Origin of the sequence: Gordonia alkaliphila, from assembly GCF_039542465.1 — a bacterium.
In the GTDB taxonomy this organism is placed as follows: Bacteria; Actinomycetota; Actinomycetes; order Mycobacteriales; family Mycobacteriaceae; genus Gordonia; species Gordonia alkaliphila.
The window spans coordinates 1-56,718 of record NZ_BAABIE010000001.1; the positions used below are offsets into that span (position 1 = coordinate 1).

Sequence of the window (56,718 nt, forward strand, 5' to 3'; positions counted from 1 at the left end):
TCGCTCAACTCGGACGAAGCCTATGGAACAGGCGCGCCGACATCCTCGCCTACTTCGACACCGGCGTCTCCAACGGACCCGTCGAAGCCATCAACGGACGCCTCGAACACCTCCGCGGAATCGCCCAAGGCTTCCGCAACCTCGACCACTACATCTTGCGGTCCCTACTGCACTCCGGTCAGCTCGCCGAAAGGGTCAACGCACTCTGAAATCCGAAGAGCCGGCGAACCGACGTGATTCCCTTGCGTTCGCGCTTGTGGGTCTCAATTCTCGCGGGGATGTTCGTCGACTGGCCGAGATACCGATCGCCATTTTCGAACCCGAGAAGGTAGTAGCCGGAGATCCCGTCTCCGACCCGGTCAAGGGCATCCTGTACCGACGTCTTCGTCGGTTCCGATGTCGCCACTCCAAACTTGTGCTTATCGCCCCATACCGCGGCCCTGCGTTCCAGATCAGCGATTTCGGCAGAGGAGCGGTTCGCGACTTGGCTATCGAAGACCACCGAGATGGCGGTCCCCGGCATGTGGCCGCCCTCGCTGTGCCGGATCACCGGTCGATCGAATCCCGGGCGCACGGTCCACTGTGGAGCCGTGACCATGGCGATGACCAACAGTTCGTTTAGGGTCTCTTCGTCTGTGGGCGCCACGCGACCTGCGACCCTGGCCTCAGTGAGCTGCCAGTCATCGCCCCATTTCGACGGTGGTGGCCCGGTCCAGGTCAACTCGGCGGTTCCCCAGGGAAGACTGAACATGTCGGTGACCCGGCGAATAGCGGTGTCATCGACATCGTTCGGCGGATCGGCAATGACCTTGATTCGCGGGACTCTTTGCTCGGAGACCGTGAACTGAGTGCGCAGGCGCCAGCCGCTAGCCAGCAGGCCCTGGATAACTTGGTCCATCGTGGTTGTGGCTAAAGCAAATGCCTCGAGTTGAGAGTCACTCAGACCATCGTCATCGTGGATGCCGTCTGGAAGCCATCGTGTGTCGAGGAGCGTTGGGGACTCGGAAATCGCAGCTGGTTCATGGCCTGGACGCCAGTACTCGACAGCCTCGTCATCGATCTCCGCCAGCAGAGCAACATCTGGGTCGTCCGTCTTCTGGAGCCAGTACCTGCCCTCGTCGCTAAGGAAACCCAGGTGGATCGGAAAGTCGCTCGCGTCGCCGTAGAACGGTGACTCTTCCACTTGGTCTTCGGGCACTTGTCCTCCGCTCGGTCTGCAGCTCGAACCGTCACGAACTGCGCTGGAGGACATATTTTCACGACGGTACGACAATATTCGTACAGTGGCGAAACAATTCTGCGCTCAGCGACAGAGTGTGAGGTTGTGGTGCTCAGACGATCACAACCTCACACTCTGCGGGCCCAAGGGCCACGTGAATCTGGCGCGGCCTACGCCCAGCGCTGGACGAACGCGCGGATCGCGGGATCGGCGATATCCGGGTCGGACGCGGTCAGGAAGTGTTGGCCTCCGTCGACGATCGTCAGCTCCGCAGACGGGGACGCGGTGAAGCGCGCGATGCCGTCCTCGGCGTTGGCGACCGAATACACCTGGTCCGCAGTGCCCTGGAGCCACAGCACCGGGCAAGTCACCTCGTCCAACCGGGCTTCGATGCCGTCGCGGTCGCGGAGGTTGATCGTGCTGGTCCGCAGGCGACGACGGCCGGCGTCGCCGGTGTAGTTCGCCTGGTACGTGCGGATCCAGAACTGCTGCTCCTCGGCCGACACGTTCTCGCCCAAGCCCGCGCCGAGGACCGCGGTGACGAAGTCGGCGTCGACCACCCAGTCGTCGCCGACCGGTGTCGCCAGGGCGTCTACCGAGGGGCCGGCGAACTCGGCGGCGTTCCAGCAACCGCGCTCCATGCTGGCCGTGCTCTCGTAGTCCATCGAGGTGCCGAACACGACGATCCCCTTGATCACCGACGGCGCGAGCATGGCCATCCGCGTCACGATCCAGCCGCCCTGCGAGGTGCCGAGCGCGAACGCCTCGGAGATGCCGAGCGCCTCGAGGACCTGCAGGTTCGCGACAGCACTGTCCCAGTAGGTGAACTGCTCATAGGTGGCGCGGGTGGCGCCGTGCCCGTAGGGCTCGATGGCGAGCAGGTTCATCGTGTCCAGCAGTTCTTCATTGGCGAACTGCGGGCGGTAGAGCTCCACCGAAGTAGTGAAGGAGTTGACCATCACCATGGTCGGGAGCGCGGGGTCGTACTCGCGGCCGAAGCGGTAGCCGATGGTCGATCCGCCCAGGTGGGGGATGTCGATAGTCGAGGTGGTCACAGTTCTCCTTGGTCCGACCGGGTGGTGCTGTTCCCGGATGTCACGTGCGGAAAGAACGCCCCCCATCGATCTAGACCGACCGATCGTTCGGTACTCAGCCTCTCATGTAGTGACCGTCCTCACAAGTGCGGAGTGGGGCGCTTTGGAATGCGCCAGGCACGCTAGACGACGCAGTCGCCGGCTCGGGGGATCACCAGGGGAGAGCCCGTCTCGGGATCGGGGATCACCTGCGATCGCAAGCCGTACACTGCCTCGACGCGCTCGGCGGTGATCACCTCGCTCGGACAACCGGCGGCCTCGACGACGCCGTCCTTCATCATCACCAGCTGGTCGGCGTACCGTGCCGCCTGATTCAGATCGTGCAGCACCACCACGATCGTGCGACCGTGTTCCACGCGGAGCCGCTCGCAGAGTTCGAGCAGGCTGTACTGGTGGGCGATGTCCAAGAACGTGGTCGGCTCGTCGAGGAGCAGAATCGGTGTCTGCTGGGCCAGGACCATCGCCAGCCAGACGCGCTGCCGCTGCCCGCCGGAGAGTTCGTCGACCAGTCGGCCCGCAAGCGGCAGGGTGCCGGTGGCGGTCAACGCCTCGGACACGGCGGCCTCGTCCTGGCTGGACCACCGGTCGAACATCCGCTGGTGCGGGTAGCGGCCGCGGCTCACCAGATCGGTCACGGTGATGCCCTCCGGTGCGAGCGAGGTTTGGGGCAGCAGCCCCAGCTGTTGGGCCACCGTGCGGGTGCGGATCTCGCTGAGGTCTTTGCCGTTGAGCAGCACGGAGCCGGCGCCGACCGGCAGGAGCCGCGCGATCGCACGCAACAGCGTGGACTTGCCGCAGGCGTTCGGGCCGATGATCGCGGTGAATGATCCCTGAGCCACCTCGATGCTGACGTCGCGGCAAATGACCTTGTCGTCGTAGCCGACGCTGACGCCGTCGACGGCCACCACGGTGGGCGGCGCGGGAACGAGTGTGGGGATCAGCTCTGCGATGTGGGTCATGCTCTCCTCCGATATTCCGAGGCCAGAAGCCAGGTCAGATACAGACCGCCCAGTGAGACGGTGACGACGCCGACGGGGAATCCTGCGCGTTGAGCGAGGACATCCGAGGCCAGCAGCACTAGGGCTCCGACCAGGGCGGACGGAATCAGCACGAGGCCGGTACTGCGGGTCAGTCGCTTGGCGATCTGCGGGGCCGCCAGGGCGACGAAGGCGATGGGGCCGACCGCGGCAGTGACCAAGGCGGTCAGCCCGACACCGAGGACGACGGCGGCGCCGCGAATGGTTTCTACCGGGATACCGAGTGCGCGCGCGTTGTCGTCGCCGAGTTCGAGTTGCGTGAGCGGGGAGGCGATCGCCGCGACGGCGACCAGCACTACCGCCAGCGCGCCCAGGAGCGGCCACAGCTGTTCGGCTCCCAGATCGTTGAGCGACCCGGCAGCCCACACGGCTGCGAGCATCGCGGTGTCGACGTCGATGAACAGCAGGAGGGCCGCGTTGAGTGAGCTCAACATGGCTGCCACGCCGATACCCATGATGATCAGGCGGAACGGCTGCACCGAACCGCGGTGGTAGGCCAGCAGGTAGACCACGCCAGCGGTAAGGAGTCCGCCGCCCAACGATCCGAGCGCGATATCGGTGTAGCGGGTGGAACCGAACCACAGCATCACCGCGATCGCGCCGGTGTACGCGCCGGTGGAGAAGCCGAGAATATCCGGCGAACCCAGCGGATTTCGGGTCAGCGATTGGAAGATCGTGCCGGCCACCGCCAGCGCCACACCGCAGACGACGGCGAAGGCTACGCGCGGCAGGCGCCACTCGAGCACCAGCATCTCGGTGCGCGGATCGGCCTGTCCGGTCAGGGCAGCGAGCACCTCGCCGGGCGTGAGCTCGATGGTCCCCAAGCACAGGGCCACCACCGCGGTGAGCAGCAGGACGACGGCCAGCACGCCCGACACCACGGCGGTCCGCAGCCGGATGGTGCCGGACACCGGCACACGCGCTAGGCGCACATTCAGGGCGCGATACCCGTGGTCGACGCTCACAGGCCGCTCACCGACTTACGACGCGCCAGCAGGATGAGCACCGGGGCTCCGACGAAGGCGGTGACCAAGCCGACGCGCAGCTCGCCACTGGGCAAGATGATGCGGCCGAGCACGTCGGAGAACAGCAGCAATGCCGGGGCGACGAGCAGCGTATAGGCGAAGATCCAGCGCTGATCGGGGCCCACGAACCAACGCACCACGTGGGGCACCATCAGGCCGACGAAGCCGATCGGTCCGGCGATGGCGGTGGCGGTGCCAGCCAACAGCGTGATCGATACGAGCACCCCGGTGCGCAGCAGCCCGGTCCGTACCCCGTGGCCGGCGGCCACGGCGTCGCCCAGTGCCAGCGCGTTCAGGGAGCGGGCCGCCGCGGCACCCAGGAGAATGCCGACCACGATCAGGGGAGCGAAGCCCAAGACGGTGGCCAGGTCGCGTCCGCCGATCGACCCGATCTGCATGTACCGCATGCTGTCGAAAGTCTCGCGCTGCTTGAGGATCAATGCGGTGGTGAGGCCGCCGAGCGCGGCGGTGATGGCCACCCCGGCCAGCAGCAGCTTCGCGGGCGTCGCGCGTCCGCCGCCGATGGACCCCAACAAATACACCAGGCCGGTCACCACCGCGGCGCCGAGTAGTGCGAACCAGATGTAGCCGAGCGGGGCCGTGACACCCAGCAAGCCGATAGCGACGGCCACCGCGAACATGGCACCGGCGTTGACGCCGAGGACGCCCGGATCGGCCAGCGGATTGCGGGTGTAGGCCTGGGTCAGCGCGCCGCACAGCCCCAAGGCCGGTCCCACGATGAGCCCGACGACGGTGCGCGGGACGCGTAGCTCGTGAATTGTGACGTGGGCGTCGATCGTGTCGTCGTAATGCAGAAGCGCGTCGACGATGGTGCTCGGGGAGATCGCCGCGGCGCCGACCGAGATCGACGCCAGGACCGTGGCCGCGAGGACCACGACCGCCAGCACCAGTCCCAGCTTCCGGTGCGGGCGGGCGTCCGGGAACTCCGACGATGCAGGCCGCGTGCTGTGCCGGCCGGCGGCAGGGAGTGTGCTGGTCACAGGCCGGCGGCCTCATAGATCCGGAACACTTCGTCGACGATCTCTTCCGAACCCTGACTGCTCTCGTATAGGGCGTCCAGGTGCGCGCGGATCTCCGGGGCGAGCGCGGCGTAGCGGCTCTCCCACTCCTCGGAATTGTCGATCCAGTAGCCCACGGTCCGATAGCCGTCCGCCGGCCGCTTGCGGTCATGGCGGAGCAGTTTGCGGGTGGCCCGATTGATCCGCGTCTCGGAGGCGACCCAGACGAAGGTCTGCTCGTCGATCTCGGTGCGCCGCAACACCTTTTCCAAGCTGCTGGGGGCATGGCCGTTGCCGCTGCCGCGCAGCCAGATGTACTCGACGGCGGCGTCGGTGTCGGCTTCGATCTGGCAGTGGGCCCCACGGACCTCGCCGATCACCGTGGTGGGGATCAGGTGGGCGGTCAATTCCGCGATGCGCAGAGCCGCCGGCAACGCCGGTTCGTCGGCGAGCAGGATCTGCCGGTGCGCCCAGTCGGGTCGCTGGTACAGATGGCGCGGCGGCGTGATCCCCACCTGTTGTCCCGGCTCCGCCGCGGCGGCCCAGTCGGCGGCGATGCCACCGGGATGGATGACGAAGTCGATGTCCACTTCGCCGGGACGGTGGGCTCGAATCGTGTAGGTCCGCATCGGCAGCGGCGCCGCGTCGTCGGGATATTCGCAACTGTTCGAGATCAGCCTCGGCCACACTGTTTCCCGATGGGCGTCGGGAAAGAACAGACGCACGTACTCGTCGCCGATGCCGCTGGTCGGGAAGTCTCGCAGATCGTCGCCGCCCAGCGTCACACGCAGCATGCCGGGGCTGACCGTGGACGTGCCCACCACGGATCCGACGTGTAGGCGGGGGACGTAGTCGGCGGGCAGCTCTGTGTACACCCGTAGCAGTTCAGCGACGTGCTCGGACGTGGGCGACGATGCGGGGCTCACGGCGCGGGCACCACGACGCGACCGCCGCTGACTGCACTCGCCAGTTCCCGCACGAAGCCGTGGTCAATGGCCCACGGAATGCTCAGCGGGGAGGGCGCGTTGGTGGCCATGCCCATCTGTCGGCTCTCCAGGAACAGGTAGTTTCCGTCGACGATCGGCGTCCACCGCGAGAACTTCGGATCCTTGAGCGTGTCCTGGGTTTCTTGGGTGCTCGACGACCATCCGATGAACAGGTCGCTGGCGATGTCGCCGAGGTTTTCCAGGCTCGTCCCGCCGTAGACCTCGTCGCTGCCGATCTTGCCGAGCGCCTGGGCAAGATCGGGGGAGTCGACCAGCCCGAACTCGCGGATGAAGGCCACCCGTGAATCGCCGGCGGCGTACACGCCCAACTCGGTGCTGCCCGGCGAGAGGGCCACGCCGTAGAGGAACGACTTGCCCTTCATCTCCGGATGGGCGTCGGAGGCCGCGGTGATCTGGTTCTGCGTCTGGGTGATCAGTTCGTCGCCTCGGGCTTTCTCGCCCAGCGCGGTGGCCACCACGCCGGTGAGGTCCTGCCAGGTGCCGGAGCGCCAGGCGCGTTCCGGGTAGGCGACGGTGGGCGCGATAGCGCTCAGCCGCTTGTACTGGTTCTCGGTGACGCCCGAGTGCGGGGCCAGGATCAGATCAGGGTCCAGTTGCAGGATCTGCTCGTAGTCGGGCTCCTCGCCTTCCTTGAGGACCGCGGGCAGATCCTGGCGCAAGACGTTCTGCACCTGGTCGCGGAACCAGGGCGCGTAGCCTTGGTCGTCGCCCGCCCACGATTTGGGGACACCGACCGGCGCGGTGCCAAGGGCGGCGACGACGTCCTCGGCCATCCAGCCCAGGGTCACCACACGCTGCGGTTTGGCGGGGATCTCGGTGGCGCCGTGGACGTGCTCAATGGTGACGGGGAAGCCCGCGGCGGCCGGGCCGCTCGTCGACGAGTTGTCGGAGGTGCTGCACGCGGTGGTGGCGCCGAGGGCTGCGACCGCGGCCACAGCGATGGTGGCAGTCAGGAGCGTCCGCCGAAGTCGGAACATGAGAACGTGCCTTTCACAGAGGAGTGGGCCCTAGTAAGGGTTGCCTATCTTTGGTCGGGTCCACGCTATGCGGCCGCGGCGTCGACTATCGGACACTCTCGGTCGCATTGCGGACACGCCGTGCGGTCAGGGGGCGCGGCCGGGTACAAACTCGCTCGGCGGTTGTTTGAGCAGGCGACGGAAGGCGGCCGTGAAGGCACTGCTGGTGGTGTAGCCGACGCGACGTGCGACGACCCGGACCGGCAGATCTTCGCCGAGGAGCTCGACTGCGCGGGCCATGCGCGCGTGGGTGCGCCATTGGGTAAAGGTGAGCCCGGTTTCGGCGCGAAATGCGCGAGCGATGGTGCGTGAGCTCTGCGAAGTCCGGTACGCCCAGTCGTCGATCGAGTGGTTGTCGGCGGGGTCGGCCATGATCTGCCGCGCGATCTCGGCGATGCGCTGGTCGTGCGGGAGTGGCACGGTGATGGTCGGCCGCGATCCGTCGGTGATCAATTCCAGGCAGACTTCCTGCGCGCGCAGGCGCTGTGCGCGGGGCATGGGTGTCCAGTCGAGATGGGCGAGGAGTTCGCGAAGTGCAGTGTTGACCACCACGGTGCGCACCGGTCCCACGGCGCGTCGCCACGCTGTGGGGCGGATGTACATCGCGGCCGGAGTGGTCGACGATCGCCGGTCTACCGAGTGTTCGGTGCCCGCCGGGACCCACAGGCCCTGACCGGCGGTCAGGTTCCAGAGCTGGTCTCGGGTGCGGACTTCGCTGAAGCCTCGTTCGGGCCAGAAGAGCGTGTGCTCGCCGTGGCTGTGCGGCTCTTCCACGCAGCCGTCGAGGTGTCCGACGTGGCGGTGGGCCGGCGAGCGCGTGGAGAGCAAGAGTCCGGCCGGAACGAGAGCTGCGTCGGCGGCCGGGGGTGGTGGGCAGCAGCCACGAACAACCTCTCCTATAGGTGAGGCTTACCTTACATGGCGTAGGGAGTGTGCTTGTTCGTGGCGGCGTCGCCGCCGGGAGGGCGGACCGGCTGCGCTCGGTCGCCTCTCGGCGAAAGGCGCAACGCGGCTCCAGCCGAACGGAACTCCGCGAAGGCAAAGGGTTGAGCCCGGGGGACACGGAACGCAACCGATCCAGCCTGTGCAACGTCGTCCCCGCGAGGTCTATTCCGGGAGTCGTCTCGACGAAGTCGGGTGGTCAGTGCTCGCTGCGGTCAGCGAAAGTACTGCTGGTAGCGGGCGTAGGGCACCTGGCCGGTGGGGCTGGCTTCGATCGCCCGCACGACCTCCGGCGGGATCGGCGTCCAGTACGCCGGCATCGCCGCGGCGAGGCGGGGACTCACGATGTAGATCAACGCGAAGTTCACGATCCACAGCGGGGGTGCCATCGACATGCCGACCGTGGTCGTCACGCCGCCCTTGGTGTTGGTGACCAGCTGGGCGTCGCCCGAGATCTGCTGCGCGACGAACCCGAACGGCACTTCGACCGTGTAAGCGGACCGGTAGAGCGCGAGCAGGGTGTGGGTCGCGCCGTTGGCGCGCAGCCACTGGCCGACGTATCCGCCGGGTGCGATCAGCGTGTTGACCTTGCGGGTCGGTGCGTCCGCGTTCGCGGGGCTCTGCAGCTGGCCGCGAGTGTTGACGTACACGCCGTAGCTGCCGAGTACTGACGGGACCACCTGCCCGTTGATCTTGGACAGCATCGGACGGCCCACCGTGTTGGTGAGGATCGCGATGGAGGCGTCGATGGTCTTGGCGGCTTGCGGATCTCCGCCGACGCCCCGACCGCTGACCAGGTCGCGAGCCTGCTTCGGCGACAACGCATCTGATCGATGCAGGCCGATCCGCGCCGCGAGCGCGTCGGCGGCCTTCTGGCCGAGGGGCTGGTTGATCTTGCCGGGGGCGGTCGTCTTGGTCGGTGCGACGTACTCGAAGGCCGGTGCTCCGGAGAACGGAAGCGCGAACCCGGTGTTCGCGCGCGGTTCGGCGTGGGCGGTCGGGACTCCGGTGAGGGCAAGGAGACCGACCGTCAGGAGCGAGACAGCGGCGATCGGCCCGGAGCGATGCCGTCGGTGATTGTCGCGGCGCGCGCGAGGGAGTGCGAGAAGGTGTCGTGGAGTGCGCATCGGAGATCCCTTCCAGACGACCTCCGCGCGGCGGGTCGGATCCCGTCTACCTGGCAGAGCCCGATGCGAAGGTGACTCCAATCACACCGCAATGCTGGGGTCGGTGGCAAGGGTTGGCCGCAGAAATTACGGGCCATCAGAGCAGTCGCTTCCGCGTTCCCCGGCCGGATCGCGCGGCGTTTAGGTCGTTCGACTCGTGTTCCGATCTCTCGTCATTCGGGGGCCGGTGAGACGGTAACGTTCGGCGGTGCGCACATCGCTCGCCGCCTCAAGCTGGTTGGCGCGGACTCGGAGGTCAGGATCAGTGACGGAAGCCGCGGCGAGACCTGGCTACATCTATGTTCTGACCTCGCCTAACTGCTCAAGTCTCAAGATCGGGCGAACGGAGAAACTTCCGCCGCACCGACTCCGCGAGATCAACCAAACCCCCGCGTACCAGGCGCACGGCCCCTGGAGTATCGCCGACATCGTTCAGGTCAGCGACGTAGTCGCCGTAGAATCGCGGATTCACCGCGCAATCCGGTCGAGGCACAACTCGAGCATCGAGCATCAGAACGAACTATTCGAGATCTCTCTCGCCGAGGCCCGCAGCCTGTTGCGTACGGTCCCGGCAACGGCCGAGATCGACGGGTACCCCAAACTTGAGCGGTGCTTCTTCGATGCGGCGCACGCGGCGTACCTCGACGCCCTGTACGCCAGCGCAGGACTGTCGAACTTCGTCGCCGACCAAGGCGCGTGGACACTCACGCTGTTCACCACCACCGCCGGCGGGCGGTTCTTCACTATGAACATCGGACCCCATGAAGTCGCGTACTCTTCGACACCTGCCCGCGGCGAGACACGTCATCCGAACCGGCTCGTCGTCGACAAGCTGATCCAGGACTTCCCCGAGGTCGAGCGGTGGGCCCGCCAGCGTGGGGGAGGCGTCGGCGATGCCGGCTACGCCACCCAACGCGATCGCGCAACGGCGATCTCCTTCGAAGGGGACCTCACCGAAGCACGGGAGCTGCTCACGTTGCCCGGTGTCCGACGCAGCCTCATCGCGTACTGGACCGAAGGGATACTCGAGATGCGTGAGCAAGGCCGAGAGAGCGCCTACAAGCGCTTCCACCAGTGGAACGCTGCCGCGGAACTGCAGCGCCACGCCGAGGGCGCCCCATCCATCGTGCTGCGGTCAGCCGAGAGCAGCGACGCAACGTAGACGCGGCCTGCGGCTAGTGCGGGAGCAACGCGGCGAGCCGCCTCGACCACTACATCGTGCGGTCACTCCTACACTCAGGTCAGCTAGCCGACAGAATCAACGCACCCTGAACGCTGGAGAGCCCAGTTGGGCGGGGGAATCGATCGGGCTCGGATTGACCGAGCGTATCGAGCCTCCCTACTCGCGGGCTTGATCGGCGACCACCCGGTAGAACCACTTCGCGATGTCGGACATGAGGTGGGTGCGGCCGGGGGTGTTGCTGAAGAAGAAGTCGCTCATTTTCGCGTGGGCGCCTTGGTTGTCGGCCACCGCGCCGGTCACGGCGAACTCGAAGTCGGGTGACTCGGTGAACTGCTTAGCCGTGTTGACCTTGGCCTGCTGCACCAGGTCGGCGTCGTTCAGGAGGGTCCGGAGGAGGGCTTCGACGAACGACAGCTTCTGCGCCTGCGAGAAGTCCTCCGAGCCGAACAGGTCGTTGAGCCGATCGAGGACCTGCTGCAAGGCGACCAACGTCGGATCGCGACGCTCGCCGGAGCCGGTCCCAGTGATCCCGGTCAGTCCGACCTTGGCGCCGAGGCTGATGTCGGTCTTGCCCTGGTCGACCTGCTTGACCTGCTTGAGGACCACGTCGCTCAGGTCGATCGGTGCGGTGTAGTTCTCCGGTTGGATGACCCGTTCGAGGTGGCGCAGGTAGATCTGCTTCTTCTCCAGCTCGGGGTCGCCGTAGTCGATGATCTGGGACATGAAGTCGTAGAGCCGGACGAAGGAACCGACGTCGCGCCGGAACATGTCGAGCACCGCGAGCTCGGCCTTGTCACCCTCGCCGCCGTTATCGATCAGGGCCGCGTTGTAGCGGTCGGCGAACCGCTTCTGGCCCGGGCCCACGGCGGCGGACAGTGCGCTGTTGCCCTTGTTCTTCACAAAGGCTTCCGCGCACTGATCGATCTCGGCCTGGGTATAGATCGCGGCGGTGTCGAGTTTGGCCGACAGGTCATGCACCAGGTTCGGGTCGGTCTCGGTCTCGAGGAACGCGTCGGTGAAGTACGGCTCGAACGCTTCGCGGATCGCGGCCGGCTCATTGACGAAGTCGACCACCTGGGTCATCGACGCCGTCTTCGGCGTGCCCGACGGCGTGCGGTAGGTCCGGTTGAGACGCGACAGCGTCTGCACTGCAGTCACTCCCGAGAGCTTCCGGTCGACGTACATCGCGCACAGCAGTGGCTGATCGAAACCGGTCTGGAACTTGTTGGCGACGATCATCACCTTGTAGCGGTCGCCGGTGAACGCGGTCCGCAAATCACGGATGCCCGGGTTCATGTTGGCCTCGGTGAAGTCTTCCGGACCGGATTCGAGGTCCTTAACTCCGCCGGAGAACGCGACGAGCGTCTCGTAACCGTAGCCCTTCTTCGCGATGTACTCGTCGATCGCCAGCTTGTACCGGACGGCGGCCTTGCGGGAGTCGGCAACGACCATCGCCTTCGCGTGCCCGTCGAGCAGACCGGCGACGTTGTCCCGGAAGTGCTCGACGATGATCGCCGACTTCTGCGCGATGGTCTGCGGGTTCAGCTTCACCCACTTCATCACCGCCTTCGTCGCCTCAGACTGGTCCACCTCGTCGACTTCGGCGGCGGCGTTCTGGCCGATCTGGAACGCCAGCTTGAAGCTGTGATAGCCGGTCAGCACGTCGAGGATGTAGCCCTCTTCGATGGCCTGCTTCATCGTGTAGATGTGGAACGGCGCCGGCGCCTCGTCCGGGCTTGGCCGACGACCGAACAACTCGAGAGTCTTGCCCTTCGGGGTCGCGGTGAACGCGAAGTACGAGATGTTCGACGAGACCGCCCGATCGGTGACCTCCGCCGCGAGGATCGCCTCGACGTCCACCTCTCCGCCATCCTCCAGATCCTGCAACTCCTCGGCGGTGAGAACCGCTTTGAGCTTGCCGGCGATCTGCCCCGACTGCGACGAGTGCGCCTCGTCGGCGATCACCGCGAACGTCTTGCCCGCCAGCCCCTTATTCTCCCGGATCGCCGTCATGGCGTACGGGAACGTCTGAATCGTCACGACGATGATCAGCTTGCCGTCGGTCAACGCCTTCGCCAACAGCCCGGACTTGGAGCCGCCGGCCTTGGCAGCTTCATCCCGGTCGATGGCGACGACGATGCCCTGGTCGTTGTCGATCTGCTTGATCGCGTCCTGCAACTGCGCGTCGAGGACGTTGCGGTCGGTCACCACGATGACCGAGTCGAAGACCTTCTTGTTCTCCACCTGCAACCGCGCCATCCGATGCGCGGTCCACGCGATCGAGTCCGTCTTGCCCGACCCGGCCGAATGCTGGATCAGGTAGCGTTCGCCCGGCCCCTCGGCGGTGACCGCTGTGGTGAGTTCGGTGACAGCCTCCCATTGGTGAAAGCGCGGGAACCGCAACGACGACGAACGTGTGGTCTTGCCGCTGATCGGATCGGTCGACTGCTCATGCTTGATGTACATCAGCCGGCCCAGGATGTTCAGCCACGCATCGCGCTGCAGCACTCGCTCCCACAGGTACGACGACGGAGACCCGTTGGGATTCAACGGATTCCCGGCACCACCGTCGGAGGTGCCGCGGTTGAACGGCAGAAAGTGCGTCTTGTCGCCGGCGAGTTTGGTGGTCATCCACACCTCGTCGTTGGAGACCGCGAAGTGCACCAGCGCACGGGCGCCGGAAACGAACAAGGGCTGGACCGCGCCGGACTTGGGGTCCTTCGGCAGCCGTGTGGTCCGGTACTGGACGATCGCGTCAGCCACCGACTGAGTGAAGTCGGTCTTGAGCTCCGCCGTGGCGACCGGGAGTCCGTTGACGAAGAACACCAGATCCACGCTGCGGTTGTCCGCGGTGGAGAAGTGCACCTGCCGCATCACCCGCAGCCGCACCGCCGCATGCTCGGCGTTCCGTTTGGCGTTGAGCGTGGACTCGGGCCGGAACACGCACATCGCGAACTTGCCGGACAGGTGGGAGAAACCGTTCCGCAGCACATTCAGCGTGCCGCCACCGTTCTCCAACGGCAGATCGAGCACCTTCACCAGCCGATCGAGGAGCTGTGCCTCCTGCTTGGCGACGTCCTTGGCGTCGGGCCGGACCACCTTGTCGACCTGCTCGGGCTGCGTTTCCCGCAGCCAGCCGAGCACATCGTCCGGGAAGAGTGCTCGCTCGCGGTCGTAACCCTTGTCGTTCGGCGAGTACAGCCACCCGTGCGCCGCCAGATACTCGGCGATCTCCGTCTCGAACTCAATCTCATTGTGCTGCGCCATCACTCAAGCCACCCCATCCCGCACATCGATCTGACCGGTCACCGCAGCGGTGATCAGCGCTGCGCGACGCTCCCGCGCTAGCTCGATGAACCGATCCGACTCTACGACGAGCGTGTCGATCTTGGATATCTGGGAGTCGAGAGTGTTAGCGATGCGCCGCTGTTCACTGATACTTGGTAGTGGGACCTGGAGGCTTCTTATATCGTCAAGTGCCAGCTGCAGTTTTGTTCCGCCAGCTGCGCCCCGTTGCAGCTGGTTCTGGCCAGCAGATGTCAGCATCGCCCAGCCGATGAACCGGGGTTCAGCGGCCCTGCTATCCAGCCTGCAAAGTGCGACGTGCTGGCTGACGTAGCCGTTTATCCAAGTTTGATCTACGACTGCTACAGATCCGAGGTAAGCGGTAATTGAAAAGAGCAAGTCGCCGAGCTCTAGCCTGGTCCGCTCGCCTTCAGTTACTTCTGGTGGAAGGTCAACATGCTCAATTTCTCCCCGGAGTCTTAGGTCGTGGCGAGGCAGATTGCCGATTCGTAGAAATCGCTCGCCTTCGTCGGAGTAGTAGGCTCCCCAGCCTCTCGATCCACTCGTCAGGAAATCTGTGATCCGCCGAAGTGGAACTGGCGTTGCCGCGAGGCTCGCGATGGTCTCGTCGAGAGTGGCCTGACGACGTTCTAGGAGAAGGTCGATGAGTCGCTGCTGCTCCTCGATGAGTGTGTCGATCCGGGCCGTCTCCCGGTCCAGGAAGTCGGCGATGGTGCGCTGCTCTTCGACAGTTGGGGGCACGGCTACAACAATCCGCATGAGTGCTGATTGGGTCAGCTTGTCTCGAGTTGATCCGTAGATGTATCGACTATAGTCGACGCAATTCAGTGCGTATGCGAGCCATCGCGCGTCCGTCTGACCGTTTGGTTTCAGTACGTGTATGTGGTTGTTGGGCCAGATCGGCCCATCAATGTGAAATGCGACGGGCCGGTTTCGATCGAAGAACGGTGCCCCATCCTCACCAATAAGCACGACTTCTTCGTCCACGAGAGGTATGTCGACGTACCCTTGGATGGAATTGGCGCCCCAGTAAGGAATTGCGCCAGGGCGCTCGTTTCGCTGCTCTGAGTTCAATGGTACTCGCAGATAGTCCCAACACTCGGCGAGTCGCCGCAGTGGTAGTTCGTGCCACCTGATCATTGGCCTTCTACCTCCCGCAGCAGCTCCATGATCTTGGCGACCTGCTTGTCTAGGTCGGCATCGATCTCGGAGAGAGGGCGGGGCGGTACATACTTGTAGAAGTGTCGGGTGAAGGGGGTCTCGTAACCGACCTTGGTCTTCTTTTCGTCGATCCAGGCGTCGGGGACGTGGGGGAGGACTTCGGTTGCGAAGTACTGCTTGATGGTGGCGTCGCGGCCGAGGTCGCCGTCGGTGTTGCCGCCGTAGGTGAAGGGGATGTTCTCGGTGTCGCGTTTCTTGGGGTCGGGCTTCGGGGTTCCCTTGCGGTCGGTCGCCGGGTTGGCGTCGTCGTCGAGGAGTGGGCGCTCGACGGTGATGGTCCAGTAGCCGAAGTCGTCGGCAGTGAACACTTTGGAGTAGTCGGGGTCGGCGTCGTCGAAGGCGTCGTAGAGGGCCAGGATCTTGTCGCGGGCGGCTTCGTCGAGCTCGCGGTTCTTGGCGCCGAGGCTCTTGCGCATCTTGGTCCAGAACGAGGTGGCGTCGATCAGCTGGATCTTGCCCTGGCGTTCTGGGCGCTTGGTGTTGTCGAGGATCCAGATGTAGGTGGCGATGCCGGTGTTGAAGAACATATTGGTCGGCAGAGCGACGATCGCTTCGACCAGATCGGACTCGAGGAGCCACTGCCTGATCTTGGAGGGGCCGGATTCGGCGGCCCCGGTGAACAGCGGGGAGCCGTTGAGGACGATCCCGGCGCGGCCGCCGCCGTCGTGCGGGGTACGCATCTTGGAGGCGAGGTGAGTCAGGAACAGCATCTGGCCGTCGCCGATGGACGGGAGTCCGTGGGAGAAGCGGGAGTTCGGTGCGAGAGCTTCCTTCTTCACCGCCTCGGCCGAGGCTTTCCAGTCCACGCCGTAGGGCGGGTTGGACATGCAGAAGTCGAAGGTGCGGTCGAAGAATTGGTCGTCGGCGAGGGTGTCGCCGAGGCGGATGTTGTCGACGTCCTGGCCCTTGGCGATCATGTCGGACTTGCAGATGGCGTACGACTGGTCGTTGATCTCTTGCCCGTACAGGCGGAGGCGGGCGCTCGGGTTGCGTTCGAGGAGCCGTTCTTCGGCGACCGAGAGCATGCCGCCGGTGCCGGCGGTCGGGTCGTAGATGGTGCGGACGCTGCCGGGCTCGAGGAGGGCTTCGTTGTCCTCGGCGAACAGCAGATCCACCATGAGTCGGATCGCGTCGCGCGGGGTGTAGTGCTCGCCGGCCTCCTCGTTGGAGGCTTCGGCGAACTTGAAGATGAGGTGCTCGAACAGGTCGCCCATCTCGGCGTTGGGGACGGTGTCGGGGTGGAGGTTCACTTCCGCGAACTGCGAGGTGATCAGGTACAGGCGGTTCTTCTCGTCCAGGGTGGCGAGTTCGTTCTCGAACTTGAAGCGCTCGAAGACGTCGATGTTCGCCGAGAAGCTGGTGATGTAGTCCATCAGGTTCACGCGCAGGCCCTCGGGGTCTTCGAGGAGCGTGGTGAAGTTGAACGGGCTGGTGTTGTAGAACGACAGCCCGGTCTTGCGCTTGACCTGCACTTCCAGCGCGCCACCCGCGTACTTCTCTGCCAGTGCGCGGATCTCGTCGCGGTGCGGTTCGAGGATGCGGTCCAGGCGCCGGAGGATGGTGAACGGCAGGATCACCCCGCCGTACTGGTGCGGCTTGTATACGCCGCGGAGCTGGTCCGCGATTCCCCACACGAAGTTGCCCAGCTTGCTCAAGTCATTCTCTCCTTCAGCTGTTCTCGCCGCACTCGCCAGGCTAATTACAGCCCACGCATTCCAACGTGAGTTGGACGGGTTCGCGGTTACCGGCCCGACCGTTGGCTGGTGAATCCCTCATCGAGTCGGCGGGCCAGCTCGGCGAGGTCGAGGTGTGTGCTGCTGGCTTCGATGATGAGGTCGTGAGCGGCGTCGTCGCCGAGGGTCCACACTTTTCCGGTGTTGCGGAAGTAGATGAGACGGACCCCGATCCATCCGCATCGCTTGTTGCCGTCGACGAGTGCATGGTTACGGCACAGCGAGTCCAGAAGTGCCGCGGCCTTGAGCGAGAGGGTCGGGTACTGCTGTTCGCCGAAAGCGCTGACGCTGGGGCGGAGGACACTGCTTTCCAGCAGGCCCAGGTCCCGGACTTGCGGGCTCTCGCCGTAGACGGCCTGGTAGACGCGGATGATGTCGGTGATTTGCGGTGTCCAGAGCACCGTTAGGTCACGTTGCCGAGGCGGTCCAGCAAGGCCTTGTCGTGGGTGACGATATCGGCGATCGCGTCATCCATGGACCGCAGGCCGTGTTCTTGGAGCCCTCGCTGGACCTGCTCGGTGACGAACTTGCTGATCTGGCCCTTCGGGATGGTCTCGCGCAACTCAGTCGCCACATCGTCGGGCAGGGTGACGAGAACTCGGGCGACCATGACGACTCCTTCGAAGATATATCGAGTATATATCGGGTAGATGGGCTCCCAGGGCTGAACAGTTGCGGCACTTCTTCGACTCCCAACCCGGGATGTCGGCGCCCGCGGAAGCAGTGGGTGTGATGTGCTTCACGGCTGTAGGCAAACCTTAGCGGAACAGACTCAACCCTGCGGAGGTTGGAACTACACGAGAGGCGCAAACGCCTCGCAAGATTTCCTGCAACCGCAGGCCCGAAGCCAGGCTTCGGGGAAGACTTGAACCGCTGAAGAAAGGCGAACCTCGTGGACAGCTTCACCCCGACCACCAAGACGCAGGCTGCGCTGCAGGCTGCCGTTCAAGACGCCGCCGCCGCGGGTAATTCCGATGTGCGTCCGGCCCACATCCTCGTCGCACTGCTGGAGCAGGCCGACGGCATCGCCACCCCGCTGCTCAAGGCGGTCGGGGTGGACCCCAAGCATGTCCTGACCGAGGCCAAGAACCTCGTCGGTCGTGCGCCCGTCGTGTCGTCGAGCAGCGCGCAGCCGCAGCTGAGCCGCGAGTCGATCGCCGCCATCACCGCGGCGCAGAACCTCGCGACCGAACTCAACGACGAGTACGTCTCCACCGAACACCTCATGGTCGGCCTGGCCACCGGCGAATCCGACGCGGCCAAGCTGCTGCAGGGCGTCGGCGCGGGCCCCGAGGCGCTGCGCGAAGCCTTCCAGGCCGTCCGCGGCACGGCCCGCGTGACCAGCGAGAACCCGGAGGACACCTACCAGTCGCTGGAGAAGTACTCCACCGACCTCACCAAGCGTGCCCGTGCGGGCGAGCTGGACCCGGTGATCGGCCGCGACAGCGAGATCCGTCGCGTGGTGCAGGTGCTGAGCCGTCGTACCAAGAACAATCCGGTCCTCATCGGCGAGCCCGGCGTCGGCAAGACGGCGATCGTCGAAGGCCTGGCGCAGCGCGTCGTCGAAGGCGATGTGCCCGAGTCGCTGCGCAACAAGACCGTCGTCTCCCTGGACCTGGGTGCGATGGTCGCCGGTGCCAAGTACCGCGGTGAGTTCGAGGAACGACTCAAGGCCGTCCTCGACGAGATCAAGGCCGCCGACGGCCAGATCATCACCTTCATCGACGAGCTGCACACCATCGTCGGCGCCGGCGCGACCGGCGACTCGGCGATGGACGCCGGCAACATGATCAAGCCGTTGCTCGCCCGCGGCGAGCTGCGCCTGGTCGGCGCGACGACGTTGGAGGAGTACCGCCAGTACATCGAGAAGGACGCCGCCCTGGAGCGACGCTTCCAGCAGGTGTACGTCGGCGAGCCCTCGGTGGAGGACACCATCGGCATCCTGCGCGGCCTCAAGGAGCGCTACGAAGTGCACCACGGCGTGCGCATCACCGACTCCGCACTGGTCGCCGCGGCCAGCCTGTCCGACCGCTACATCACCTCCCGGTTCCTGCCGGACAAGGCGATCGACCTGGTCGACGAGGCTGCCTCGCGCCTGCGCATGGAGATCGACTCCCGGCCCATCGCGATCGACGAGATCGAGCGCATGGTCCGTCGTCTGGAAGTGGAAGAGCTCGCCCTGGAGAAGGAGAGCGACGCAGCGTCCAAGGACCGGCTCGACAAGCTCCGCGCCGAGCTCGCCGACCAGCGCGAGAAGCTCAACGAGCTGACCGCCCGCTGGCAGGCCGAGAAGGGTTCGCTCGACGCCGTCCGCGACGTCAAGGAAGAGCTGGAGAACTTGCGCGGCGAGGCCGATCGCGCCGAGCGCGACGGTGACCTGGGCAAGGCCGCTGAACTCCGGTACGGGCGTATCCCGGCGCTGGAGAAGGAGCTCGACGCGGCGATCGAAAAGGTCGGCGGCGACGCTTCCGGTGACGTGATGTTGCAGGAAGAGGTCGGTCCCGACGACGTCGCCGAGGTGGTCTCGGCGTGGACGGGCGTGCCCGCGGGCAAGATGCTCGAGGGCGAGACCGAGAAGCTGCTCCGCATGGAGAGCCACATCGGTCAGCGCGTGATCGGCCAGGAAGAGGCCATCGTCGCGGTGTCCGACGCGGTGCGTCGTGCCCGGGCCGGCGTCGCCGACCCGAACCGGCCCACCGGCTCGTTCCTGTTCCTCGGACCGACGGGCACGGGTAAGACCGAGCTCGCCAAGTCGCTCGCCGAGTTCCTGTTCGACGACGAGCACGCGATCATCCGGATCGACATGAGCGAGTACGGCGAGAAGCACAGCGTCGCACGACTCGTCGGCGCGCCTCCCGGCTACGTCGGGTACGAGGCCGGCGGTCAGCTGACCGAGGCCGTGCGTCGTCGCCCGTACTCGGTGGTGCTCTTCGACGAAGTGGAGAAGGCCCACCCGGACGTCTTCGACGTGCTGCTGCAGGTGCTCGACGAAGGTCGTCTCACCGACGGCCAGGGTCGCACGGTGGACTTCCGCAACACCATCCTCATCCTGACGTCCAACCTGGGCGCCGGCGGGGACCGCGATCAGGTGATGGCGGCGGTGCGTGCGGCGTTCAAGCCGGAGTTCATCAACCGGCTCGACGACGTGCTGATCTTCGAGGCGCTCAGCCCGAAGCAGTTGGTGGCGATCGTCGACATCCAGCTGAAGAACCTGGCCGACCGGCTGGCACAGCGTCGACTCACGCTCGACGTGACCGACGACGCCAAGGAATGGCTCGGCGAGCGCGGTTACGACCCGCTCTACGGCGCCCGTCCACTGCGTCGCCTGGTGCAGCAGGCAATCGGCGACAAGCTCGCCAAGGCGCTGCTGGCCGGTGAGATCCGCGACGGCGACACGGTGCACGTGGACGTCGACCCGGCGACGGACTCGCTCACGGTCGGCTGACCGTCGACAATTCTGCAGCCCGCAGGAAAACCGCCCCGCTCCGAGAATCTCGGAGCGGGGCGGTTTGTGTTCGTCGGCTAGCGCGGGCAGGCGGCGTCAGTCGCTCGCACCGTCGCGGCCGCGCAGCGGGGCGACGGCGCGGGTGATGGCGGCGAAACGGCCCAGGTGCTCGTTGAGCACTTCGCGGGCGATCGCCGGGTCCGGGATCTGGCCGTGGTTGAGCACGAAACTCAGGCCGTACGGGTTGCCGTCGAGCTTGTTCATCGTGGCGCTGGCCGTGCTCGGCGGGACCAGGATGCAGCCCCAGGAGGCGCCGACCGCGTTCAGGTCGTCCACCACCCGTTCCTGACCGGAATGGGCGAAGGCCGCGGTGGCCATCGCGGTGAAGGTCTTGTTGAAGTAGTGACCCGCGACGGCGGCGTCGTGGTGTTCGTCGATGAACGCCTTGATCGACGCCGACAGCAGCCCGGTGTGCGACGGCGAGGTGAAGACGAAACCGTCGGCCCACGCGAGGTCGTCGGCATCGGCGAGCGGCTGGTTCTGTGCCGCAGGCTGCACGTCGCTGGGCAACGCCACCTCCCGGACGCGGCGGATCCGGACTTCGGCGCCGGCGTCGGTCAGCGCGGATTGGGCCAAGGCGCCCAACGACGAGTTGGCGCCGAAGAGGCTGGAGAAGACGATGAGAATGCGCGGGGTGCTCACGCCTCGATAGTAGGCCGGTCGGGCCCGACCGCGGGGCGAGTGCGCTGGGTTGCGGCACCGGAGACCCGGCGCGGCCTCGACTAGCCTGAGGGCCATGACCGCGACCGTCGCCGAGATCGCTCGAGCCCAGTACGTGATGTTCACGACCTACCGCAAGGACGGGACGCCGGTGGCGTCGCCGCTGTGGGCCGCCCCGGACGGCGATCAGCTGGTGCTCTGGACTGTCACCGACTCCTGGAAGGTGAAGCGGTTGCGGCACAACAACAACGTGCTGGTGCAGGCCTGCGATGCGCGCGGGAAGAAGACCTTCGGTCCGGTGGTGGCCGGCGTCGGTGAGGTGATCGACCGGGCCACGGCGGCCCGTCTCATCGAGCGCAAGTACGGCCTGGCCGGCCGGTTGACCATCCTCGGGTCGCGGTTGCGGCGCGGAGCGTCGGGCACCGTCGGGATCCGGGTGTCCGACGTCGTCTGAGTGACTGCCGATCAGGATCGGCCGAGCATGCTGACGGCGGCGCGGACGTAGGCGCGCGCGGCGGTGGCGAGCTCGGTGAGGGAGACCGACTCGTCGGGCTGGTGGGCCTGGCCGTTGATGTCGCCCGGTCCCATCACCACGGTCGGCACGCCGAGGTCGCGGCTGATGAAGCCGCCGTCGCAGGCCGCGGTCCAGCCGCCGACCGAGGTGCTCGCACCGCTGTCGGTGACGGCCGCGGTCACCGCGCGCACGAGGGGATGATCCTCGTCGGTCGCGAAGCCCGGCATCTCCATGGTGGGGCGCAGGGTCACGGTGATGCCGTCGGTGTCGATCCCGGCGCCGCTGATCGCGTCGCCCAGGTCCTGGGCGATCACCTCGATCGACTCGCCCGGCATCAGGCGTCGGTCGACGCCGAGGTAGCAGTTGGGCGCCACCACCGAGATACCCTGCCCGCCGTCGATCACGCCGACGTTCCAGGTGCCGAAGCCGAGTAGGGGATCGGACTGGGCGGCCATGGCGGCCTGGTCGGTCATGATCAGATCGATCACCGCGGCGGCGGCCTCGATGGCGCTGCGTCCGTCGGAGGGGCGGCCCGAGTGGGCGGCCCGGCCGGTGATCTCGATGTCCAGGTACGACGCTCCGCGGCACCCGCGGACCACCTGCAGGCTGGTCGGTTCGGCGACGATGGCGCCGAGGAACTCCAGCGGCGGGGGCTCGGCGACGAACCGGCGGACGCCGGTGCCGTGCTCCTCCTCGTCCACGGTCGCCAACAAGTGCACCGGGCCGGACAGTGCGATCCCGAACTCGCAGGCGCGGGACAGCGCCGACATCGCCGCGACGGCGGCGGCCAGGCCGCCCTTCATGTCGGTGGTTCCGCGCCCGATCAACAGGTCGCCGTCGCGCCGGACGACGAACGGGTCGCCGGTCCAGTCAGGGCCGGCCGGAACCACGTCCGAGTGACCCAGCAGGAGAAGACCGGGGCCGGAACCCGCCGCGGTCATGCTCGCCAGCACATTCGGGCGGTCGGGGGCGGCCTCGGTGAGACTCACCGCGAATCCGGCGGTGCGGCAGGCGTCGGCCAGCACGGCCGCGGCAGCGGCCTCGGTGCCGCCCGGGTTCACGCTGGGCGTCTCGACCAAGGTGCTGGTCAGAGCTTCGATTAGGGCGACGTCGACCGTCTGGGCGAGGGCATCGACTGCGGCCGCAGAAGGCGTTTTCATCGTCGTCCTTTCATCAGTTCCGGTAGGAGGAGTCGAGTCGTCCTCCGGTGCGTGAGCGTTCGATAGTAGGCTAAGCCCGATGACCACCGTCTATTTCGTGATTGCGGCCCTCGCGCTGATCGGCGCAGGCGTGCTGCTCTGGTTGGACCATAACCGGTCCCAGCAGGTGCATCACCAGCGTGCAGTGTGGGGCCAGAAGCATTCCTTCAAGTTCCGTGACGCCGACAGCAAGCTGCTGACGGCGTTCCACCGTGCCGCCATGGACGTGCCCGACCACGTGCAGGTGCGCGACGTGGCCTACGGCCTCTACGCCGGCGCCGAGGCAGTCGTCTTCGACCTCGCCGAGACCGCGACCGTGGTCGCCGTGCGACGCCCGGAGGCGTCGTCGGTGTCCGTCGACCTGCGGTACGAGGACGTGCTCGCGCCCGCCGAGGGCGACCTCGACCTGCTGGGGGCGATGGGTTCGCGCGTGATGTTCGCGAGCAACCTCGACGCGGCCCGACGGATCTGCGACCGCCGCATGGTGGCACTGGCCACCGAGGCGCCGTCGTACCTGGAGATCTTCTGGAACGAGGGCAATTGGGCGCTCGGCTCCATGCCGCTCACCACCGACGACGAGCGGCTCGACGTCGCACTCGACACGGTGCGCCGCTTCGCCGACCTGCTGCGCGTGCTGCCGCCCGCGGTGGATCCGCAGGATGCGCCGGCCCCGCGCGACCCGCACGGTCCGATCAGCGACGAGCTGGCCGACGAGAAGACCGATGCGCTGCGCGACAAGCAGGGGCGCGGTCGTCGTCGACTCGATGACGACGACGATGCCGACGGTCCGCTCCCCGCCGCTCCCTACAGCGCGCCGACCGGCGGACCCCGCCCGTCGCCGCTGGACGCCACGCCCCGCCCGCGTCGTCACGTCGAGGAGTCCGACGACTACTACGACGCCCCGCGTCCGTCGCGCCCGGCACCCCAGCAGCGCCCCGCGCACGAGGCGCAGTCGTACGAGCGTGCCGCTCCGCAGCGTCCGGCGCCGATGCGCCAGCGACCCACCCGCGATCGGCTCGATCCGCCGGATCTGCCGCCGCGCGGCGACACGCATCCGCTCGACTGATTCCGACTGAACCCTGACCCTGGGAGACCTGCACGCCATGGCCGCTTCACCTGCTCTCGACGAGATCGCGCGTCAGCGTTTGGCCGAACTGGTCACCGAACTGGCGGTGGTCCACGGTCGGGTGACCCTGTCGTCCGGCAAAGAGGCCGACTACTACGTCGACCTGCGTCGAGCCACCCTGCACCACGAGGCGAGCCGCCTGATCGGAGCCCTGATGCGTGAGCTGACCGCGGACTGGGACTTCGACGCCGTGGGCGGTCTGACCCTGGGTGCGGATCCGGTGGCGACGTCGATCATGCACGCCGACGGCCGACCGATCGACACCTTCGTGGTCCGCAAGGCGGTCAAGGAACACGGCATGCAGCGCCGTATCGAGGGCCCGGACATCGCGGGCAAGCGCGTCCTCGTGGTGGAGGACACCTCCACCACCGGCGCCTCCCCGGCCAATGCCGTTCTCGCCGCGCGGGAAGCCGGTGCCGAGGTGATCGGTGTGGCCACCGTCGTGGACCGGGCGACCGGCGCCGACGACGTGATCCGCGCGCAGGGCGTGCCGTACCGCTCGCTGCTCGGGCTGGCCGACCTCGGCCTGGCCTGAGCCGAGCCGCGCGTCGTTGACCGACCAGTCAGAGGTGACCGCGCCGACCGGGGATGCCGCGTCGGAGGCCGGCCCCACCGAATGGCACAGCGGCATCGGTGCGCCGGTGGGCGTGGGACCGTGGCTCGACGAGCGCGGGGCGCCGCTGCCCGACGATCCCCGCTACGACCCGGAACTGCTGGCCGACGGCGATCGCCGCAACGTGGTGGACGCCTACCGCTACTGGACGCGCGAGGCCATCGTCGCCGACCTCGATACCCGGCGGCACCGCCTGCACGTGGCGATCGAGAACTGGGGCCACGACGCGAACATCGGCACCGTGGTGCGCACCGCGAACGCCTTCCTCGCCGGGGGTGTGCACATCGTCGGACGACGACGCTGGAACCGCCGCGGCGCCATGGTGACCGACCGCTATCAGCACCTGTACCACCACGACGACGTCGCCGGGCTGATCGCCTGGGCGCGCGAGCACGGGCTCACCGTGGTGGCCGTCGACAACACCCCCGGCTCGGTCCGCCTCGAGGAGACCGAACTGCCGGAGAACTGCCTGCTGCTGTTCGGGCAGGAGGGGCCCGGCGTGACCGACGAGGCGAGTTCGGCTGCGGCGCTGACAGTGTCGATCGCACAGTTCGGGTCCACTCGCAGTATCAACGCCGGCGTGGCCGCGGGCATCGTGATGCACGCGTGGATCTCCCGGCACGCCGACCTCGGCGAGGCCTGGTAGCCCGACCGTCTGCCGCACCGCCGCCCACCGCTGGTAGGCCCGTGTCGCGACCCTGTTGCCGAGTCGCCGTGCGGGCTCCGACCTCGACGCGGGATCAGGGTCGCGACACGGGATAGCGAGCGGACGCGGCGGGGGTCAGGAGTGGATGCCGCGCTCGTTCAGCATCACGCCGATCAGTGCCGTCTCCTTGCTCTGGGTGGAGACCATGCCGGCGGCCAGTTGTGCGACGAGCCCGTTCGGCGAGCGCGCGGTGAGGTCCTGCGCCATCGCGATGCCGCCGTAGTGGTGAGCCTGCATGAGCTTCAGGAACTGGTCTTCGGCGGCGCGCGCGGGCAGGGTGCCGAGTGCGGCCAACTCGTCGGGAGTAGCCATGCCCGGCATCTCGTGGGCACCGGTGGCCTCGCCGTGCTGTCCCGCAGCGTGCGGCTCAGCAACGGCGCCGTAGCGCGTCATCCAGTTCATCGGCGTGGGATTGGCCAACGGCTCATCCTGCATGCGCAGCCACCCGGACATGGTGCCCATCTCGAACTGCTGGGTCACCGCGATCTGCCTGCCGAGCGTGCGGACGGCGTCATCGACGCCGGGACGGTCGATCAGTTTGCCCATCGCGACCGCCTGCTGGTGATGGCCGAGCATGTCCTGCAGGAACCCGACCTCCACGGCGCTGAGCGATGGCGGCGCCGAGCCGACGGGCCCCGCATCGTCGATCATCAAGGGCCGCAACAGAAATCCGGCGATCGCGGCGAAGACCGCGAGTGTGGAGATCGCCAGTCCGAGCACCAGTCGGTGTCTGAGGTGGGTCGACGGTGCGGTCATGAGCCGACGTGCGACTGCTGGTCGGCAGGCGGGGTGTAGACGTCGTTGGTGAGTTGCAGGACCTGGAATCCGCTGTCCGAGCAGCCGACGTAGAGCTTGTCCCCGCGCCACTCCGGCGGCGAGAAACACCAGTCGGTGGACAGGTCGCCGATCACGCGGCCCAAGCGGTTGCTGCGGGCTTGGCGCGGATCGAACTGTCCTTGACGCAGTGATTCCAGAATGCCGCTGCTGGAGATGAACGGGACACCGATCACCGAGGCGAGGGTGTGGGCGGAGTTCAGCAGCTCGAGCTGCCGCCCGGTCTGTGCGGGTGGATTGAAGTAGGCGATCTCCTTGACGCGCTTGGGGTTTCGGACATCGAAGACCCGGACGCCGGACGAGGTCCATCCGCAGGCGAGCGCGGTCGGGTTCACCGGGCGATCAGCGGCGCAGTAGTGGGACTCGTAGGCGAACAGCCCGCCGCCGGAGCTGGAAGCGAGGGCGCGGTCCCGGTGCTGGGGAAGGTTGATCTCCAGCTTCAGCTCGTTCACCACCTTCGGCTTCCGTGCATCGTCGACGTCGACCAGCTTCACGCCGCCGGATCCGCCCTCGAGGACGGTGAACAGGTAGTCGTGGTCGTCGTAGGTCACCGGAATGCTGTGCTGGGTCAGTGCGCCGCTGGTCCAGTCGACCTGCGACAGCTTCCGAATCTGCGGATTGCGATCGCGACGTTGGACGGCGCTGACGTCCCAGATACTCACTCCGCCGAAGTTGTGGGAGACGTACAGCGTGTTGCCGTCGGCGCTCACTCCGACACCGTGATTCTCGAGAGCGGTCAGCGCGTTGGCCAGTACCTTGGGGCGACTCGGATCGCTGAGATCGACGGCATTGATCATTCCGGGGCCGATGCCCATGGCCCAGTACGTCTTTCCGTCGGGGGAGAAGCCGCCCTCGTGTGCGGTGATCGCCAGCGGCGCCGACAGCGACCCGACGACGGGATTGAGCAGCTTCGGGCGGGCGCAGTCGCTGATGTCGTAGACGGCGAGGAGGCCGGCGCCGGTGAGGAACGGAACTCCGGCGCCGACGAGGAGCTTGCTGTTGCGATTGGCTTTGAGGCTCTCCCACGTGCCGGCTTGGAAGGCCGGGGCGCGCAGGGAGGCGGTCTTGCGCGGCGCTCGCGGGTTGCTCGCATCGATCACCGTCACGCCGCTGTTCTCCCCGACCATCGCGGTGGGGAACATGCTGCCGGTGTAGCCGCAGTTCTCGTAGCTGGTGGACGTGATGCCCGCGCCTTCGCCCTGGTAGGAGCCGAGGCGTACGACGTTGCAGGAGTAGCCCTGCTTGCTGCGCCCCGAGTCGCGGTCGGCGGCGGGGACGTCGCCCTGCAGGCCCCGCTCGGGTTGGGAGCCGGGGCCGCAGTCGGCCTTGGCAATGGGCAGCGGCGCCGCCGGTGCGGCCGCGACGGGCGCCATCGCGACCGTCGCAGTGAAGGCGGTGAGGAGCACCAGCGAACGGAGCCGCGCACCTCTCGATGATGTTGGCAGCATGAACGACCCCGATCGTTGGAAGTGTGCCGTGACAGTGGTGGACGGACTCAGTGGCGGCAGGCGATGACCATGCGATCGTGAATCACGTCACAAAGAGGCTGACACGCCTTCCATATCTCAGTCAAGTGACTCAAACTCATGTCGGGTGCAGGGTGCGCTCAGCGTGACGAAAGGGATGAACCGGTGCGCGCCGCTCAGGTGGCGGGCGCCAGCCAGAGGCCGAGAAGGCCGTCGACCATGGCATCGGAGAACGCCTGCCACGACACCGTGTCGGGGGCGTCGGCTTCATTGCGGGAACGCTCGAAGTCGGCGTACGTCGCGATCAGGACGTTCTGCGTCATCAGGTTCCGTACCGTGACCGCTTCCTGCGGGAGCGCGGGAAGGGCCTGGTAGAAACCCTCGAGGATCTGTAGGAGCGACGGTGAATCCGCCGCGGCCTTGTAGAGGATTCCGGTGTTCGCCGGGTCGACGGCCATCTGTGCGCAGAGGGTGGCGAAATGGGTGTGCCGGGACGCGGTGCCGATGTACTCCAACTGGGGTTGGACCAGGCAGCGGAGCCAGTCGCGGACCTCGGTGATGTAGCCGAGGTCGTCGGCCATGCGCTGGCGGATGTGTTCGATCGGCTCATTGTGTGATCGCAGGAGTGCTTCGAGCAGGCCTTCGCGGGAGCCGAAGTGGTAGCTCACGGCGTAGTTGTTGCCTTGGCCTGCGGCTTCGCAGATCTGACGGTTGGAGACGGCGGTCAGGCCGCGCTCGGCGAAGAGGTCTTCGGCGGCGGTGAGCAGCAGGTGCCGAGTCTGCGTGGCTTGCGCGCCGGGTTCACCGCTCATGGGCCCATGATGCCCCACGGTGCTCGTGGGGCCGTAAGACGGCGTCCGCAGGCGTCCTCGGTCGGCATTCCGTCGGCCCGCCCGTGGTCACAAGTAAGGCAACTGACTGAGAATGTCGCCGCGTCAGGGTCGACCTGACGCGCATTGGAATGGAGACGACGCATGACTGCAGAACCCCGCACCGCACTGAACCGCCGTGGATTCCTCGCGGGCGTGCTCGCCGGAGCCGCCGGCCTGTCGGCGGCCGCCCAAGCCGGGCCCGTCGCCGCACGGCCCGGACGGGTCCGGCTCACCCGCGAAGACCATCGCGTGGTGGTGGTCGGCTCGGGTTTCGGCGGCGGCGTGGCCGCGCTCCGGTTGACCCAGGCCGGGGTGCCGGTGCTGTTGCTCGAACGCGGCCGCGAGTGGCGCACCGGGCCCAACGCCCAGACCTTCCCCAACCCGACCAGTCCGGACGAGCGGATGCTCTGGCATCGCAGCGCGGCGCAACTGTTCGGCCGTCCGCTGGAGGTGGCGCCGTACGTCGGTCTCGTCGACACCGTGGTCGGCGACAACATCACCGCGTTGGCGCCGGCCGGGCTGGGCGGCGGATCGCTTGTCTACCAAGGGATGTCGCTGCAGCCGTCGCGTGACGTCTTCGAAGAGCACCTGCCGGCGGCGCTGGACTGGTCGCGACTGGACGCCGTGCACTATCCGAGGGTGGCGCGGATGTTGAAGTTGGCCGTCGCTCCGGATCGGCTGGTCCGTGCGCCCGAGTATCGCGCGGCGCGGGCCTTCGCCGCCCACGCGCGCCGGGCCGGTCGGCCGGTGTCCAAGATCCCGATGCCGATCGACTGGAACTATGCGCTCGCCGAACTGCGCGGGGAGATGCGACCGTCGTACACCGACGGGTCCGGTGCGATGGGGGTGAACAACGGCGGCAAGCACAGCGTGGACGTCACCTACCTCAAGCAGGCGCGGGCCACCGGCCGGCTCACGGTGGCGACCCTGCACGAGGTACGCGACGTGGCACGCACGCCCGATGGGCGCTGGCGCGTGCACGTCGACCGCACCGATCTGCGCGGCCGGGTGGTGGAACGCAAGATCTTGACCGCGGGCACGCTCATCATGGCCGCGGGCAGCGTGCACACGACACGACTTCTGGTGCGGGCCAAGGCCACCGGCGCCATTCCCGACCTGCCCGACGAGGTCGGTCGGGGCTGGGGGACCAACGCCGACCGGATCTACACGTGGACGTCGCCGACCGCCGACTTCGGCGCCACGCAGGGCGGGCCGGTGGTCTACGGCAGCCGCAACTGGTCGGACCCGAAGACCGCGCACACGGTGATCCAGGCATCCATCCCGTCGATCGGCGCCGACCTGCATACGACGATGATGGTGGGCTTCGGCGTCAGTGCCGATCGCGGCCGCTTCGTCTACGACTCGGCGCGCGACGACGCCGTCTTGCGTTGGCCGGCCGGCGGGGACCGGAAGATCCAGTGGGGCCACATCCACCCGACGGCCACCGCGATCGCCGGCCCGGGCGCCGTGCTCGGCGACACCAACGGCGTGGTCAACTCCACCTGGCACGCGCTCGGCGGGGCCTGCATGGAGACGGTGTGCGACCTCAGCGGACGGGTGCACGGTCAGCGCGGGCTGTACGTGGTCGACGGTGCTCTCATCCCGGGCAACACCGCCGCGTGCAATCCGTCGATGACCATCGCCGCGGTGGCCGAGCGCGCACTCGACGACCTCGTCGCCAACGATGTGGGCCGCGTGATCTGATCCGGCGCTCCGCAGCGAGCCTGCGACGGGCGGGGGTCGGCGTCGGACTTACACTTCCCGAATGGACGTTCTCGACAACGCCGTCGTCTGGTTCAACGAGTGGTACGCGTACGTACTCATCGTGCTGCTCGTGGGTGCCGGACTCTGGTGGGGCGCGCGCACCCGCGTCGCGCTGCTCCGGATGGTGCCCGCGATGTTCCGCGCGATCAGCGAGCCGACACCGAAGACCAAGGAGGGCGCCGCGCAGATCTCGGCCTTCCGCGCCTTCTGCATCTCGGCCGCCTCCCGCGTGGGCACCGGCAACGTTGTCGGCGTGGCCGTCGCCATCACGGTCGGCGGACCCGGCGCGGTGTTCTGGATGTGGGTACTGGCGATCGTCGGCGGCGCGACCGCCTTCGTCGAGTCGACGCTCGGGCAGCTGTACAAGGTGCGCGACGGCGCCGACTACCGCGGCGGCCCCGCCTACTACCTGAAGCGGGGCATCAAGAACCGTCGACTCGGGCTGGTGATGTCGGTGCTGTTCGCCCTGGCCATCACCTTCACCTACGGCCTCGTCTTCAACGCGGTGCAATCCAACTCCATCACCTCGGCGGTCGGCCTCGCGCTCGGCGCCGACGCGGCCTGGGTGCCGTACGTGGTCGGGGCGTTGCTGGCGACGCTCACCGCCCTGGTGATCTTCGGCGGCGTGCATCGGATCTCCGGCGTCTCGCAGGTGCTGGTGCCGGTGATGGCGGTCCTCTACATCTCCCTGGCCCTGTTCGTGGTGCTGATGAATCTGACAGCCGTGCCCGGCGTGATCGGCGACATCGTCACGTCGGCCTTCGGTATCCGAGAGTTCGTCGGCGGAGGATTGTGGGCGGCCATCATGCAGGGCATGCGCCGCGGACTGTTCTCCAATGAGGCAGGCATGGGCTCCACGCCGAACGCCGCGGCGACCGCGGCCGTCTCGCACCCGGCCAAGCAGGGCCTGGTCCAGACCCTGGGCGTGTACTTCGACACCCTGATCGTCTGCTCGGCGACGGCCTTCATCATCCTGCTGTCCGACCCCGACTACGGGAGCGACCTGGAGGGCGTCCAACTCACCCAGACCGCGCTCGCGCACCACGTCGGTTCGTGGGCCGGTCCGCTGCTCGCGGTGATCCTGTTCTTCCTGGCCTTCAGTTCGGTGATCGGCAACTACTACTACGGCGAGACCAACATCGCCTACCTCACGCCGCGTCGCTGGGTGCTCAACTCGTTCCGCTTGGTGGTCATCGGGTTCGTATTCTTCGGCGCGATCGCCAAGGTGTCGCTGGTCTGGAACCTCGCCGACGTCTTCTCCTCGCTGATGGCGACGGTGAACATCGTCGGCCTGTTCCTGATCGGCGGCGTCGCGGTGGTGCTCTTGCGGCACTTCTCCGCGCAGCGGGCGGCCGGCCTCGACCCGGTGTTCCATCGCGACGACATTCCCGGGCTGACCGGCGTGGAGTGCTGGGACGGTACGGACCCGGAGACCGTGCGGGATCCGTCTCCGCAGCCGGTTCCGATGCCGACCCCGCGGGGGTGATTCCGCCGGTCGGCCGCGCCCCTACTTGCGGAGACCGCTGGTCAGCAGTGCGGCCAGCTCGCGGTAGGCGCTGGCGTCGTCGAGACCGGTGCTGGCCCGGACCCCGCGTTGCTGGATCCGGGTCAGCATGGTCGCCACGAGGTCGGCGGCGAAGGCGGCGTTGACGCCGCGGAAGTCGCCGTCGGCCACTCCCGCGTCGATCATGCCGCGCACCCGGTCGGCGGCCATCCGGGTGTTCTGTTCGTAGATTTCGCGGGCCGGGGCGAAGGCGTCGAGATCGGCCATGAACTGGTCCGACGCCGGGGCCAGCGTGGCGCCGATGGCTTCGAGGAAGCTGATGATCCCCTCGCGGGCACCGGTCACGCCGGCGGTGCGGACCTCGATGTCGGCCACCGCGCGACGGAAGAAGTGGACGGTGGCCGAGCGCACGAGATGGGCCTTGCTGTCGGCCAGCGTGTACAGCGTCGACTTGGAGCAGCGCAGGCGCGCGGCGATCTCGTCGAGCGTCAGATGGGCGAAGCCCTCGGACAGAAACAGGTCGACCATCCCGTCGAAGAGCTCCTCGCGGCGACGCGTGGCGAACTCGGGTGCGGGGGTGCTCATGCGTCAAATAGTACTAGTGAACCTCTTGCAGTACTACTTGCGAAGCAGTACTGTTCGATCAGATTCAGTACTGTCTGTGCTTTCTAGGAGATGTCCCATGCCGGTCGACCGCCTGCTTCCTTCGGATGAGGCCCACGCCCTCATCGAGCTCACCCGCGACATCGCCGACAAGGTGCTCGATCCCATCGTCGACCAGCACGAGAAGGCCGAGACCTATCCGGAAGGCGTGTTCGCCACGCTCGGCGAGGCCGGTCTGCTCGGCCTCCCGTACTCGGAGGAGTACGGCGGCGGCGACCAGCCGTACGAGGTGTACCTGCAGGTCCTCGAAGAGATCGGCGCCCGCTGGGCGGCGGTCGGCGTCGCGATGAGCGTGCACGTGCTGTCGTGCTTCCCGCTCGCCACCTATGGCACCGAGGAGCAGAAGGCCCAGTGGCTGCCCGGCATGCTCGGCGGTGAGGCCATCGGCGCCTACAGCCTGTCCGAACCCGACGCCGGCTCGGATGCGGCGGCGCTGCAGTGCCGTGCCACGCGGGTCGACGACGAGTACCGCATCAACGGCACCAAGGCGTGGATCACGCACGGCGGGATCGCCGACGCCTACAACCTCTTCGCCCGCACCGGTGAAGGCTCCAAGGGCATCTCGTGCTTCCTGGTCCCCGGCGACACCGCGGGCCTGAGCTTCGGCAAGCCCGAGGAGAAGATGGGTCTGGCCGCCGTGCCCACCACGTCGGCCACCTACGAGGATGCCCTCGTGCCCGCCGACCGTCGTCTCGGGGCCGAGGGGCAGGGTCTCCAAATCGCCTTCAGTGCACTGGATTCCGGCCGTCTCGGCATCGCGGCGGTGGCCACCGGTATCGCGCAGGCCGCGCTCGACGCCGCCGTCGCCTATGCCAAGGAGCGCGAGACCTTCGGCAAGGCCATCATCGAGCACCAGGGCCTGGGTTTCTTCCTCGCCGATATGGCCGCGGCCGTCGACTCCGCGCGCGCCACCTACCTCGATGCGGCGCGACGCCGGGACCGCGGCCTGCCGTACTCGCGCCAGGCCTCGGTGGCCAAGCTCGTCGCCACCGACACCGCGATGAAGGTGACCACCGACGCCGTGCAGGTCTTCGGCGGCAATGGCTACACCCGCGACTTCCGCGTCGAACGTTTCATGCGCGAAGCGAAGATCACCCAGATCTTCGAGGGCACCAACCAGATCCAGCGTCTGGTGATCGCCCGCGGCCTCGCCGCGCTCTGACCACTCACCCCAACCATCCGCGCGTCCAAGAAGGAACAATCTGTGAAGTTGACTGACTCCGTCGCCCTCGTCACCGGTGCCGCCTCCGGTCTCGGCAACGCCACCGCCCGGGCACTCTACGAATCCGGCGCAGCCGTGGTGCTCGTGGACCTCCCGAACTCCGACGGCGCCGCCGCGGCCGCTGCCCTCGGCGAGCGCGCGGTCTTCGTCCCCGCCGACGTGACCTCCGAGACCGACGTGGCCGCCGCCGTCGCCGCCGCCACCGAGCTGGGCTCGCTGCGCGTCGTGGTGAACTGTGCCGGCGTCGGCACCCCGGGCAAGGTCCTGGGCCGCGGCGGCCCGCTGCCGCTGGAGACCTTCGAGCGCGTCGTCGCGATCAACCTGGTCGGCACGTTCAACGTGATCCGCCTGGCGGCCGCCGCCATGGTCGGCAACGAGCCGGTCGACGGCGACCGCGGCGTGATCGTCAACACCGCCTCGGTCGCGGCCTTCGACGGCCAGATCGGCCAGCCCGCCTACGCCGCGTCCAAGGGCGCGGTGGCCGCGATGACGCTGCCGATCGCCCGCGAACTCGCCTCCTCGGCGATCCGCGTGATGACCATCGCGCCGGGCATCTTCGAGACCCCGATGCTGGCCGGTCTGCCCGAAGCCGCGCAGGCTTCGCTGGGCCAGCAGGTGCCGCACCCGTCGCGCCTGGGCAAGGCCGTCGAGTACGCCGCGCTGGTGGTGCACATCGTCGAGAACGGCATGCTCAACGGCGAGACGATCCGTCTCGACGGCGCCATCCGCATGGCACCGAAGTAGGGGCGCGCCATGACTGACACGAACTCCCGTCCGCTCGCCGGACGCACCCTGATCATGTCCGGCGGCAGCCGCGGTATCGGCGAAGCGATCGCGCTCAAGGCCGCTGCGGCCGGCGCGAACATCGCCCTCATCGCCAAGACCGCCGAGCCGCATCCCAAGCTGCCCGGCACCATCTTCACCGCGGCCGCCGCGATCGAGGAAGCCGGCGGGCAGGCCCTGCCGATCGTCGGCGACATCCGCGACGACGAGCAGGTGGCCGCGGCCGTCGCGCAGACCGTCGACCGCTTCGGCGGCATCGACATCGTGGTGAACAACGCCAGCGCGCTGGACATCACCCGCACCGAAGACCTCGGCATGAAGAAGTACGACCTCATGCAGGACATCAACGCGCGCGGGTCGTTCCTGCTGTCCAAGCTGGCGATCGAGCACCTGCGCAAGTCCGACAACGCGCACATCGTGACGCTGTCGCCGCCGCTGAATCTGGACCCGAAGTGGTTCGACGAGATCGGCACCGGCTACACCATCTCGAAGTTCTCGATGTCGTTGGTGACGCTCGGTTTGGCGCAGGAACTGCGGGCCGACGGCGTCGCGGTGAACTCGCTGTGGCCGCGCACCACCATCGCCACCGCCGCGGTGCAGAACATTCTCGGCGAGAACTTGATCTCGGCGAGCCGGACCCCGGAGATCATGGCCGACGCCGCGCTGGCGATCCTGACGCGTCCGGCGGGCGGCCCGACCGGGCAGTTCTACATCGACGACGAGGTGCTGACCGCGGCCGGTGTCACCGACCTGGCGAAGTACCAGGTGGGCCCCGGACCGGTCGACGAGCTGGAACTCGACTTCTGGATGGAACGCGCCTAGCAGCACCCAGCAAGAACACCGCCCGCAACGCTGGTCAGCGTTGCGGGCGGTGTTCTTGCTGTTGGTGGCAGTGTCGCGGCGGCCCAGCCGGTCAGGCCTCGGGGCGCTGGCTCCGGTGCGCGGGCGGGTCGATCGGCTCGTCGAAGTCGACCGGCGTCTCGACGATCGGCGCGCGGCTGGCGCGCCAGCGCTTGAAGACCTCGTAGAAGATCGGGATCACCGAGATCAGCACGATGATGATGAAGATGAAGTCCACGTTGTCGGCGATGAACTGGATCTGGCCGAGGAAGTAGCCCAGCAGCGTGACGCCGCAGCCCCACAGCACAGCGCCGACGATGTTGTAGGTGAGGAAGATCGAGTACCGCATGCGAGCGGCACCGGCGACCAGCGGTGCGTAGGTGCGGACGATCGGCACGAAACGGGCCAGCACGATGGTGATCGGACCGTGCTTCTCGAAGAACTCGTGCGCCTCGATGATGTAGGCCTCTTTGAGGAACTTGTTGCCCGGTTTGAACAGCGAATAGCCCAGCTTGTTGCCGATGAAATAGCCCACCTGATCGCCGAGGAAGGCGGCGATCGGAATCGTCACCAGCAGCACCCACAGTGGCGCGAACGGCTCGACCTCGGCCGATTTCGCCGCCACGATCAGACCCGCGGTGAACAGGAGGGAGTCGCCGGGCAACAGGGGGAACAGCAGTCCTGACTCGATGAAGACCACGAGCAGCAGGCCACCCAGAATCCATCCGCCGAACGAGTTCAGCAGGTTCACCGGGTCGAGGAAGCTGGGCAGCAGGGCCAGTTCCGTGGTGGTTTGAGCGAGGACGGTTTCGATCACGAACGGAAAGGATACCCGGCGGTGCCTGGCAAACCCCTGAGCGCCAGGTCACGACCTCAGCAGAAGAGGCCCGGGAGTTCCGGTTCCTGGAGTGTCAGGCCCCGGCCGCGTCGACGCTGTACTGCTTGCGCTGGAAGTAGGCGACGATGGCGACCAGCCCGGCGCCCACCGCGAACAGGCCGAGCGCCATCGGCCAGTCGTCGCCCGCGGCCTGCAGGCCGCCGTTGTCGTCCTGCCACGGCCAGAGTGCGCGCAGCGAACCGGTCATCAGGCCGGCCGCGGCGACCATGGCGATGGTGTGGTGATGGGCCAGCACCCACTCGAGGGCGCGGACGAAGACGACGAGACCGAAGATCGCGCCCAGCGCGAACACGGCGAGGTAGGCGAAGTCCAGGTTGTCGACGGCGTTCATGGTGGCGGCGTACAGGCCCACCACCAGCAGCACGAAGGAGCCGGAGACGCCGGGCAGCACCAGGGCGCAGATCGCGACAGCGGCCACCACGAAAACCAGGGGCAGCGCGGGATCGGTGATCTCCGAGCGGGGCAGCGACGTGAGCACGCCCACGGCGGCGGCGGCGCCGACGAACCAGGCCACCGCGCTCCAGCGCGAGGACGTGGTCGACAGCGAACCGGGGGTGATCTCTAGGAACGGGATCACCACCGACATCGCGATCATGCCCATGAACAGGGCCTTGGAGGCGACGGGCTGATCGGTGACGAACGACTCCATGAGCCCGGCGATGGAGAAGACCACCAGAGCCATGCCGATCGCCACCGGGATCAGCAGTCGCCAGTCCACCTGGCGCGCGGCGGTCTTCCAGTCGCCGCGGGTCAGCAGGGCCTTGCCGACGTCGGTCAGGTGTTTGGCGGCGGCGATCAGCCGACTGTAGATGCCGGTGACCAGGGCGATGGTGCCGCCGGAGACACCGGGGATGGTCTCGGCGATGCCGATGAGCGCCCCGCGGATCAGGTTGGCGATGAATTCGCCGGGGGACTGGCGGGTCCCAAGAGGTTCGGAACCAGAAGGTTCGGACGCAGCAGCTGCGGTCGCGGCGGGTTCGTCCGACGTCGTCGGTGGGGGCGTTGCATCGATCACGAGGCCCCAGGTTACCGCTGATTTCGGCCGAAGCGGACCCTGCGGCCTGCCTGATCGCTGTGAGATTGGTGGCCTTCCCGGGGGCATGACTCATCGCGCAGGGGTTACCGGCATACTAGAGGGCGACAAGAAACGCCTGAATGCGGCCCATATTCGTTGGAGGATTCTGATGCCCATCGCAACGCCCGAGCAGTACATCGAGATGATCGCTAAGGCCAAGGAGGGCGGTTACGCCTACCCGGCCATCAACTGCACTTCTTCGGAGACCGTCAACGCCGCGATCAAGGGCTTCGCCGACGCGGGCAGCGACGGCATCATCCAGTTCTCCACCGGCGGTGCCGAGTTCGGCTCCGGTCTCGGGGTGAAGGACATGGTCACCGGTGCCGTGGCGCTCGCCGAGTTCGCGCACGTGATCGCCGCCAAGTACGACATCACTGTCGCGCTGCACACCGACCACTGCCCCAAGGACAAGCTCGACACCTTCGTGCGTCCGCTGATGGCCATCTCGCAGGAGCGCGTCGACAACGGCCAGAACCCGCTGTTCCAGTCGCACATGTGGGACGGCTCGGCGGTGCCGATCGACGAGAACCTCGAGATCGCCAAGGAACTGCTGGAGCTCAGCAACAAGGCCAACATCATCCTCGAGGTGGAGATCGGCGTCGTCGGCGGCGAAGAGGACGGCGTCGAAGCCGAGATCAACGACAAGCTGTACACCTCGATCGAGGACTTCGAGAAGACCGTCGACGCCCTCGGCGTCGGTGAGAAGGGCCAGTACATGCTGGCCGCCACCTTCGGCAACGTGCACGGCGTCTACAAGCCGGGCAACGTGAAGCTGAAGCCGTCGGTTCTCAAGGATGGCCAGAACGCCGCGGTCGCCAAGCTCGGCCTGGAGCCGGGCAGCCAGCCCTTCGACTTCGTCTTCCACGGCGGTTCGGGCTCGTCGACCGAGGACATCGAGGAGTCGCTGAGCTACGGCGTCATCAAGATGAACGTCGACACCGACACCCAGTACGCGTTCACCCGCCCGGTGGCCGGCCACATGTTCAGCAACTACGACGGTGTGCTGAAGGTCGACGGCGAGGTGGGCAACAAGAAGGTCTACGACCCGCGCAGCTACCTGAAGAAGGCCGAAGCCGCCATGACCGAGCGCGTCATCGAGGCGTGCAACGACCTCAAGTCGGCGGGCAAGTCGATCAGCGCCTGATCATCCCGGCAGCATAAAAATCCCCCGTCCTTCTCGCGAAGGGCGGGGGATTGTCGTTTTGCTTTCGGCGGTGCCGGGGCAGCGCGGGCTGTGCCGACTGCGGCTACGGCTTGGCGCAGACCTTCCACTCACCGTTGACCTTGCTCAGCGTCACCTGCGCGGAGGTGGTGGTGTTGGGGTCGTCGGTGCTGTAGACGTCGACGCCGACGCGGGCGGTGTCACCGTCGATGGCGACCGCGTTGACGTCCTTGAAAAGCATCATCTGGTTGCGGCTCTTCTGCGACTCGTACGCCTGCGTGAACTCCTCCGGAGACATGTCGGCGTAGATCGCGTACTGCTCGCCGCAGGTGATGGCCTTCAGGGCCTCCAGGTCGCCGTCGGCCATCGCGGTCTGGTAGGTCTCGGCGGCATCGGCCACCTTGTCCTGCTCGGACTCGTTGAAGCCGAAGAACCAGATGAGCACAGCGGCCACGATGACCAGGGCCACGACGATCGCGGCCCACAGGCCCACGCGGCCCTTCTTCGGCTCGTCGGTGGTGGCCGGGGCGATCACCTCCGGCTGATGCGCGGAGGTGGACCAGGCCTGCTCGGCGGGCTTGGTCTCGGCGGCTGCCGCGGCGGCGACGTCGTCGGGCACCGCGATCTGCTCGGTGGGTGCCGCGGCGTTGGCGGCGGCGCTGACAGCGGCGGCGTCGATGATCTCGGTCGCCGACTCGTCGGATGCGGCCTCGTCGGACGCGGCATCCGCGTCGGCTTCGGTCTCGCCGAGCTCGATCGGGTGCTCGACGATGGGCCCGCGCGGGTCGGCATCGGGATCGACCGACTCGACGTCGCGGCGGGCCGGGGTCTCGGCGCGCTCGCCGGTGCCGGGAATCGCGACGACGGTGGTCTCCCGCTCGTCGGTCGCCGGGTCGTCGGCGGGGGCCTCGTCGGCAGCTGCTTCGTCGGTGGTGGCTTCGTCGTCGGCCTCGTCGTCGGCGGGCGCCTCGTCGGCCGGGTCTTCCGTTGCGGGGGCCTCTTCTGCCGGGGCCTCTTCGGTCGCGTCGTCGGACTCCGGCTCGGCGGCCTCGTCCTCGGGGTCCTCGTCGCCGTCGACCTCGGGCAGCGGGGTCTCCTCGGTGTCCTGGCCGGCGGCAGCAGCGGCCGCGGCAGCAGCGGCCGCGGGAATGGCGAAGGCCTTGGTGGGCGACTCGGAGTCGCCGCCGCCGGGCGTCTGGCCCGGCTCGATCTTGATCACGCTGGTCTCGGCGGGCGCCGCGGCGTCGACGTCGGCGACCGTGTCGGGAGCGTCCGGGGTGTCCGTGGGTTCGGCAGCGGCCGGGTCGGACTCACCGGCGCGGCGGGCGCGGAAGGCGTCGACGACCTTCTGTACGGCGCTGTTCTTGTCGTTGTCCGGAGTCATGCTGCGTCGTTCCTACTTCTCAAGGGAGTCGGCGTGCCACGGGCGGCGACACAACGACGAGAGTAACGAATCCTCGGATCGCCGCGTCGGGCCGGGCGGGCCCGCGGAGTGATTGAATGGCGGGGTGACCTCATTCGGAGACCTCCTGGGACCCCCGCCGACGCTCTTGACCGGAGACGACGACGCCGAAAGCGATCTGCTCAACGGCGCCGACCCGGCCGCGGTAGCGGCCGAGTACCCGGCCGCCTCGATCGCTTGGGCCTATCTGGCCGAGGCTGCGCTCGACGGCCTCGCCGACGCCGACTCGTCGGCAGAGCCGGATCGTGCTCGTCAGATGGCCGGCTACGCCTATGCCCGGACCGGCTACCACCGCGGTCTGGATCAGCTTCGCCGCCACGGCTGGAAGGGCTACGGTCCGGTGCCGTGGAGCCATGAACCCAACCGCGGCTTCCTGCGCTGCGTCGGGTCGCTGGCGCGGGCTGCACAGATGATCGGTGAAGAAGACGAGTACCTGCGGTGCCTGGATCTGCTGAACGACAGCGATCCGCGGGCCATCGCCGAACTCGGCCTGGACTGACGGCACTCGTGTCATGACCGTCGATCGGATGCGGGCTACCCGCTCGCGCCTGATCGATCGGCTGCCGAAACCGGTGGCCAAGCGGGTGCGGCGCCTCGGGCTCTCCCTGGTGCCGATCCTGCAGTGCGCGATCGCAGGTGGTCTCGCCTGGTACATCGCCTTCGACCTGCTCCATCACCAGCGCCCGTTCTTCGCGCCGATCGCCGCCGTCGCCTCCCTCGGCCTGGTCTTGGCCAAGCGGTGGCGGCGCTCGATCGAACTGATCGCCGGGGTGCTCATCGGCATCGCCGTCGGCGATCTGGTGATCTCGGTGATCGGCTCCGGGCCGTGGCAGATCGGTGTCGTGGTGGTGGTGGCCATGTCGGCCGCGGTGCTGGTCGATGGCGCGCCGATGATGACCAACCAGGCCGGTGCCTCCGCGGTGCTGGTCGCCACGCTGCTCCCGCCCGGCGACGCCGCCGGCTACGAACGGGCCATCGACGCGATGGTCGGTGCCGGGGTGGCCCTGGCGATCGGCGCGTTGGTGCCGTTCAATCCGGCCCACCGTGCGCGCCGCGACGCGGCCGATCTGCTGGCGACGCTGCGTGACCTCTCCCGCGACCTGGGCCGCGCTCTCGCCGACGAGGGCGAGGACGGTGTGTATCGGGTCCTGGCCCACGCGCGCACGACGCAGCATCAGATCGACTCGATGTTCGCCAATATGCGGGCCGGTCGCGAGGTGGGCTGGATCTCCCCGCTCTACTGGTTCGAACGGTCCCGGCTGGCGAAGATCGCCGCGACCGGGGAGCCGCTCGACAACGCCATGCGGGATTTCCGGATCTGTGCGCGTCGGGCGCTGGGCCTCACCCAGCGGGGTGTCGCGGTGGAACCGGCGGTGCTCAACCTGATCACCGCCCTTCCCGACGGCTTCGAAATCCTCCGTCGCCTGATGCTGGCCGAGCCGGGCGGCTCGCCGGATGCGGCCGATGCGGCCCGTGAACTGCGCACCATCGTGCGCCGGGCCCGCCCCGCGATCGACGACACCCGCAAGCTCATCGAGGCGGGCGGCGGCGATATCTCGGAGATGGCGCTGCTGGTGGAGTTGCGTTCCCTGCTGGTGGACATGCTGATGGTGGCCGGACTGAAGAGGGAGTCGGCGATCGCGCAGCTGCGTATCGGCTGATCCGCACGGGGGACTGAGGGGCTTGCCATATATGCGTAAACGCGCATATATTGAGGTTATGGGTACTTCGCATGGCCATGAGGGTCATTCGCACGGGCCGAGTGCGGCGGAGTTGGCAGCCGGTGGGTCACGGCGCCGACTGTGGCCGATGGTCCTGGCCGTCGGGCTGATCGGCTCCTACTTCTTCGTTGAACTCTTCGTCGGTATCGCCATCGAGTCGCTGGCGCTGATCGCCGACGCCGGGCACATGCTGACCGACGTGGTCGCACTGTCCATGGGGCTGAGCGCGTTGCTGCTGTCCCGCCACGGGCGGATCACCGACTCGCGCAGCTTCGGCTGGTTCCGCGCCGAAGTCTTCACCGCCGTGCTCAACGCGATCCTGCTGATCGGCGTGGGGGCGTTCATTCTCTACGAGGCCGTCGAACGGATCGGCGGCGAGGCGCCCGAGATCCCCGGTGCGACGCTGGTGATCGTCGCGCTGATCGGTCTGGCCGTCAACGTGGTCGTGATGCTGCTGCTGCGTGCCGACGCCAAGGCGTCGATCGCGGTTCGCGGGGCCTACCTCGAAGTGCTCGCCGACGCCGTCGGCAGCGTGGGCGTCCTCACCGCCGGCGTGGTCACGATGACCACCGGGTGGCGGTACGCCGACGTGGTGGTCGCCGTGCTCATCGCGCTCTGGGTGGTGCCGCGCGCCGTGCGCCTGGCCAAGGACGCGTTGAAGATCCTCAACCAGCAGGCGCCGGACCACATCGACGTCGCCGCCCTGCGCGAAGAGCTCCTCGCCGTCGACGGTGTGCTGGACGTGCACGATCTGCACGTCTGGTCGGTGACCACCGGGATGGACGTGGCCACCGTGCACGTGGTGAGCGACGGCGACTACTCCCGCGTGCTGCATCAGGCGCGGGCCGTCCTCACTGAGCACGGTCTGGTGCACGCCACGGTGCAGGTGAATCCGTCGGCCGACCAGAGCGACTGCTGCGAAGAGCTGACCTGGTGAGCGGCTGAAAGCGGCAGCCCAACGCACAGGCGGCGGCCCGACCCGCCAGCGGCTGCCCGGCCCAAAGGCGACAGTCAGGCCCAGAGGCGGCAGCCCGCACCAGAAGCGGCAGCCGGGGCGGCCGCCTCTGATGGCGACTGCCGCCTTTGTGGGGGAGTGACGCCTGTGCGGCCTACAGGGGGAGGTAGTCCCAGAAGAGGAAGAGGCGCCAGCCCACCGAGATCAGCGCGGTCGGGACGTCGAACAGTCCGATGATCGCGTAGATGACGTCGAAGAAGGCGCGGTTCAGGAACGGAATGAACAGCAGCGCGAAGACGAGCAGGAAGCCCCACGGCGCGATCTTCGCGGCGCTCTGCCGGGTCTGCGGCGACAGGTAGGGCTCGATCGCGCCGTAGCCGTCGAAGCCGGGCACCGGAATCAGGTTCAAGACGGTCGCCGTGATCTGCAGGAACGCGAGCATGGTCAGGCCGCCGAGCAGGTTCCCGTACTCCTCCGACAGCGGGATGAAGCGCACCGCCAGCAGCAGCACGATGCCGAGGGCCAGGTTGGTGGCCGGGCCGGCCAGGCTGACGCGGGTGCGCTGCCCGTTGGTCATGCCGGCGGTGTGCAGGTACACCGCGCCGCCGGGGAAACCGATGCCGCCGAGCACGATGATCAGCAGCGGCAGTCCCAACGACAGTCCCGGATGGGTGTACTTGCGCGGATCCAGGGTGAGGTAGCCGCGCAGTTCCGCCGACCGGTCGCCGTAGCGGAAGGCGGTGAAGGCGTGCGCGAACTCGTGCAGGCACAGCGAGATCACCCAGCCGCCGAGGATCAACAGCCACATGCCGCCGATCGACATCGCCGAGCGTTCGAATCCGCTCTGCCACAGCATGATGCCGCCGGCCACGGTGGCCACGACCAGACCGAGGAACACCGGGCCGGGCCGGACCGCGCGCAGCGCGGTCATCGTGGGCGTGGGGGTCACGGGCAGACCAGCTTCCAGTTCAGGTGGTGGCGGTAGAACGTCGAGCGCTTCACCACGCGCTGGGTCAGCACGCCTTCGCGTTCGACGACGAGATTGGTGCCACCGGTCTGTGCGGCGCGGCCGGTCAGCCAGCCGCCGGGGAGTCGTCGATCCAGGCGGGCCCGCACGCCCGGCAGCTCCGGCAGCGGCTCGATCACCACACCGCGGACGTCGCCGTCGAACAGTCGCTCGGAATCGACGTAGGTCTCGCCGTGCAGCTTGGCGCCCTCGGCGCCCAGATGTCGGGCCCGGCCCACCAGGACGGTGGCGGCGTCGTCGCGGATCAGCGGAAGCTCTTGCGCCACACCGTTTTCCGCGAGAGCGAGAGCTTCGGCGCCGTGCGGCAGTCGGTAGATCTTGGTGGCGCGCGTGGCGAACGGCGCCACGTACGCGATCTCCAGATCGAGGCGTTCGTGGCGCATCAGCACCCCGACGACCGCCGACAGCGCGACGTCGGGCAGCGCCTCCTCCGGCGACGGCGTCACGATCAGTCGGGTCACGTTCGGGTCGGCGACCGCGGCGGTGACGACGCGGGTCAGGGCGGCTGCTTCGCTGCCCGCGGGCGGCGGGACGATCTGGATCGATACCACTCCAATAGGGTATCTGCGTCACCGAACCAGTAGGGTTGTCGGCGAACAGGAGGAGCACCTGACATGGCTGCGATTGTGCTGATCGGCGCCCAATGGGGCGACGAGGGCAAGGGTAAGGCGACCGATCTACTGGGCGGAAAGCTCCAGTGGGTGGTCCGCTACCAGGGCGGAAACAACGCGGGACACACTGTGGTCCTGCCGAGCGGCGAGACCTTCGCCCTCCATTTGATCCCGTCCGGCATCCTCACCCCGGGCGTCAACAACGTGATCGGCAACGGCGTGGTCGTGGACCCGTCGGTGTTGCTCAACGAGCTCAAGGGGCTGGAGGATCGCGGCGTCGACACCACCGGCCTGATGATCTCCGCGGACGCGCATCTGCTGATGCCGTACCACGTGGCCATCGACAAGGTCACCGAGCGATTCCTCGGCAACAACAAGATCGGCACCACCGGTCGCGGCATCGGCCCCTGCTACCAGGACAAGATCGCCCGCGTCGGCGTGCGTGTGGCCGACGTGCTCGACGAGAAGATCCTCACCCAGAAGGTCGAAGCCGCCCTGGAGTTCAAGAACCAGGTGCTCACCAAGATCTACAACCGCAAGGGCCTCGACGCCCAGCAGGTGGTGGACGAGACGCTGGAGCTGGCCGAAGGCTTCAAGCACCGCATCGCCAACACCCAGCTGCTGCTGAACCAGGCGCTCGAGCGCGGCGAGACCGTGCTCCTCGAGGGCAGCCAGGGCACGCTCCTCGACGTCGACCACGGCACCTACCCATACGTGACGTCGTCGAACCCCACCGCCGGCGGCGCCGCCGTGGGCGCGGGCCTCGGTCCGAACAAGATCGAGACCGTGCTGGGCATCCTGAAGGCGTACACCACGCGTGTCGGCGAGGGACCGTTCCCCACCGAGCTGTTCGACGAGTGGGGCGAGTACCTGGCCGTGACCGGCGGCGAAGTGGGTGTGACCACCGGTCGCGCCCGTCGCTGCGGCTGGTTCGACGCCGTGATCGCGCGCTATGCGACGCGCATCAACGGCATCACCGACTACTTCCTCACCAAGCTCGACGTGCTGTCCGGGATCGCGGAGATCCCGATCTGCGTGGCCTACGACGTCGACGGCGTGCGGCACGACGAGATGCCGATGACGCAGACCGGCTTCCACCACGCGAAGCCGATCTTCGAGTCGATGCCCGGCTGGACCGAGGACATCTCGGGCTGCCGCAGCTTCGACGAGCTCCCGGTGAACGCGCAGAACTACATTCTGCGGCTGGAGGAGCTGTCCGGCGCCTACATGTCGTGCATCGGTGTGGGCCCGGGCCGGGATCAGACGATCGTGCGCCGCGAACTGGTCTGACCGACCTCCGGTGCCCGGCAGGTTCTCGACACCCCGTCGCCGCGCATCCCGGATCAGCCGGGATTACGGCTCCATTCTGCTGGGCTCCGCCGACCAGGACACTCGGCGGGTCCGTATCCGGATCCAGGTCCTGCTGACCGGTGCGCTGATCTTCGCGAACCTGGTCGGCATCGTGATCGCGGTGTCGCTGGGCGCGGTCGGCATCCCCGAGCCGTCGTTCCTGCGGCGCGATCTGCTCCTGATCAATGTGGTCGGGATCCCGGTGTACTGCGCGAGCGCACTGCTGCTCGGCGCCGTCTTCGGCACACTGATCGTCACCCGCGGGCTGCGGTGGTCGATCAACGACCAGATCCCGACGCCGGTAGACGTGCGGCGCACGTTCACCGCCCGCCGTCGGCTCATGTGGATGCAGTTCCTCTTCTGGCTGGGTGCCGCCGTGCTGTTCGGCTTCCTCTACGGCGCCGTCGACACCGAACTGGTGCCCAAAGCGGTCCTGATCACCCTCATGTGCGGGCTGGTGGTGGTGGCCATCTCCAACCTGTTGACCGACCTGCTGCTGCGCCCGGTGTTCGCGAAGATCCTGCAGGCCGGTCTCGGCTGGCGCGGTTCGTCGGTGCGGTCGCGCGCGCTGTCGGCCTGGCTGGTGGGCACCGGGGTGCCGCTGGTGGGGATCTTCCTGGTGGTCTTCTTCGCGGCGTTCTCGCCGGACACGTCCAAGATGAACGTGTTCGTCTCGGTCACCGTGCTGACCGCCGTCGCCGTCGGCGTCGGCATGCTGGTGATGATCCTGTTCGCGTGGAGCGTGACCGGCCCGATCAGTAGCGTGCGCGCCGGGATGGCGCGGGTGCGCGGCGGCGACGTGGCGGTGGAGAACGACCTGGTGGTCTACGACGCCTCCGAACTCGGCGAACTGCAGTTCGGCTTCAATAACATGGTCGCGGGCCTGCGCGAGCAGGAACGCATGCGGGACCTGTTCGACCGGCACGTCGGACGCGACGTGGCCTCCGCCGCGTTGGCGGCCGATCCGGAGCTCGGCGGCGCCGAACGCGTGGTGGCGGTGGTCTTCGTCGACGTCATCGGGTCCACGCAGCTCGCCATTCGACGCTCGCCCACCGAGGTGGTGGACCTGCTGAACCAGTTCTTCGGGGTGATCGTGGAGGCCACCGAACGCAACGACGGACTGGTCAACAAATTCGAGGGCGACGCCGTCCTGTCGATCTTCGGCGCTCCGGTGGGGATCGACGACCCGGCCGGCGCCGCGCTGCGGGCGGCCCGGGAGATCGCGCAACGACTGCGCACCGAAGTGCCCGACCTGCAGGCCGGGATCGGCGTGAGTTACGGCACCGTGGTGGCCGGCAATGTCGGCGCCATCTCGCGCTTCGAATACACGGTGATCGGCGATCCGGTGAACGAGAGCGCGCGGATCTCCGAATCGGCCAAGCAGGACCCGCGGGTGCCCTGGGCCAGCGGACGAGTGGTCGATGCCGCCGAGCCGAGCGAGCGCACGCGCTGGAAGCCGGTGGAGAGCGTGGTGCTGCGCGGGCGCGACGAGCCGACGCAGCTGTACGTCCCGCGGCTGATCCCGAATGCGGTGGCGGACGAGTCGGACGAGGTTTCGCCGTAGACTGCGGGGCATGACGTCGCCCCAGGAATCCGACGCCGCCGCACCCGCCGCGGACCTCGGCCCGTTCGGTCCCGCCGAAGTATTCGGCACCCCCTGCTCGCCCAATGCGGTGAAAGTGATGCTGCTCGGGTCCGGTGAACTCGGCAAAGAGGTCACCATCGCGCTGCAACGACTCGGCGTGGAGGTGATCGCCGTCGATCGGTACGCGGGCGCGCCCGCGCACCAGGTGGCGCACACCGCCGAGGTGATCGACATGATGGATCCGCTCGCGGTGCGCGCCGTGATCGACAAGCACCGGCCCCGCTACGTGCTGCCGGAGATCGAGGCCATCGCCACCGACGCGCTGGTCGCGGTCGAAGCCGAGGGGCTGGCCGAGGTGATTCCCAGCGCCAAGGGCGTCTCGCTGACCCTGGACCGCGAAGGCATCCGCCGGATGGCCGACGAGGAGCTGGGCCTGCCGACCTCGGCGTACCTGTTCGCCGACACGGTCGAGGAACTGCGCGCGGGCGCCTACCGGGTGGGCTATCCGTGCGTGGTGAAGCCGGTGATGTCGTCGTCGGGCAAGGGCCAATCGGTGATGCGCAGCGAGGCCGATGTCGACTCGGCGTGGGAGATCGCCATGACCGGCGGTCGGGTCAGCAGCAAACGCGTCATCGTCGAGCGATTCGTCGACTTCGACTACGAGGTGACGCTCCTGACGGTGCGGGCCGTGGATCCGGCCACCGGCGAGTTGGCGACCTACTTCTGCGAGCCGATCGGCCACCGGCAGAGCGACGGCGACTACGTGGAGAGCTGGCAGCCGCAGCCGATGAGCGAGATCGCGTACGGCGCGGCCCGGTCGATCGCGGCCCGCGTGGTCTCGGCGATGGGCGCGGCCGATCAGCGGTTCAGCGGTCGCGGCGTCTTCGGCGTGGAACTGTTCATCAAGGGCGACGAGGTGTTCTTCTCCGAGGTCAGCCCCCGCCCGCACGACACCGGGCTGGTAACGCTGGCGACCCAGCGGCTGTCCGAGTTCGAACTGCATGCGCGCGCGGTCCTCGGCCTCCCGGTGACCACCGAGCTGCGCTCGCCGGGCGCTTCCGCGGTGATCTACGGTCGGCACGACGAAGAGGCGATCCGGTTCGCCGGGGTGGCGCAGGCGCTCGCCGACCCGCAGGTGGACCTGCGGCTGTTCGGCAAGCCGGAGAGCTTCGCCAAGCGGCGCATGGGCGTGGCCGTCGCGACCGGCGTCGACACCGACCAGGCACGACGACGCGCCACCCACGCCGCCGACCTCGTGATCCCGCTGGCCGCCGACGATCCGATTCCGGCCGCCGCGACCCCGGCGGCCCCGACCCCGTCTGCCCCGACCCCGTCTGCGCCCGAGCAGACCGTGATCGGTGCTCCCGTGGTGCGTCCGCCGGTGCCGCCGCAGGGCCGTCCGCCGTTCCCGTCCCCGGGAGTGACCCAGCCGGGAGTGACTCAGCCCCAGCCGGGCCGTCGGCCGCCGTTCCCGCCGCAGGGACCCCCGCCGGGTGGTCCGCGTCCGCCGCGCGGCATGCCCGGTCCGGCCGGCCCCGGCGGTCAGCGCCCCGCCGGCCCGCCCCCGCCCGGTCCGCACCCGCCGCGTTCCTGACCGATCGGCACCACCAGCGGGCCACCGGAGACCGGATCGGTCACCACCAGCGCGGCCAGTCCGAAGGCCTCGAGCAGCAGCTCGGGGGTGAGGATCTCGCGCGGTGCGCCCTGCGCGATCACCGCGCCGTCGGCCATCACCACGATCCAGTCACTGTACCGGGCGGCGAGATTGAGGTCGTGCAGCACCATCACCACGGTCTTGCCGTGCTCGTGTTTGAGGGCGTGGACCAGGTCGAGCACCTCCACCGAATGGGCGAGGTCGAGATAGGTGGTCGGTTCGTCGAGCAGCAGGAGATCGGTCTCCTGCGCGAGGGTGAGGGCGATCCACACCCGCTGCCGTTGACCGCCGGACAGTGCTTCGATCGGGCGGTCGGAGAGCTCGGCGGTGTGCGTCATCGCCATCGCGCGGTCGACGGCGGCCGCGTCGTCGCTGCTCCATTGGCGATACCAGGACTGATGCGGATGGCGGCCCCGCGCCACCAGGTCGGCGACGAGCACGCCTTCCGGTGCCACCGGCTGCTGCGGCAGCAGCCCCAGGGTCTGGGCCACGGTCCGGGGCCGCAGCGAACGGATGTCGTGGCCGTCGAGCGTCACGGTCCCGGTGCGGGCCGGCAGCAGCCGCGCGAGGGCTCGGAGCATGGTCGACTTCCCGCAGCCGTTGGGCCCGATGATCGTGGTGATCGCATCGTCGGGGACCGCGAAATCCTGGCGGTCGATGATGAGCCGGCCGTCGTAGCCCACGGACAGGTCGTCGGCGCGTAAACGAGTCATGCGGTGGCCTTTCGAGCGGTGGTGATCATCAGGTAGATCAGGAAGGGGCCGCCGACGGCCGCGGTGACCACGCCGACGGGCAGGCCGTCGGGCAGCGCGGTGCGGGTGAGGACGTCGGCGAGAAGCACGAGGACGGCGCCGAGGAGGCCGGACGTGATCGGCGGCGGGGTGCCCGAACGCGCCAAGCGCAGGGCGATCTGGGGTGCGAGCAGGCCGACGAACGCGATCGGACCGGCTGCCGACACGGACAGCGCGGCGACGATCACCGCGACCACGAGGGTGCCGGCGATCGCCGGACCCCCGCGCACGCCGAGGCCGCGGGCGGTGTCGACGCCGAGGCCGAGCGTGCGCAGGTCGCGAGCAACGATGATCGACCAGCCGGTGCCGATCACCACGGCGACGAGCGCGGCGGGCACCACCTGCCAGCTGCCGTACGACACCGAACCGACGATCCAGCGCTGGGCGCGGGCCGCGTCCCACTCCTGGGCGCGGGCCAGTAGGAAGCCGACGAGGGCCTGCAGCATCGCGGTCAGGCCGACGCCGACGAGGATCAACCGCAGGGTGCTCATGCTCAACTCGCTGCCGCGCCGGAACGACAACGCGTACATCGCCGCGGCAGCGATCAGCCCGCCGAGCAGCGCGGCGACCGGGACGCCGAGATCGCTCAGCCACGCGTCCCCGGCGGCGCCCAGGGTGATGGCGGCGACCGCGCCGATGCTCGCGCCGGCGGTGATGCCGAGGAGGTCCGGCGTGGCCAGCGGGTTGCGGGTGATGAGCTGGGTCAACGACCCGGCCAGGCCCAGCCCGAAGCCGACCAGCCCGGCGATCAGTGCGCGGGGGAGGGCGTCGTCGAAGACCACCACGTTCTCCGCGCGGGTGCCGCCGCCGAGCAGGATGCGGGCTACGTCGACCGGCGTGGTGAAGCCGATCGCGACGCTGACCAGGAAGGCGACCGCCGCCACCGCGGACGCGGCGACGCCGATCAGCAGCAGGCGGCGGTTCACCGGCCACGTCGCGGGCCCGACGGCGATGGTCGGGCGTCGATCCAGGGGAGTGGTACTCATACGGCAGGCAACCTCCGGCGGCGCACCATCAGGATCAAGGCCGGGCCGCCGACCAGGGCCAGCATCACCCCGGCAGGCACTTCGCCGGGACGGGCGACGACGCGGCCCAGCACGTCGCAGCCGACCAGCAGGGCGGCGCCGAGCAACGCCGAGAAGGGCACCACCCAGCGATAGTCGGGGCCGGTGATGGCCCGTGCGAGGTGGGGGACCACCAGACCGAGGAAGGCGATGGGCCCGCACGCAGCGGTGGCCGCACCGGCCAACAGGGTGATGGTGGCGACGCCGGAGAGCCGGATCAGCCGGACCCGTCCGCCGAGCGCGGTGGCCATGTCATCGCCCAGGCTGAGGAGATTGAGGAACCAGCCGCCGGCCAGCGCTGCGAAGAGGCCGACGAGGACGAGAGGTGCGACGGTCGCGAGGACGTCGGCGCCGCGACCGCCGAGCGCGCCGACGTTCCACGTGCGCCAGGCGTCGAGCGTGGCGCCGTCGGACAGCACGATCGCGGACGTCACCGCCATCAGGAACGCGGTCAGTCCGGCGCCAGCGAGCACCAGGGTCAGCGGCGTCGCACCGGACACATTGGCCAGCGCGAAGACCGCGACCGACGCCAGGCCCGCACCGATCAGGGCGGCCGCGGCGGTGGATACCGTGCCGGTGGTGCCGAAGACGAAGACTCCGATCACCACCGCGCACGCTGCGCCCGCATTGATGCCGAGGAGCCCGGGATCGGCGAGCGGGTTGCGAATGTGCCCCTGGGTCAGTGCGCCCGCGGCGCCCAGCGCTGCACCGGCGAGCAGTCCGAGGGCCGTGCGGGTGAGCCGACCATCGATCAATTTCGCGATCTCGCCGTCGACCCTGTCGCGATGGAAGAGGCCGTCGACGACGGTGCCGTAGCCCAGATCGTGCGGCCCCAACCCGGATCCGACCGCCACCGACACCACGCATAATCCGGTGAGCAGTACACCGAGAAGCAGCGCCCCGCTCACCCTTGTCATGAAGGGTAACCTTACCTAACTAGCTCGTCCCGAGGTTACCCGGTGGTGACCTCACCCGTAACGTTTCACGGCACAGAGGCCGATAAGTCCTTGTGAATAGGAACTGATCCCTGTTACGCAGGATGCGGGGGCCGTCGCACTCGAAGGCTGCCGAACTCGCATCGTTGGAACACCTCTGACTGACTGAGACATACGGAACGAAGGGCATGAACATGAAGAAGCTTCTCACTCGCGCGGCCATTGCGGTGACCGCAGCCGGCTCCATCGGCGCCAGCACCCTCATGGCTGCAGCCCCCGCCGAAGCTGCTGTGCCGAACCTTCGCGTCAGCGGCGCCGTGACCTGTAACTTCGGCATGCAGCCGGGGCAGCCGTGGACCGCCGGCATCTGGAACATGACCCGCGTCCTTCGGGTGACCGCCGACGCCGGCAACTTCAAGAACGTCACGCTCCAGGAGATCAACGGCCCGAAGAAGTTCGCGCCCTGGCTCTCCTCGACCGGCAAGATCGGCGACAAGAAGGTGCCTCGCACCCTCGAGATCAAGACCGTCTGGCCGGGCTGCTTCCCGTCGTCGATCGCCGGCTACGCGATCTCGGACTACCAGGAGAACCTGCTCGACAACGCCGGATTCTGGTGGAACCTGCGTGAGGTCCCGCGCGGTGAGAAGAAGCCCGACAGCAACACCGCGCCGACCCAGCTGTCCGGCGGCGGCATCGACGACCCCCGCGCACCGCAGATCCCCGGCGTCAACTGACCCCACCCGGATCTCCCGGACGCAGACCAGCGGCCCGCCCCGAAAGGAGCGGGCCGCCGGCGTTTGTGCGGGTGCCGGTCGCTAGCTCTTGGCGACCTTGCCGGGCTCGGAGGCGGCGAGCATCTCGTGACGCTCGACGACCTTCTTACGGTCGCGGCCCTCGGCGGCGCCGAGACCGCGCTCGTACTCGTCCAGGCGGTACCAGCCGTCCCAGGTGGTGTACGGGACCTGACGGCTCTCCAGCAGGTCGATCACGGCGTCCTCGCCGGGCGTGGTCGGCTCGTTGAGCGCGCCGTTCACCATGTCCTCCACCAGGCATTCGACGGTCTCGTTGGCGTCGCCCTTGGTGTGGCCGATCAGGCCGACGGGTCCGCGCTTGATCCACCCGGTGGTGTAGAGCCCGGTCACGTGCTTGCCCTCGTCGAAGACGCGGCCCGCTTCGTTGGGGATCACGCCGGCCTGCGAGTCGAACGGGATCTCCGGCAGGTTGTCCGAGAGGTAGCCGACGGCGCGGTACACCGCGCCCAGGTCCCAGTCGGTGGTGCGGCCGGTGCCCTTGACGTTGCCGGTGCCGTCGAGCTCGGTGCGCTCGGTGCGCAGGCCCACGACCTTGCCGTCCTCGCCGAGGATCTCCACCGGGCTCTCGAAGAAGTGCAGGAAGAGCTTGTGGATCGCGCCCTGCTTGGGCTCGTGGATGGCGTAGTTCTCGATGATCGTCGCCACCTGGTCGGTGATCTTGGAGGCGCGACGGGCCACGGCGGAACCCTCGTCGTACTCGATGTCCTCCGGGTTCACCACCACCTCGATGTTCGGCGAGTGGTCGAGCTCCTTGAGCTCGAGCGGCGTGAACTTCGCCTGGGCGGGGCCGCGTCGACCGAAGACGTGCACCTCGACGGCCTTGTTGGCCTTCAAGCCCTGGTAGACGTTGTCCGGGATCTCGGTGGGGAGCAGTTCGTCGCCGGTCTTGGCGAGCACGCGGGCCACGTCGAGCGCGACGTTGCCGACACCGATCACGGCGACCTTCTCCGCTTCCAGCGGCCATTCGCGCGGGAAGTCCGGGTGGCCGTCGTACCAGGCGACGAACTCGGCGGCGCCGTAGCTGCCGTCCAGGTCGACGCCCGGGATCTTGAGTTCCCGGTCGTCGGTCGCCCCGGTGGAGAAGACGATCGCGTCGTAGTGGGTCTTCAGATCGGCCAGCGTGATGTCGGTGCCGTAGTCGATGTTGCCGAGCAGGCGAACCTGCGGCTTGTCGAGCACCTTGTGCAGCGCGGTGATGATGCCCTTGATGCGGGGATGGTCGGGCGCGACGCCGTATCGGATCAGGCCGAACGGGGCCGGCATGCGCTCGTACAGGTCGATGCTGACCCCGCGGGCGGCGGCCGTGTCCGACTTCATCAGCGCGTCGGCACAGTAGATCCCGGCGGGGCCGGCTCCGACGATCGCTACGCGCAGCGGGCGGCTGTTCTCACTCATTGGTCAGTCGCTTCCTCAGCTGAAAGAACGTGTGGTACTTCCACGGTATGCGCTGGTGAGTCAGCACCAAAATTTCCACTGAGGCTGCCCTCACTAATACCGAAACTGCGGCAAACCCTTGACTCGGGAGGCGATGATCGGCTAATGGCGCGTCCCGTGCCGGAGACCGGGGCGGGTCCGGAACGGGGCGGGCCGATAGAATCGGCCCTCATGAGCGACCAGAGCCCCGGCGGCGCCGACTATCCGAACTCCAAGCGCACCCCGGACGGCTACCCCGAAGCCATGGCCGAGGAGTTCGGTTCGGACGATCCGGGACGCAGTCGCTGGCCCTTCATGGTGGCCCTCGGTTTCGTGGTGCTCCTGATCGCCGTGATCGCCGGGGTGGCGCTGATCGACCCGCCCGCGGAGCGGCTCAGTGATTCGGCGCAGGTGCAGCACACGGTGAACGACGCGTTCACCGCGCGCAACTCGCTGAACTACGAGCAGTACCGCGATGCCCACTGCGAGGCCGATCGGCAGGCCGCCGACTTCCCGACCGATGCGGAGTTCGCCGATGAGAACCGCAAGGCGCGGGACGAGCACGGCCAGATCGTGATCCCGGACATGGCGGTGGAGATGCAGGGCGACGTGGCCGCGGTCCAGGTGAACTGGCACCGCGAGGACACGCCCGACGAGAAGCAGACGACCGACCTGACGGTGATCCGCCAGGGCGACGAATGGAAGGTGTGCAACGCATGAGCTACGCCGGTGACGTGACCCCGCAGGAAGCCTGGGAGCGCCTGCAGAACAACCCGAAAGCCGTCCTGGTGGACTGCCGCACCGAAGCCGAATGGTCCTTCGTCGGGGTTCCGGACCTGAGCGGAATCGGCAAGCAGGCCGTCCTCATCGAATGGATCGGTTTCCCGGGTGGGACGCCGAACACCCGCTTCGTGGAGCAGCTGCGGGCGGCCGGCGTGGCCGACGACGCCGAACTGCTGCTGCTGTGCCGCTCGGGCGCCCGCTCGATCAGCGCCGCCGAGGCCGCCACCGCGGACGGAATCGCGGGGGCGTACAACATTCTGGACGGGTTCGAAGGCGCGCTGGACGAAGCCGGCCACCGTGGATCCACCGGTTGGCGCGCTGTCGGCCTGCCCTGGCGTCAGCAGTAGAAAAGGGGACATTGATGAGCCGTGACCTGCCTGAATGGGTATCGCCCGAAACCGTGGCGGTCCGCGGGGGAACCATGCGGTCGGGGTTCTTCGAGACCTCGGAGGCGCTCTTCCTCAACAGCGGCTACGTCTACGACTCGGCCGCGGCCGCCGAACGCGCCTTCACCGGTGAGGACAAGCGGTTCGTCTACTCGCGGTACGGCAACCCGACGGTGGAGATGTTCACCGAGCGGCTCCGGCAGATCGAGGGGACCGAAGCGGGCTTCGCGACCGCCAGCGGCATGGCGGCGGTCTTCGTGGCGCTCGGCGCGCTGCTGAAGAAGGGCAGCCGCCTGGTGGCCGCCCGCAGTCTGTTCGGCTCGTGCTTCGTGGTGTGCAACGAGATCCTCCCGTCGTGGGGCGTGGAGACCGTCTTCGTCGACGGCGAAGACCTCGCGCAGTGGGAGCAGGCGCTCTCGGTGCCGACCGACGCGGTGTTCTTCGAGACGCCGTCGAACCCGATGCAGACCCTGGTGGACGTCCGCGCCGTGGCCGACCTGGCGCACGCCGCCGGTGCGCAGGTGGTCCTCGACAACGTCTTCGCGACGCCGCTGCTGCAGCGCGGCCCGGAGATGGGCGCCGACGTGATCGTGTACTCGGGCACCAAGCACATCGACGGGCAGGGCCGCGTGATGGGCGGCGCGGTGCTCGGTACCAGCGAATTCATCGACGGCCCGGTGCGCGCGCTGATGCGGCACACCGGTCCGGCGCTGAGCCCGTTCAACGCCTGGGTGATGCTCAAGGGCCTGGAGACCATGAAGCTGCGGCTGGACCAGTCGGTCGCCAGTGCGCTGGCGATCGCCGAGTTCCTCGACGTCGATCCGCGCGTGGCCACCACGCTGTACCCGTTCCTGCCGTCGCACCCGCAGTACGAGCTGGCGCGGTCGCAGATGTCCGGCGGCGGCACCGTGATCACGTTCGAATTGGCCGAGCGGCCCGGGAAGTCGGCGAAGGAACGTGCCTTCGAGGTGCTCGACGGCCTGGCGATCATCGACATCTCCAACAACCTCGGCGACGCGAAGAGCCTGATCACCCACCCGGCGACCACCACGCACCGCGCGATGGGGCCGGACGGTCGTGCGGCCATCGGCCTCACCGACGCCATGGTGCGCCTGTCGGTGGGCCTGGAGAACGTCGACGACCTGATCCGCGACCTGGATCAGGCGCTCGGGTAGGTCCGCCGCCGCGGCGGCCCGCGCCTAAGCGATCGGGTCGAGCCCCAGGGCTCGGCGCGCGGTGCGGAACTTGGCCGTCGTCTCGGCCACCTCCGCGTCCGGATCGGAGTCGGCGACGATGCCGCCGCCCGCCCAGGCGCGGACCGTGCGGTGGTCGGCACCGAGCTCCAGGCAGCGGATGGACACCAGCCATTCTCCGTCGCCCGCGGCATCGCACCAGCCGACCGTGCCCGCGTAGAACTCGCGGGGACCTTCGAGTTCGGTGATCAGCGCGGTCGCCGCGTCGGTCGGGGTGCCGCCCACCGCCGGCGTGGGGCTCAGCAGCGCAGCCAGATCCAGTGCGGTGACCGTGTCGTCGGCCAGCCGGCCGCGGATCGGCGTGGCCAGGTGCCACATCTCGCCCGTCGACATCAGGACCGGACGGGCGGGCACGTCGACTTCCACGCAGAGCGGGGCCAGTCGGGTGCGCAGATCGGCGACCACGAAGGCGTGCTCGGCGAGGTCCTTGCTCGACTGCAGAAGCTGCTGTGCCGCGGCCTGGTCGGCGACCGGGTCGGCCTGACGGGGCGCGGATCCGGCGTACGGGTGGCACGTGACGGTGCGGCCTGCGCGGCGGACCA

General features: G+C 68.0%; 53 protein-coding genes (1 of these 53 only partly in view). 23 read left to right on the top strand and 30 right to left on the bottom strand.

Annotated features, from left to right (window positions below; genetic code table 11):
* Positions 1-209 (top strand): transposase (locus ABD989_RS00005; protein ID WP_345311965.1); only part of this gene is annotated, 209 nt, incomplete at its 5' end.
* Here ABD989_RS00005 and ABD989_RS00010 read toward each other — a convergent pair.
* From ABD989_RS00010 to ABD989_RS00050, 9 genes are all read right to left on the bottom strand, one after another.
* Entirely contained in the window at positions 179-1,198 is a 1,020-nt protein-coding gene (locus ABD989_RS00010; RefSeq protein ID WP_345311966.1) for a hypothetical protein, read from the bottom strand. The two genes, ABD989_RS00005 and ABD989_RS00010, sit on opposite strands and share 31 nt — an antisense overlap.
* Before the next feature lie 191 nt (positions 1,199-1,389).
* Positions 1,390-2,274 carry an alpha/beta fold hydrolase gene (locus ABD989_RS00015; RefSeq protein ID WP_345311967.1) on the bottom strand — a complete coding sequence of 295 codons (885 nt, stop codon included), beginning with the start codon at positions 2,272-2,274 and terminating at the stop codon, positions 1,390-1,392.
* Positions 2,275-2,435: 161 nt separating this feature from the next.
* A complete protein-coding gene (locus ABD989_RS00020) occupies positions 2,436-3,272 on the bottom strand; it encodes an ABC transporter ATP-binding protein (protein ID WP_345311968.1) in 837 nt (278 codons plus the stop codon).
* On the bottom strand, positions 3,269-4,261 hold the full coding sequence (locus ABD989_RS00025) for a FecCD family ABC transporter permease (protein WP_246993689.1): 993 nt from the start codon (positions 4,259-4,261) through the stop codon (positions 3,269-3,271). The genes ABD989_RS00020 and ABD989_RS00025 overlap by 4 nt, the downstream gene beginning before the upstream one ends.
* Positions 4,262-4,311: 50 nt before the next feature.
* Entirely contained in the window at positions 4,312-5,376 is a 1,065-nt protein-coding gene (locus ABD989_RS00030) for a FecCD family ABC transporter permease (protein WP_345311969.1), read from the bottom strand.
* Positions 5,373-6,320, bottom strand: coding sequence for a siderophore-interacting protein (locus ABD989_RS00035; protein WP_345311970.1), 948 nt, complete (start codon positions 6,318-6,320; stop codon positions 5,373-5,375). Before ABD989_RS00035 ends, ABD989_RS00030 begins: the two co-directional genes overlap by 4 nt.
* On the bottom strand, positions 6,317-7,336 hold the full coding sequence (locus tag ABD989_RS00040; protein WP_345311971.1) for an ABC transporter substrate-binding protein: 1,020 nt from the start codon (positions 7,334-7,336) through the stop codon (positions 6,317-6,319). Before ABD989_RS00040 ends, ABD989_RS00035 begins: the two co-directional genes overlap by 4 nt.
* A 168-nt stretch (positions 7,337-7,504) precedes the next feature.
* On the bottom strand, positions 7,505-8,245 hold the full coding sequence (locus ABD989_RS00045) for a helix-turn-helix domain-containing protein (RefSeq protein WP_345311972.1): 741 nt from the start codon (positions 8,243-8,245) through the stop codon (positions 7,505-7,507).
* Between the two features lie 329 nt (positions 8,246-8,574).
* Complete coding sequence (locus tag ABD989_RS00050; RefSeq protein WP_345311973.1) at positions 8,575-9,486, bottom strand: hypothetical protein; 912 nt, start codon at positions 9,484-9,486, stop codon at positions 8,575-8,577.
* A 304-nt stretch (positions 9,487-9,790) separates the two neighbouring features.
* On the opposite strand from ABD989_RS00050, the gene ABD989_RS00055 reads away from it, so the two are divergent.
* Positions 9,791-10,687 carry a GIY-YIG nuclease family protein gene (locus ABD989_RS00055; protein WP_345311974.1) on the top strand — a complete coding sequence of 299 codons (897 nt, stop codon included), beginning with the start codon at positions 9,791-9,793 and terminating at the stop codon, positions 10,685-10,687.
* Positions 10,688-10,864: 177 nt separating this feature from the next.
* On the opposite strand, the gene ABD989_RS00060 is transcribed toward ABD989_RS00055, so the two are convergent.
* The 5 genes from ABD989_RS00060 to ABD989_RS00080 all read right to left on the bottom strand — a co-directional run bounded on the left by ABD989_RS00060 (position 10,865) and on the right by ABD989_RS00080 (position 17,578).
* The gene (locus ABD989_RS00060; RefSeq protein ID WP_345311975.1) at positions 10,865-13,975 is read right to left on the bottom strand and encodes a type I restriction endonuclease subunit R; all 3,111 of its coding nucleotides are present in this window, start codon (positions 13,973-13,975) and stop codon (positions 10,865-10,867) included.
* Between the two features lie 3 nt (positions 13,976-13,978).
* Positions 13,979-15,154, bottom strand: coding sequence for a restriction endonuclease subunit S (locus ABD989_RS00065; RefSeq protein WP_345311976.1), 1,176 nt, complete (start codon positions 15,152-15,154; stop codon positions 13,979-13,981).
* Entirely contained in the window at positions 15,151-16,890 is a 1,740-nt protein-coding gene (locus tag ABD989_RS00070) for a type I restriction-modification system subunit M (RefSeq protein WP_345311977.1), read from the bottom strand. Before ABD989_RS00070 ends, ABD989_RS00065 begins: the two co-directional genes overlap by 4 nt.
* 86 nt (positions 16,891-16,976) lie before the next feature.
* Positions 16,977-17,351, bottom strand: coding sequence for a type II toxin-antitoxin system death-on-curing family toxin (locus ABD989_RS00075; RefSeq protein ID WP_372493286.1), 375 nt, complete (start codon positions 17,349-17,351; stop codon positions 16,977-16,979).
* A 20-nt stretch (positions 17,352-17,371) separates the two neighbouring features.
* Complete coding sequence (locus ABD989_RS00080) at positions 17,372-17,578, bottom strand: hypothetical protein (RefSeq protein ID WP_246993703.1); 207 nt, start codon at positions 17,576-17,578, stop codon at positions 17,372-17,374.
* A 282-nt stretch (positions 17,579-17,860) separates the two neighbouring features.
* On the opposite strand from ABD989_RS00080, the gene clpB reads away from it, so the two are divergent.
* Positions 17,861-20,413 (top strand): ATP-dependent chaperone ClpB, encoded by a 2,553-nt coding sequence (clpB, locus tag ABD989_RS00085; RefSeq protein ID WP_246993704.1) that lies wholly within the window; start codon positions 17,861-17,863, stop codon positions 20,411-20,413.
* Positions 20,414-20,509: 96 nt separating this feature from the next.
* Here clpB and ABD989_RS00090 read toward each other — a convergent pair whose 3' ends face one another.
* Positions 20,510-21,115: an NAD(P)H-dependent oxidoreductase gene (locus ABD989_RS00090; RefSeq protein WP_345311978.1), complete on the bottom strand. Its 606-nt coding sequence runs from the start codon at positions 21,113-21,115 to the stop codon at positions 20,510-20,512.
* Positions 21,116-21,209: 94 nt separating this feature from the next.
* On the opposite strand from ABD989_RS00090, the gene ABD989_RS00095 reads away from it, so the two are divergent.
* On the top strand, positions 21,210-21,587 hold the full coding sequence (locus ABD989_RS00095) for a PPOX class F420-dependent oxidoreductase (RefSeq protein WP_246993706.1): 378 nt from the start codon (positions 21,210-21,212) through the stop codon (positions 21,585-21,587).
* Between the two features lie 11 nt (positions 21,588-21,598).
* Here ABD989_RS00095 and ABD989_RS00100 read toward each other — a convergent pair whose 3' ends face one another.
* Positions 21,599-22,807 carry a M20 family metallopeptidase gene (locus ABD989_RS00100; RefSeq protein WP_345311979.1) on the bottom strand — a complete coding sequence of 403 codons (1,209 nt, stop codon included), beginning with the start codon at positions 22,805-22,807 and terminating at the stop codon, positions 21,599-21,601.
* A 79-nt stretch (positions 22,808-22,886) separates the two neighbouring features.
* On the opposite strand from ABD989_RS00100, the gene ABD989_RS00105 reads away from it, so the two are divergent.
* Genes ABD989_RS00105 through ABD989_RS00115 form a run of 3 tightly spaced genes read left to right on the top strand, consistent with a single transcriptional unit; the run spans position 22,887 to position 25,231 of the window.
* The gene (locus ABD989_RS00105) at positions 22,887-23,912 is read left to right on the top strand and encodes a hypothetical protein (protein ID WP_345311980.1); all 1,026 of its coding nucleotides are present in this window, start codon (positions 22,887-22,889) and stop codon (positions 23,910-23,912) included.
* Positions 23,913-23,949: 37 nt separating this feature from the next.
* Positions 23,950-24,507, top strand: coding sequence for an orotate phosphoribosyltransferase (gene pyrE, locus ABD989_RS00110; protein ID WP_345311981.1), 558 nt, complete (start codon positions 23,950-23,952; stop codon positions 24,505-24,507).
* 16 nt (positions 24,508-24,523) lie between these two features.
* Positions 24,524-25,231 (top strand): TrmH family RNA methyltransferase, encoded by a 708-nt coding sequence (locus ABD989_RS00115; RefSeq protein WP_345311982.1) that lies wholly within the window; start codon positions 24,524-24,526, stop codon positions 25,229-25,231.
* Between the two features lie 135 nt (positions 25,232-25,366).
* Here ABD989_RS00115 and ABD989_RS00120 read toward each other — a convergent pair whose 3' ends face one another.
* The 3 genes from ABD989_RS00120 to ABD989_RS00130 all read right to left on the bottom strand — a co-directional run bounded on the left by ABD989_RS00120 (position 25,367) and on the right by ABD989_RS00130 (position 28,403).
* Positions 25,367-26,047 carry a DUF305 domain-containing protein gene (locus ABD989_RS00120; protein ID WP_345311983.1) on the bottom strand — a complete coding sequence of 227 codons (681 nt, stop codon included), beginning with the start codon at positions 26,045-26,047 and terminating at the stop codon, positions 25,367-25,369.
* The gene (locus ABD989_RS00125; protein ID WP_345311984.1) at positions 26,044-27,573 is read right to left on the bottom strand and encodes an LVIVD repeat-containing protein; all 1,530 of its coding nucleotides are present in this window, start codon (positions 27,571-27,573) and stop codon (positions 26,044-26,046) included. Before ABD989_RS00125 ends, ABD989_RS00120 begins: the two co-directional genes overlap by 4 nt.
* A gap of 194 nt (positions 27,574-27,767) precedes the next feature.
* Positions 27,768-28,403, bottom strand: coding sequence for a TetR/AcrR family transcriptional regulator (locus ABD989_RS00130; RefSeq protein WP_345311985.1), 636 nt, complete (start codon positions 28,401-28,403; stop codon positions 27,768-27,770).
* Positions 28,404-28,565: 162 nt separating this feature from the next.
* On the opposite strand from ABD989_RS00130, the gene ABD989_RS00135 reads away from it, so the two are divergent.
* Positions 28,566-30,167 carry a GMC oxidoreductase gene (locus ABD989_RS00135; protein WP_345311986.1) on the top strand — a complete coding sequence of 534 codons (1,602 nt, stop codon included), beginning with the start codon at positions 28,566-28,568 and terminating at the stop codon, positions 30,165-30,167.
* A 61-nt stretch (positions 30,168-30,228) separates the two neighbouring features.
* Positions 30,229-31,713 (top strand): alanine/glycine:cation symporter family protein, encoded by a 1,485-nt coding sequence (locus tag ABD989_RS00140; RefSeq protein ID WP_345311987.1) that lies wholly within the window; start codon positions 30,229-30,231, stop codon positions 31,711-31,713.
* 21 nt (positions 31,714-31,734) lie between these two features.
* Here the strand turns inward: ABD989_RS00140 and ABD989_RS00145 are convergent, their stop codons facing one another.
* Positions 31,735-32,316 (bottom strand): TetR/AcrR family transcriptional regulator, encoded by a 582-nt coding sequence (locus ABD989_RS00145; RefSeq protein ID WP_246993715.1) that lies wholly within the window; start codon positions 32,314-32,316, stop codon positions 31,735-31,737.
* A gap of 97 nt (positions 32,317-32,413) precedes the next feature.
* Between ABD989_RS00145 and ABD989_RS00150 the strand changes: the two genes are divergently transcribed.
* From ABD989_RS00150 to ABD989_RS00160, 3 genes are read left to right on the top strand one after another with little or no spacing between them, the layout of a single operon-like run.
* Positions 32,414-33,556, top strand: a complete 1,143-nt coding sequence (locus ABD989_RS00150; RefSeq protein WP_246993716.1) for an acyl-CoA dehydrogenase family protein — start codon at positions 32,414-32,416, stop codon at positions 33,554-33,556.
* A gap of 42 nt (positions 33,557-33,598) precedes the next feature.
* On the top strand, positions 33,599-34,360 hold the full coding sequence (locus ABD989_RS00155) for an SDR family NAD(P)-dependent oxidoreductase (protein WP_246993717.1): 762 nt from the start codon (positions 33,599-33,601) through the stop codon (positions 34,358-34,360).
* A gap of 9 nt (positions 34,361-34,369) precedes the next feature.
* Positions 34,370-35,221 carry an SDR family oxidoreductase gene (locus ABD989_RS00160; RefSeq protein ID WP_246993718.1) on the top strand — a complete coding sequence of 284 codons (852 nt, stop codon included), beginning with the start codon at positions 34,370-34,372 and terminating at the stop codon, positions 35,219-35,221.
* A gap of 91 nt (positions 35,222-35,312) precedes the next feature.
* Here ABD989_RS00160 and ABD989_RS00165 read toward each other — a convergent pair whose 3' ends face one another.
* The gene (locus ABD989_RS00165) at positions 35,313-36,056 is read right to left on the bottom strand and encodes a DedA family protein (RefSeq protein ID WP_345311988.1); all 744 of its coding nucleotides are present in this window, start codon (positions 36,054-36,056) and stop codon (positions 35,313-35,315) included.
* Between the two features lie 94 nt (positions 36,057-36,150).
* Positions 36,151-37,152, bottom strand: a complete 1,002-nt coding sequence (locus ABD989_RS00170) for a DUF368 domain-containing protein (RefSeq protein ID WP_246993720.1) — start codon at positions 37,150-37,152, stop codon at positions 36,151-36,153.
* A gap of 169 nt (positions 37,153-37,321) precedes the next feature.
* Here ABD989_RS00170 and fbaA point away from each other — a divergent pair, with 169 nt between their 5' ends.
* Entirely contained in the window at positions 37,322-38,356 is a 1,035-nt protein-coding gene (gene fbaA, locus ABD989_RS00175) for a class II fructose-bisphosphate aldolase (protein ID WP_246993721.1), read from the top strand.
* 103 nt (positions 38,357-38,459) lie between these two features.
* Here the strand turns inward: fbaA and ABD989_RS00180 are convergent, their stop codons facing one another.
* Positions 38,460-39,758, bottom strand: coding sequence for an Rv0361 family membrane protein (locus tag ABD989_RS00180; RefSeq protein ID WP_345311989.1), 1,299 nt, complete (start codon positions 39,756-39,758; stop codon positions 38,460-38,462).
* Positions 39,759-39,882: 124 nt separating this feature from the next.
* On the opposite strand from ABD989_RS00180, the gene ABD989_RS00185 reads away from it, so the two are divergent.
* The 3 genes from ABD989_RS00185 to ABD989_RS00195 are packed head-to-tail and all read left to right on the top strand — an operon-like array spanning position 39,883 to position 42,494.
* Positions 39,883-40,335, top strand: a complete 453-nt coding sequence (locus ABD989_RS00185) for a DUF3151 domain-containing protein (RefSeq protein WP_246993723.1) — start codon at positions 39,883-39,885, stop codon at positions 40,333-40,335.
* Positions 40,336-40,348: 13 nt separating this feature from the next.
* On the top strand, positions 40,349-41,497 hold the full coding sequence (locus ABD989_RS00190) for an FUSC family protein (protein WP_345311990.1): 1,149 nt from the start codon (positions 40,349-40,351) through the stop codon (positions 41,495-41,497).
* A gap of 58 nt (positions 41,498-41,555) precedes the next feature.
* Positions 41,556-42,494, top strand: coding sequence for a cation diffusion facilitator family transporter (locus ABD989_RS00195; protein WP_246993725.1), 939 nt, complete (start codon positions 41,556-41,558; stop codon positions 42,492-42,494).
* Positions 42,495-42,666: 172 nt separating this feature from the next.
* Here ABD989_RS00195 and ABD989_RS00200 read toward each other — a convergent pair whose 3' ends face one another.
* Positions 42,667-43,443, bottom strand: a complete 777-nt coding sequence (locus ABD989_RS00200) for a site-2 protease family protein (RefSeq protein WP_246996923.1) — start codon at positions 43,441-43,443, stop codon at positions 42,667-42,669.
* Between the two features lie 14 nt (positions 43,444-43,457).
* Positions 43,458-44,090 carry a hypothetical protein gene (locus ABD989_RS00205; protein ID WP_345311991.1) on the bottom strand — a complete coding sequence of 211 codons (633 nt, stop codon included), beginning with the start codon at positions 44,088-44,090 and terminating at the stop codon, positions 43,458-43,460.
* Positions 44,091-44,153: 63 nt separating this feature from the next.
* On the opposite strand from ABD989_RS00205, the gene ABD989_RS00210 reads away from it, so the two are divergent.
* Genes ABD989_RS00210 through purT form a run of 3 tightly spaced genes read left to right on the top strand, consistent with a single transcriptional unit; the run spans position 44,154 to position 48,679 of the window.
* Complete coding sequence (locus tag ABD989_RS00210) at positions 44,154-45,440, top strand: adenylosuccinate synthase (RefSeq protein ID WP_345311992.1); 1,287 nt, start codon at positions 44,154-44,156, stop codon at positions 45,438-45,440.
* A 10-nt stretch (positions 45,441-45,450) separates the two neighbouring features.
* On the top strand, positions 45,451-47,064 hold the full coding sequence (locus tag ABD989_RS00215) for an adenylate/guanylate cyclase domain-containing protein (RefSeq protein ID WP_345311993.1): 1,614 nt from the start codon (positions 45,451-45,453) through the stop codon (positions 47,062-47,064).
* Between the two features lie 10 nt (positions 47,065-47,074).
* Positions 47,075-48,679: a formate-dependent phosphoribosylglycinamide formyltransferase gene (gene purT, locus ABD989_RS00220; RefSeq protein ID WP_345311994.1), complete on the top strand. Its 1,605-nt coding sequence runs from the start codon at positions 47,075-47,077 to the stop codon at positions 48,677-48,679.
* Here the strand turns inward: purT and ABD989_RS00225 are convergent.
* From ABD989_RS00225 to ABD989_RS00235, 3 genes are read right to left on the bottom strand one after another with little or no spacing between them, the layout of a single operon-like run.
* Positions 48,628-49,452: an ABC transporter ATP-binding protein gene (locus ABD989_RS00225; RefSeq protein ID WP_345311995.1), complete on the bottom strand. Its 825-nt coding sequence runs from the start codon at positions 49,450-49,452 to the stop codon at positions 48,628-48,630. The two genes, purT and ABD989_RS00225, sit on opposite strands and share 52 nt — an antisense overlap.
* The gene (locus tag ABD989_RS00230; protein ID WP_345311996.1) at positions 49,449-50,516 is read right to left on the bottom strand and encodes a FecCD family ABC transporter permease; all 1,068 of its coding nucleotides are present in this window, start codon (positions 50,514-50,516) and stop codon (positions 49,449-49,451) included. The genes ABD989_RS00225 and ABD989_RS00230 overlap by 4 nt, the downstream gene beginning before the upstream one ends.
* Positions 50,513-51,511 carry a FecCD family ABC transporter permease gene (locus ABD989_RS00235; RefSeq protein ID WP_345311997.1) on the bottom strand — a complete coding sequence of 333 codons (999 nt, stop codon included), beginning with the start codon at positions 51,509-51,511 and terminating at the stop codon, positions 50,513-50,515. The genes ABD989_RS00230 and ABD989_RS00235 overlap by 4 nt, the downstream gene beginning before the upstream one ends.
* A gap of 212 nt (positions 51,512-51,723) precedes the next feature.
* Between ABD989_RS00235 and ABD989_RS00240 the strand changes: the two genes are divergently transcribed.
* On the top strand, positions 51,724-52,263 hold the full coding sequence (locus ABD989_RS00240) for a hypothetical protein (protein WP_345311998.1): 540 nt from the start codon (positions 51,724-51,726) through the stop codon (positions 52,261-52,263).
* 81 nt (positions 52,264-52,344) lie between these two features.
* Here ABD989_RS00240 and ABD989_RS00245 read toward each other — a convergent pair whose 3' ends face one another.
* Entirely contained in the window at positions 52,345-53,736 is a 1,392-nt protein-coding gene (locus ABD989_RS00245; protein ID WP_345311999.1) for an FAD-dependent oxidoreductase, read from the bottom strand.
* Between the two features lie 210 nt (positions 53,737-53,946).
* Here ABD989_RS00245 and ABD989_RS00250 point away from each other — a divergent pair, with 210 nt between their 5' ends.
* Genes ABD989_RS00250 through ABD989_RS00260 form a run of 3 tightly spaced genes read left to right on the top strand, consistent with a single transcriptional unit; the run spans position 53,947 to position 56,098 of the window.
* Positions 53,947-54,474 (top strand): Rv0361 family membrane protein, encoded by a 528-nt coding sequence (locus ABD989_RS00250; protein ID WP_345312000.1) that lies wholly within the window; start codon positions 53,947-53,949, stop codon positions 54,472-54,474.
* Positions 54,471-54,884 carry a rhodanese-like domain-containing protein gene (locus tag ABD989_RS00255; protein WP_345312001.1) on the top strand — a complete coding sequence of 138 codons (414 nt, stop codon included), beginning with the start codon at positions 54,471-54,473 and terminating at the stop codon, positions 54,882-54,884. Before ABD989_RS00250 ends, ABD989_RS00255 begins: the two co-directional genes overlap by 4 nt.
* A 14-nt stretch (positions 54,885-54,898) precedes the next feature.
* A complete protein-coding gene (locus tag ABD989_RS00260) occupies positions 54,899-56,098 on the top strand; it encodes an O-succinylhomoserine sulfhydrylase (RefSeq protein WP_345312002.1) in 1,200 nt (399 codons plus the stop codon).
* Between the two features lie 24 nt (positions 56,099-56,122).
* Here ABD989_RS00260 and ABD989_RS00265 read toward each other — a convergent pair whose 3' ends face one another.
* Positions 56,123-56,718: the 3' portion of an isochorismate synthase gene (locus ABD989_RS00265; protein ID WP_345312003.1), read on the bottom strand. It continues 490 nt past the right edge of the window; the window shows 596 of its 1,086 coding nt (coding positions 491-1,086); its start codon lies beyond the right edge, outside the window; its stop codon occupies positions 56,123-56,125.

What these genes read in the sequence shown, in the direction of transcription:
- ABD989_RS00235 (WP_345311997.1), bottom strand. Translation starts at nt 51,511, where the DNA reads ATGACAAGGGTGAGCGGGGCGCTGCTTCTCGGTGTACTGCTCACCGGA.
- purT (WP_345311994.1), top strand. Translation starts at nt 47,075, where the DNA reads ATGACGTCGCCCCAGGAATCCGACGCCGCCGCACCCGCCGCGGACCTC.
- ABD989_RS00105 (WP_345311980.1), top strand. Translation starts at nt 22,887, where the DNA reads ATGACCACCGTCTATTTCGTGATTGCGGCCCTCGCGCTGATCGGCGCA.
- ABD989_RS00245 (WP_345311999.1), bottom strand. Translation starts at nt 53,736, where the DNA reads ATGAGTGAGAACAGCCGCCCGCTGCGCGTAGCGATCGTCGGAGCCGGC.
- ABD989_RS00250 (WP_345312000.1), top strand. Translation starts at nt 53,947, where the DNA reads ATGAGCGACCAGAGCCCCGGCGGCGCCGACTATCCGAACTCCAAGCGC.
- ABD989_RS00095 (WP_246993706.1), top strand. Translation starts at nt 21,210, where the DNA reads ATGACCGCGACCGTCGCCGAGATCGCTCGAGCCCAGTACGTGATGTTC.
- ABD989_RS00135 (WP_345311986.1), top strand. Translation starts at nt 28,566, where the DNA reads ATGACTGCAGAACCCCGCACCGCACTGAACCGCCGTGGATTCCTCGCG.
- ABD989_RS00200 (WP_246996923.1), bottom strand. Translation starts at nt 43,443, where the DNA reads ATGACCGCGCTGCGCGCGGTCCGGCCCGGCCCGGTGTTCCTCGGTCTG.
- ABD989_RS00210 (WP_345311992.1), top strand. Translation starts at nt 44,154, where the DNA reads ATGGCTGCGATTGTGCTGATCGGCGCCCAATGGGGCGACGAGGGCAAG.
- ABD989_RS00080 (WP_246993703.1), bottom strand. Translation starts at nt 17,578, where the DNA reads ATGGTCGCCCGAGTTCTCGTCACCCTGCCCGACGATGTGGCGACTGAG.
- ABD989_RS00125 (WP_345311984.1), bottom strand. Translation starts at nt 27,573, where the DNA reads ATGCTGCCAACATCATCGAGAGGTGCGCGGCTCCGTTCGCTGGTGCTC.
- ABD989_RS00060 (WP_345311975.1), bottom strand. Translation starts at nt 13,975, where the DNA reads ATGGCGCAGCACAATGAGATTGAGTTCGAGACGGAGATCGCCGAGTAT.
- ABD989_RS00225 (WP_345311995.1), bottom strand. Translation starts at nt 49,452, where the DNA reads ATGACTCGTTTACGCGCCGACGACCTGTCCGTGGGCTACGACGGCCGG.
- ABD989_RS00195 (WP_246993725.1), top strand. Translation starts at nt 41,556, where the DNA reads ATGGGTACTTCGCATGGCCATGAGGGTCATTCGCACGGGCCGAGTGCG.
- ABD989_RS00130 (WP_345311985.1), bottom strand. Translation starts at nt 28,403, where the DNA reads ATGAGCGGTGAACCCGGCGCGCAAGCCACGCAGACTCGGCACCTGCTG.
- ABD989_RS00160 (WP_246993718.1), top strand. Translation starts at nt 34,370, where the DNA reads ATGACTGACACGAACTCCCGTCCGCTCGCCGGACGCACCCTGATCATG.
- ABD989_RS00140 (WP_345311987.1), top strand. Translation starts at nt 30,229, where the DNA reads ATGGACGTTCTCGACAACGCCGTCGTCTGGTTCAACGAGTGGTACGCG.
- ABD989_RS00150 (WP_246993716.1), top strand. Translation starts at nt 32,414, where the DNA reads ATGCCGGTCGACCGCCTGCTTCCTTCGGATGAGGCCCACGCCCTCATC.
- ABD989_RS00180 (WP_345311989.1), bottom strand. Translation starts at nt 39,758, where the DNA reads ATGACTCCGGACAACGACAAGAACAGCGCCGTACAGAAGGTCGTCGAC.
- pyrE (WP_345311981.1), top strand. Translation starts at nt 23,950, where the DNA reads ATGGCCGCTTCACCTGCTCTCGACGAGATCGCGCGTCAGCGTTTGGCC.
- ABD989_RS00255 (WP_345312001.1), top strand. Translation starts at nt 54,471, where the DNA reads ATGAGCTACGCCGGTGACGTGACCCCGCAGGAAGCCTGGGAGCGCCTG.
- ABD989_RS00050 (WP_345311973.1), bottom strand. Translation starts at nt 9,486, where the DNA reads ATGCGCACTCCACGACACCTTCTCGCACTCCCTCGCGCGCGCCGCGAC.
- ABD989_RS00190 (WP_345311990.1), top strand. Translation starts at nt 40,349, where the DNA reads ATGACCGTCGATCGGATGCGGGCTACCCGCTCGCGCCTGATCGATCGG.
- ABD989_RS00065 (WP_345311976.1), bottom strand. Translation starts at nt 15,154, where the DNA reads ATGATCAGGTGGCACGAACTACCACTGCGGCGACTCGCCGAGTGTTGG.
- ABD989_RS00020 (WP_345311968.1), bottom strand. Translation starts at nt 3,272, where the DNA reads ATGACCCACATCGCAGAGCTGATCCCCACACTCGTTCCCGCGCCGCCC.
- ABD989_RS00230 (WP_345311996.1), bottom strand. Translation starts at nt 50,516, where the DNA reads ATGAGTACCACTCCCCTGGATCGACGCCCGACCATCGCCGTCGGGCCC.
- ABD989_RS00240 (WP_345311998.1), top strand. Translation starts at nt 51,724, where the DNA reads ATGAAGAAGCTTCTCACTCGCGCGGCCATTGCGGTGACCGCAGCCGGC.
- ABD989_RS00100 (WP_345311979.1), bottom strand. Translation starts at nt 22,807, where the DNA reads ATGAAAACGCCTTCTGCGGCCGCAGTCGATGCCCTCGCCCAGACGGTC.
- ABD989_RS00260 (WP_345312002.1), top strand. Translation starts at nt 54,899, where the DNA reads ATGAGCCGTGACCTGCCTGAATGGGTATCGCCCGAAACCGTGGCGGTC.
- ABD989_RS00145 (WP_246993715.1), bottom strand. Translation starts at nt 32,316, where the DNA reads ATGAGCACCCCCGCACCCGAGTTCGCCACGCGTCGCCGCGAGGAGCTC.
- ABD989_RS00120 (WP_345311983.1), bottom strand. Translation starts at nt 26,047, where the DNA reads ATGACCGCACCGTCGACCCACCTCAGACACCGACTGGTGCTCGGACTG.
- fbaA (WP_246993721.1), top strand. Translation starts at nt 37,322, where the DNA reads ATGCCCATCGCAACGCCCGAGCAGTACATCGAGATGATCGCTAAGGCC.